Source organism: Streptomyces sp. NPDC048288, assembly GCF_043201555.1.
Classification (GTDB): domain Bacteria; phylum Actinomycetota; class Actinomycetes; order Streptomycetales; family Streptomycetaceae; genus Streptomyces.
Genome location: NZ_JBICZD010000020.1, coordinates 56,498 through 109,231 on the forward strand (window position 1 = coordinate 56,498; position 52,734 = coordinate 109,231).

48 protein-coding genes and 2 pseudogenes (1 of these 50 running past the window's edge) are annotated in these 52,734 nt (G+C 72.0%); 21 read left to right on the forward strand and 29 right to left on the reverse strand.

All coding sequences use genetic code 11. The features are described from left to right. Positions 1-16, forward strand: the 3' end of a protein-coding gene (locus ACGFZS_RS45615) for a sigma-70 family RNA polymerase sigma factor (protein ID WP_355710117.1). It extends 560 nt beyond the left edge of the window; 16 of the gene's 576 nt are visible here — the last part of the coding sequence; its start codon lies off the left edge, out of view; the stop codon is at positions 14-16. Here the strand turns inward: ACGFZS_RS45615 and meaB are convergent. The 4 genes from meaB to ACGFZS_RS45635 form a co-directional block, all read right to left on the reverse strand. Continuing rightward, the gene (gene meaB, locus ACGFZS_RS45620; protein ID WP_393800148.1) at positions 4-990 is read right to left on the reverse strand and encodes a methylmalonyl Co-A mutase-associated GTPase MeaB; all 987 of its coding nucleotides are present in this window, start codon (positions 988-990) and stop codon (positions 4-6) included. The genes ACGFZS_RS45615 and meaB overlap by 13 nt on opposite strands. Next, positions 987-3,146, reverse strand: a complete 2,160-nt coding sequence (gene scpA, locus ACGFZS_RS45625; protein WP_393800149.1) for a methylmalonyl-CoA mutase — start codon at positions 3,144-3,146, stop codon at positions 987-989. Before scpA ends, meaB begins: the two co-directional genes overlap by 4 nt. Beyond that, positions 3,146-4,951 (reverse strand): methylmalonyl-CoA mutase family protein, encoded by a 1,806-nt coding sequence (locus ACGFZS_RS45630; protein WP_393800150.1) that lies wholly within the window; start codon positions 4,949-4,951, stop codon positions 3,146-3,148. The genes scpA and ACGFZS_RS45630 overlap by 1 nt, the downstream gene beginning before the upstream one ends. Positions 4,952-5,034: 83 nt before the next feature. After that, the gene (locus ACGFZS_RS45635) at positions 5,035-5,562 is read right to left on the reverse strand and encodes a MarR family transcriptional regulator (RefSeq protein WP_355710125.1); all 528 of its coding nucleotides are present in this window, start codon (positions 5,560-5,562) and stop codon (positions 5,035-5,037) included. 89 nt (positions 5,563-5,651) lie between these two features. On the opposite strand from ACGFZS_RS45635, the gene ACGFZS_RS45640 reads away from it, so the two are divergent. Further along, on the forward strand, positions 5,652-6,167 hold the full coding sequence (locus tag ACGFZS_RS45640; protein WP_393800151.1) for a YceI family protein: 516 nt from the start codon (positions 5,652-5,654) through the stop codon (positions 6,165-6,167). A 3-nt stretch (positions 6,168-6,170) separates the two neighbouring features. On the opposite strand, the gene ACGFZS_RS45645 is transcribed toward ACGFZS_RS45640, so the two are convergent. Then, positions 6,171-7,874, reverse strand: coding sequence for a hypothetical protein (locus tag ACGFZS_RS45645; protein ID WP_393800152.1), 1,704 nt, complete (start codon positions 7,872-7,874; stop codon positions 6,171-6,173). Positions 7,875-8,179: 305 nt separating this feature from the next. Between ACGFZS_RS45645 and ACGFZS_RS45650 the strand changes: the two genes are divergently transcribed. From ACGFZS_RS45650 to ACGFZS_RS45665, 4 genes are all read left to right on the forward strand, one after another. After that, a complete protein-coding gene (locus ACGFZS_RS45650) occupies positions 8,180-8,569 on the forward strand; it encodes a cell division protein SepF (protein ID WP_365685908.1) in 390 nt (129 codons plus the stop codon). A gap of 363 nt (positions 8,570-8,932) precedes the next feature. After that, positions 8,933-10,294 (forward strand): ATP-binding protein, encoded by a 1,362-nt coding sequence (locus ACGFZS_RS45655; protein ID WP_393800153.1) that lies wholly within the window; start codon positions 8,933-8,935, stop codon positions 10,292-10,294. Further along, positions 10,291-10,620, forward strand: a complete 330-nt coding sequence (locus ACGFZS_RS45660; RefSeq protein ID WP_393800154.1) for a nucleotide pyrophosphohydrolase — start codon at positions 10,291-10,293, stop codon at positions 10,618-10,620. The genes ACGFZS_RS45655 and ACGFZS_RS45660 overlap by 4 nt, the downstream gene beginning before the upstream one ends. Positions 10,621-10,814: 194 nt before the next feature. After that, entirely contained in the window at positions 10,815-11,273 is a 459-nt protein-coding gene (locus tag ACGFZS_RS45665; RefSeq protein WP_355710137.1) for a DUF6099 family protein, read from the forward strand. A gap of 31 nt (positions 11,274-11,304) precedes the next feature. On the opposite strand, the gene ACGFZS_RS45670 is transcribed toward ACGFZS_RS45665, so the two are convergent. Continuing rightward, positions 11,305-11,490 (reverse strand): hypothetical protein, encoded by a 186-nt coding sequence (locus ACGFZS_RS45670; protein ID WP_393800184.1) that lies wholly within the window; start codon positions 11,488-11,490, stop codon positions 11,305-11,307. Between the two features lie 268 nt (positions 11,491-11,758). On the opposite strand from ACGFZS_RS45670, the gene ACGFZS_RS45675 reads away from it, so the two are divergent. From ACGFZS_RS45675 to ACGFZS_RS45690, 4 genes are all read left to right on the forward strand, one after another. Then, complete coding sequence (locus ACGFZS_RS45675; RefSeq protein WP_393800155.1) at positions 11,759-12,682, forward strand: LLM class F420-dependent oxidoreductase; 924 nt, start codon at positions 11,759-11,761, stop codon at positions 12,680-12,682. Positions 12,683-12,793: 111 nt separating this feature from the next. Further along, positions 12,794-13,738, forward strand: a complete 945-nt coding sequence (locus ACGFZS_RS45680; protein WP_393800156.1) for a DUF4232 domain-containing protein — start codon at positions 12,794-12,796, stop codon at positions 13,736-13,738. A gap of 197 nt (positions 13,739-13,935) precedes the next feature. Continuing rightward, on the forward strand, positions 13,936-15,411 hold the full coding sequence (locus ACGFZS_RS45685) for a 3' terminal RNA ribose 2'-O-methyltransferase Hen1 (RefSeq protein ID WP_393800157.1): 1,476 nt from the start codon (positions 13,936-13,938) through the stop codon (positions 15,409-15,411). After that, positions 15,408-17,954: a polynucleotide kinase-phosphatase gene (locus ACGFZS_RS45690; RefSeq protein WP_393800158.1), complete on the forward strand. Its 2,547-nt coding sequence runs from the start codon at positions 15,408-15,410 to the stop codon at positions 17,952-17,954. The genes ACGFZS_RS45685 and ACGFZS_RS45690 overlap by 4 nt, the downstream gene beginning before the upstream one ends. Before the next feature lie 28 nt (positions 17,955-17,982). Here ACGFZS_RS45690 and ACGFZS_RS45695 read toward each other — a convergent pair whose 3' ends face one another. After that, on the reverse strand, positions 17,983-18,876 hold the full coding sequence (locus tag ACGFZS_RS45695) for a hypothetical protein (protein WP_393800159.1): 894 nt from the start codon (positions 18,874-18,876) through the stop codon (positions 17,983-17,985). Positions 18,877-19,231: 355 nt separating this feature from the next. Then, positions 19,232-20,368: an SPFH domain-containing protein gene (locus ACGFZS_RS45700; RefSeq protein ID WP_393545402.1), complete on the reverse strand. Its 1,137-nt coding sequence runs from the start codon at positions 20,366-20,368 to the stop codon at positions 19,232-19,234. Positions 20,369-20,495: 127 nt separating this feature from the next. Here ACGFZS_RS45700 and ACGFZS_RS45705 point away from each other — a divergent pair, with 127 nt between their 5' ends. The 3 genes from ACGFZS_RS45705 to ACGFZS_RS45715 all read left to right on the forward strand — a co-directional run bounded on the left by ACGFZS_RS45705 (position 20,496) and on the right by ACGFZS_RS45715 (position 24,391). Continuing rightward, a complete protein-coding gene (locus tag ACGFZS_RS45705) occupies positions 20,496-21,719 on the forward strand; it encodes an arginine deiminase (protein WP_393800160.1) in 1,224 nt (407 codons plus the stop codon). A gap of 101 nt (positions 21,720-21,820) precedes the next feature. Beyond that, the gene (gene argF / locus ACGFZS_RS45710; RefSeq protein ID WP_393800161.1) at positions 21,821-22,828 is read left to right on the forward strand and encodes an ornithine carbamoyltransferase; all 1,008 of its coding nucleotides are present in this window, start codon (positions 21,821-21,823) and stop codon (positions 22,826-22,828) included. Positions 22,829-22,951: 123 nt separating this feature from the next. Beyond that, positions 22,952-24,391, forward strand: coding sequence for an amino acid permease (locus ACGFZS_RS45715; RefSeq protein WP_393800162.1), 1,440 nt, complete (start codon positions 22,952-22,954; stop codon positions 24,389-24,391). Here ACGFZS_RS45715 and ACGFZS_RS45720 read toward each other — a convergent pair. From ACGFZS_RS45720 to ACGFZS_RS45750, 7 genes are all read right to left on the reverse strand, one after another. Then, complete coding sequence (locus ACGFZS_RS45720; RefSeq protein ID WP_365685881.1) at positions 24,351-24,800, reverse strand: ATP-binding protein; 450 nt, start codon at positions 24,798-24,800, stop codon at positions 24,351-24,353. The two genes, ACGFZS_RS45715 and ACGFZS_RS45720, sit on opposite strands and share 41 nt — an antisense overlap. Positions 24,801-25,057: 257 nt before the next feature. Beyond that, positions 25,058-26,266 carry a sulfate adenylyltransferase subunit 1 gene (locus ACGFZS_RS45725; protein ID WP_393800163.1) on the reverse strand — a complete coding sequence of 403 codons (1,209 nt, stop codon included), beginning with the start codon at positions 26,264-26,266 and terminating at the stop codon, positions 25,058-25,060. A 2-nt stretch (positions 26,267-26,268) separates the two neighbouring features. Further along, positions 26,269-27,171, reverse strand: a complete 903-nt coding sequence (gene cysD, locus ACGFZS_RS45730; RefSeq protein ID WP_393800164.1) for a sulfate adenylyltransferase subunit CysD — start codon at positions 27,169-27,171, stop codon at positions 26,269-26,271. Further along, entirely contained in the window at positions 27,168-27,719 is a 552-nt protein-coding gene (gene cysC, locus ACGFZS_RS45735) for an adenylyl-sulfate kinase (RefSeq protein ID WP_365685873.1), read from the reverse strand. The genes cysD and cysC overlap by 4 nt, the downstream gene beginning before the upstream one ends. Before the next feature lie 189 nt (positions 27,720-27,908). After that, positions 27,909-28,721: a PaaX family transcriptional regulator C-terminal domain-containing protein gene (locus ACGFZS_RS45740; protein ID WP_359217282.1), complete on the reverse strand. Its 813-nt coding sequence runs from the start codon at positions 28,719-28,721 to the stop codon at positions 27,909-27,911. A 53-nt stretch (positions 28,722-28,774) separates the two neighbouring features. Then, positions 28,775-29,581 carry a class I SAM-dependent methyltransferase gene (locus ACGFZS_RS45745; protein WP_393800165.1) on the reverse strand — a complete coding sequence of 269 codons (807 nt, stop codon included), beginning with the start codon at positions 29,579-29,581 and terminating at the stop codon, positions 28,775-28,777. Positions 29,582-29,635: 54 nt separating this feature from the next. Then, positions 29,636-29,830: a DUF5999 family protein gene (locus ACGFZS_RS45750; protein ID WP_365685862.1), complete on the reverse strand. Its 195-nt coding sequence runs from the start codon at positions 29,828-29,830 to the stop codon at positions 29,636-29,638. Between the two features lie 292 nt (positions 29,831-30,122). Between ACGFZS_RS45750 and ACGFZS_RS45755 the strand changes: the two genes are divergently transcribed. After that, on the forward strand, positions 30,123-30,548 hold the full coding sequence (locus tag ACGFZS_RS45755; protein ID WP_393800166.1) for a DUF6299 family protein: 426 nt from the start codon (positions 30,123-30,125) through the stop codon (positions 30,546-30,548). Between the two features lie 52 nt (positions 30,549-30,600). On the opposite strand, the gene ACGFZS_RS45760 is transcribed toward ACGFZS_RS45755, so the two are convergent. Further along, on the reverse strand, positions 30,601-31,473 hold the full coding sequence (locus ACGFZS_RS45760; protein ID WP_365685858.1) for an alpha/beta hydrolase: 873 nt from the start codon (positions 31,471-31,473) through the stop codon (positions 30,601-30,603). Positions 31,474-31,530: 57 nt separating this feature from the next. Between ACGFZS_RS45760 and ACGFZS_RS45765 the strand changes: the two genes are divergently transcribed. After that, the gene (locus ACGFZS_RS45765) at positions 31,531-33,537 is read left to right on the forward strand and encodes a BTAD domain-containing putative transcriptional regulator (RefSeq protein ID WP_393800167.1); all 2,007 of its coding nucleotides are present in this window, start codon (positions 31,531-31,533) and stop codon (positions 33,535-33,537) included. 83 nt (positions 33,538-33,620) lie between these two features. On the opposite strand, the gene ACGFZS_RS45770 is transcribed toward ACGFZS_RS45765, so the two are convergent. Genes ACGFZS_RS45770 through ACGFZS_RS45785 form a run of 4 tightly spaced genes read right to left on the reverse strand, consistent with a single transcriptional unit; the run spans position 33,621 to position 37,910 of the window. After that, positions 33,621-34,487 (reverse strand): sugar phosphate isomerase/epimerase family protein, encoded by an 867-nt coding sequence (locus tag ACGFZS_RS45770; protein ID WP_393800168.1) that lies wholly within the window; start codon positions 34,485-34,487, stop codon positions 33,621-33,623. After that, positions 34,484-35,500 (reverse strand): Gfo/Idh/MocA family oxidoreductase, encoded by a 1,017-nt coding sequence (locus ACGFZS_RS45775; RefSeq protein WP_393800169.1) that lies wholly within the window; start codon positions 35,498-35,500, stop codon positions 34,484-34,486. Before ACGFZS_RS45775 ends, ACGFZS_RS45770 begins: the two co-directional genes overlap by 4 nt. A gap of 18 nt (positions 35,501-35,518) precedes the next feature. Beyond that, positions 35,519-36,943 (reverse strand): sugar porter family MFS transporter, encoded by a 1,425-nt coding sequence (locus ACGFZS_RS45780; protein ID WP_393800170.1) that lies wholly within the window; start codon positions 36,941-36,943, stop codon positions 35,519-35,521. Between the two features lie 10 nt (positions 36,944-36,953). Next, complete coding sequence (locus tag ACGFZS_RS45785; RefSeq protein ID WP_393800171.1) at positions 36,954-37,910, reverse strand: TIM barrel protein; 957 nt, start codon at positions 37,908-37,910, stop codon at positions 36,954-36,956. A 220-nt stretch (positions 37,911-38,130) separates the two neighbouring features. Here ACGFZS_RS45785 and ACGFZS_RS45790 point away from each other — a divergent pair, with 220 nt between their 5' ends. After that, positions 38,131-39,144 (forward strand): LacI family DNA-binding transcriptional regulator, encoded by a 1,014-nt coding sequence (locus tag ACGFZS_RS45790; protein WP_393800185.1) that lies wholly within the window; start codon positions 38,131-38,133, stop codon positions 39,142-39,144. 14 nt (positions 39,145-39,158) lie between these two features. On the opposite strand, the gene ACGFZS_RS45795 is transcribed toward ACGFZS_RS45790, so the two are convergent. Further along, positions 39,159-40,163 carry a substrate-binding domain-containing protein gene (locus ACGFZS_RS45795; RefSeq protein WP_393800172.1) on the reverse strand — a complete coding sequence of 335 codons (1,005 nt, stop codon included), beginning with the start codon at positions 40,161-40,163 and terminating at the stop codon, positions 39,159-39,161. Positions 40,164-40,579: 416 nt separating this feature from the next. On the opposite strand from ACGFZS_RS45795, the gene ACGFZS_RS45800 reads away from it, so the two are divergent. After that, a complete protein-coding gene (locus ACGFZS_RS45800; protein ID WP_393800173.1) occupies positions 40,580-41,425 on the forward strand; it encodes a hypothetical protein in 846 nt (281 codons plus the stop codon). A gap of 22 nt (positions 41,426-41,447) precedes the next feature. Here the strand turns inward: ACGFZS_RS45800 and ACGFZS_RS45805 are convergent, their stop codons facing one another. The 3 genes from ACGFZS_RS45805 to ACGFZS_RS45815 are packed head-to-tail and all read right to left on the reverse strand — an operon-like array spanning position 41,448 to position 44,196. Beyond that, complete coding sequence (locus ACGFZS_RS45805) at positions 41,448-42,818, reverse strand: sensor histidine kinase (protein ID WP_393800174.1); 1,371 nt, start codon at positions 42,816-42,818, stop codon at positions 41,448-41,450. Next, positions 42,815-43,477 (reverse strand): response regulator transcription factor, encoded by a 663-nt coding sequence (locus ACGFZS_RS45810; RefSeq protein ID WP_393800175.1) that lies wholly within the window; start codon positions 43,475-43,477, stop codon positions 42,815-42,817. The genes ACGFZS_RS45805 and ACGFZS_RS45810 overlap by 4 nt, the downstream gene beginning before the upstream one ends. 41 nt (positions 43,478-43,518) lie before the next feature. After that, positions 43,519-44,196 (reverse strand): DedA family protein, encoded by a 678-nt coding sequence (locus tag ACGFZS_RS45815; RefSeq protein WP_393800176.1) that lies wholly within the window; start codon positions 44,194-44,196, stop codon positions 43,519-43,521. A gap of 302 nt (positions 44,197-44,498) precedes the next feature. On the opposite strand from ACGFZS_RS45815, the gene ACGFZS_RS45820 reads away from it, so the two are divergent. The 3 genes from ACGFZS_RS45820 to ACGFZS_RS45830 all read left to right on the forward strand — a co-directional run bounded on the left by ACGFZS_RS45820 (position 44,499) and on the right by ACGFZS_RS45830 (position 47,578). Next, positions 44,499-45,287, forward strand: coding sequence for a hypothetical protein (locus ACGFZS_RS45820; protein WP_393800177.1), 789 nt, complete (start codon positions 44,499-44,501; stop codon positions 45,285-45,287). Between the two features lie 109 nt (positions 45,288-45,396). Beyond that, on the forward strand, positions 45,397-46,311 hold the full coding sequence (locus ACGFZS_RS45825) for an ion transporter (protein WP_393800178.1): 915 nt from the start codon (positions 45,397-45,399) through the stop codon (positions 46,309-46,311). 76 nt (positions 46,312-46,387) lie between these two features. Continuing rightward, positions 46,388-47,578, forward strand: a complete 1,191-nt coding sequence (locus tag ACGFZS_RS45830; protein ID WP_393800179.1) for an acyltransferase family protein — start codon at positions 46,388-46,390, stop codon at positions 47,576-47,578. A 29-nt stretch (positions 47,579-47,607) separates the two neighbouring features. Here the strand turns inward: ACGFZS_RS45830 and ACGFZS_RS45835 are convergent, their stop codons facing one another. Both ACGFZS_RS45835 and ACGFZS_RS45840 read right to left on the reverse strand, forming a co-directional pair. Beyond that, complete coding sequence (locus ACGFZS_RS45835) at positions 47,608-48,171, reverse strand: hypothetical protein (RefSeq protein ID WP_393800180.1); 564 nt, start codon at positions 48,169-48,171, stop codon at positions 47,608-47,610. Between the two features lie 101 nt (positions 48,172-48,272). After that, positions 48,273-49,271 carry a LacI family DNA-binding transcriptional regulator gene (locus tag ACGFZS_RS45840; RefSeq protein WP_393800181.1) on the reverse strand — a complete coding sequence of 333 codons (999 nt, stop codon included), beginning with the start codon at positions 49,269-49,271 and terminating at the stop codon, positions 48,273-48,275. Between the two features lie 179 nt (positions 49,272-49,450). On the opposite strand from ACGFZS_RS45840, the gene ACGFZS_RS45845 reads away from it, so the two are divergent. Continuing rightward, positions 49,451-49,990 carry a hypothetical protein gene (locus ACGFZS_RS45845; protein WP_393800182.1) on the forward strand — a complete coding sequence of 180 codons (540 nt, stop codon included), beginning with the start codon at positions 49,451-49,453 and terminating at the stop codon, positions 49,988-49,990. 441 nt (positions 49,991-50,431) lie between these two features. On the opposite strand, the gene ACGFZS_RS45850 is transcribed toward ACGFZS_RS45845, so the two are convergent. From ACGFZS_RS45850 to ACGFZS_RS45860, 3 genes and pseudogenes are all read right to left on the reverse strand, one after another. Beyond that, on the reverse strand, positions 50,432-51,004 hold the full coding sequence (locus ACGFZS_RS45850; RefSeq protein WP_393800183.1) for an SMI1/KNR4 family protein: 573 nt from the start codon (positions 51,002-51,004) through the stop codon (positions 50,432-50,434). A 101-nt stretch (positions 51,005-51,105) separates the two neighbouring features. After that, a pseudogene (locus tag ACGFZS_RS45855) lies at positions 51,106-51,339 on the reverse strand (transposase); the annotation flags it as partial. Between the two features lie 379 nt (positions 51,340-51,718). Continuing rightward, a pseudogene (locus ACGFZS_RS45860) lies at positions 51,719-52,493 on the reverse strand (transposase). Positions 52,494-52,734: the final 241 nt, after the last annotated feature.

Here is a 52,734-nt window from a genome sequence, read left to right on the forward strand (position 1 = left end):
GGATCAGCTGGCCTGAGGTTCCTCGAAGGCCTTGAGGATGCGTTCGGCGGCCAGGGTCGCCGTCAACGAGCCGTCCCTGACCCGCTGTTCGAGGTCGGGGGCGGCCGCGCGCACCGCGGGGTGGGCGGACAGCCGCCCGAGCAGTTCGTCCCGCACCATCGACCAGGTCCAGCCCACCTGCTGCTCACGGCGCTTGTCCGTGAGCCGCCCGGTGGAGTCCAGCAACGCCCGGTGCTGCTCCAGCCGTTCCCAGACCAGCTCCAGGCCCGTCGACTCCCGCGCGCTGCAACTCAGCACCGGGGGAGTCCAGTACGCGTCCTTGCCGTGCATCAGCCGCAGCGCGCTCGCCAACTCCCGGGCGGCGGACCGGGCGTCGCGCTCGTGCGGGCCGTCCGCCTTGTTGACGGCGATCACGTCGGCGAGTTCCAGGACGCCCTTCTTGATGCCCTGGAGCTGGTCGCCGGTGCGGGCCAGGCTGAGCAGCAGGAAGGAGTCGACCATGTCGGCGACCGCGGTCTCGGACTGCCCGACGCCGACGGTCTCGACCAGGATCACGTCGTATCCGGCGGCCTCCATGACCACCATCGACTCCCGGGTCGCCTTCGCGACCCCGCCGAGCGTGCCCGCGCTCGGGGAGGGCCGGACGAAGGCGTTCGGGTCGACGGCCAGCCGTTCCATCCGGGTCTTGTCGCCGAGGATCGAGCCGCCGGTCCGGGTGGACGACGGGTCCACGGCGAGCACGGCCACCCGGTGCCCCAGCCCCGTCAGCAGCGTCCCGAACGCGTCGATGAACGTCGACTTGCCCACGCCCGGCACCCCGCTGACGCCGATCCGCCGTGCCCGGCCGCTGTGCGGGAGCAGCTCGGTGAGCAACTCCTGTGCCAGCGCCCGGTGCTGTGGCCGGGTGGACTCGACGAGGGTGATGGCGCGGGCGATGACCGCGCGCCTCCCGTCGAGCACACCCTTCGCATAGGCGTCGACATCGATCACAGGTCGTGCCCGAGTTCCGCCGACAGCCGCTTCACCAGGTCGTAGGCCGCGTCCGGGATCACCGTCCCGGGCGGGAACACGGCCGTGGCGCCCATCTCCAGCAGGGTCGGCACGTCCTGCGGCGGGATGACACCGCCGACCACGATCATGATGTCCGCCCGGCCCTCCTCGGCGAGCTGCTCGCGCAGCGCCGGTACGAGGGTGAGGTGGCCGGCCGCCAGCGAGGACACGCCGACCACGTGGACGTCCGCCTCCACCGCCTGGCGGGCGACCTCCTCCGGGGTCTGGAAGAGCGGGCCGACGTCGACGTCGAAGCCGAGGTCGGCGAAGGCGGTCGCGATCACCTTCTGGCCGCGGTCGTGACCGTCCTGGCCCATCTTGGCGACCAGGATCCGCGGGCGGCGCCCCTCGGCCTCGTCGAACGCGTCGACCAGGGCCCGGGTGCGGTCCACGTTCGGGGACTCGCCGGCTTCGTTGCGGTACACACCGGAGATCGTACGGATCTGGCTCGCGTGCCGGCCGTACACCTTCTCCAGGGCGTCCGAGATCTCGCCGACGGTGGCCTTGGCGCGGGCCGCGTGCACGGCCAGCTCCAGCAGGTTGCCCTCGCCGTCCGCCGCCCGGGTCAGCGCGTCGAGCGCGTCCCGGCACGCCGTCTCGTCCCGCTCCGCGCGCAGCCGCCGCAGCTTCTCGATCTGCTGGGCGCGCACCGAGGAGTTGTCGACCTTGAGGACCTCGATGGCCTCGTCGCTCTCGACCCGGTACTTGTTGACGCCGATCACCGGCTGCCGCCCGGAGTCGATCCGGGCCTGGGTGCGGGCCGCCGCCTCCTCCACGCGCAGCTTCGGGATACCGGCGTCGATGGCCTGCGCCATCCCGCCCGCCTGCTCGACCTCCTGGATGTGCGCCCAGGCCTTGCGGGCGAGGTCGTACGTCAGCCGCTCCACGTAGGCGCTGCCGCCCCACGGGTCGATGACCCTCGTCGTGCCCGACTCCTGCTGGATGAGCAGCTGGGTGTTGCGGGCGATGCGCGCGGAGAAGTCCGTCGGCAGCGCCAGGGCCTCGTCGAGGGCGTTGGTGTGCAGCGACTGGGTGTGGCCCTGGGTCGCCGCCATCGCCTCCACGGCCGTACGCGTGACGTTGTTGAAGACGTCCTGCGCGGTCAGCGACCAGCCCGAGGTCTGCGAATGGGTGCGCAGGGAGAGGGACTTGGTGTTCTTCGGCTCGAACTGGTCGACCAGCTTGGCCCAGAGCAGCCGGGCCGCCCTGAGCTTCGCGATCTCCATGAAGAAGTTCATGCCGATCGCCCAGAAGAAGGAGAGCCGGGGCGCGAACGCGTCCACGTCCAGTCCCGCCTCCCGGCCCGCCCGGATGTACTCGACGCCGTCCGCGAGCGTGTACGCCAGCTCCAGGTCGGCCGTGGCTCCGGCCTCCTGGATGTGGTAGCCGGAGATGGAGATCGAGTTGTAGCGGGGCATCCGCTGGGAGGTGAAGGCGAAGATGTCGGAGATGATCCGCATCGACGGCTTCGGCGGATAGATGTAGGTGTTGCGGACCATGAACTCCTTGAGGATGTCGTTCTGGATGGTCCCGGCCAGCTTCTCGGGCGGTACGCCCTGTTCCTCCGCCGCCACGATGTACAGCGCGAGCACGGGCAGCACCGCGCCGTTCATCGTCATCGACACGGTCATCCGGTCCAGTGGGATGCCGTCGAAGAGCTGCCGCATGTCGTAGATGGAGTCGATGGCCACGCCCGCCATGCCGACGTCGCCGGTCACCCGCGGGTGGTCGCTGTCGTAGCCCCGGTGGGTGGGCAGGTCGAAGGCGACCGAGAGGCCCTTCTGGCCGGCCGCCAGGTTGCGCCGGTAGAACGCGTTGGACTCCTCGGCGGTGGAGAAGCCCGCGTACTGGCGGATGGTCCAGGGCTGGTTGACGTACATCGTGGGGTAGGGACCGCGCAGGTACGGCGCGATGCCCGGGTAGGTGCCGAGGAAGTCCAGGCCCTCCAGGTCGCGGCCGGTGTAGAGCGGCTTGACCCCGATGCCCTCCGGGGTCTCCCACAGCGGCAGGTCACCGCCGGCCGCCCGCCATTCCTCGGGGCTGCCCTCGGTGACGGGGGTCCCCAGTTCGATGCCGGAGAAGTCGGGGATTCCCATCAGGACACTCCCATGCGGTCGAGGGTCTCGGACAGCACGGCCACGGCGTCGCAGCCCGCGAAGACGTACGAGTCGATGCCGGGGAAGTCGCCCCGGCCCGCGAGGACCACGTGCCGGGCACCGGCCGCCTTCAGCGACTCGGCCGTCCGCGCGGCCTGTTCGGCGTACTGCGCGTCGCTGGAGCAGAGCACCGCCTCGGTGGCACCGCTCTCCTCGAAGCTTCCCCCGGTGACCGGCTCGATGCCACCCGCCTGGAAGAGGTTCGAGGCGAAGGTCGCGCGGCCCGTGTACTCGGTGGCCGAGCCGAGCGTCGCCAGGTAGATCCGGGGGCGGGCGCCGGTGGCCGCGAGATGGGCGTCCGAGCGGGCGCGCAGCTCCTCGTACGCCTCGTCCCGGCGGACCCGGGGGAGGCCTCCCGACGGCGGCTCGGGCGCGGGTTCGCGCTCCACCGGCTTCTCGGCCAGGAACGGGAACTCGCTGACGCCGGTGATGGGTTCACGGCGCTTGGCGAGCTTCTTGGAGCGCTCGGCCCAGGTCGTCGCGAGGTCGGTGCGCAGCCGGCCGGAGCGCAGGACGGCCGCCTGGCCGCCGTCGCGCTCGATCGTCCGGAAGAACTCCCAGCCCGCGTGGGCGAGTTCGTCGGTCAGCCGCTCCACGTACCAGGAGCCGCCGGCCGGGTCGACGACCCGGGCCAGGTGCGACTCCTCGACCAGGATCGTCGAGGTGTTGCGGGCGATCCGGCGGGCGAAGGCGTCCGGCAGGCCCAGTGCGTGGTCGAAGGGCAGCACGGTCACGGAGTCGGCGCCGCCGACCCCGGCGGCCAGCGTCGCGATCGTCGTGCGGAGCATGTTCACCCACGGGTCGCGGCGGCTCATCATCACCGGCGAGGTGACGGCGTGCTGCGTCTGGGCGCCCGCGTCGGCCGCCCCGCTGACCTCGGCGACCCGCGCCCACAGCCGCCGGGCCGCGCGCAGCTTGGCGATCGTCAGGAACTGGTCGGCGGTGGCCGCGTACCGGAACTCCAGCTGGGCCAGGGCCTGTTCGACGCCGAGCCCGGCCTCCGTCAGCTCCCGCAGATACGCCACTCCGGTGGCCAGCGAGGCGCCCAGCTCCTGCGCGGCCGAGCCGCCCGCCTCGTGGTACGGCAGCGCGTCCACGGTCAGTGCCCGCAGCCCCGGGAACTCCCCGGCGCACCGCTTCGCCAGTTCGGCGACGGGAGCGAAGGGGAGGGCGGTGCCGGTGCGGGCCTCGTGGCCGAGCGGGTCGGCGCCCAGGTTGCCGCGTACGGCCTCGGGAGCGACGCCCTTCGCCTCGTACACCCGGAACAGCTCGGCGGCGGCCGCCTCGACGTCCCGGCCCGCGTCCAGGACGACCGGCGCCAGGTCGAGGTAGACGCCCTCCAGCGCGCGGCCCAGGCCGTCGACGGGGATGCCGCCCTCGCCGAGCACCAGCCAGAGCGAGGTGACGCCGTTCTCCAGGTCGGCCAGGACCGCGCCGTCGGGTGCCGCCGCGTGCCGCTGCCTTATGTCCCAGCCGCCGTCGGTGCCGCCTTCGGGGCGGCCGCCGCGCACGAAGGGCGCGAAGCCGGGCAGGCCGGGTTCGGGCGCGGTGTCGCGCGCGGTGTAGAGGGGACGGGTGCGCAGCCCGTCCTCCAGCGTCGTGGACAGGGCGTCCTCAGCGGCCTCGCCCGAGACTTCCTTGCCCGACTTGCGCAGCACACCCTCGACAAGGCGTTGCCACTGCTCGTGTGTCGCGTCAGGGAACTCGGCGGCCAGGGAGAGCCCGTCGTCAGGCAGGACCGTCATGCTCGGATGCTAGGGCAGACCGTCAGAAGTGCATGGGTGGCGGGGCTGTGACCTTGCCCTCCCTGTGGCTGTGACCTGCGCCTCTAGGGGGTGAAGTGGCCTGATTCGTGCGGTCCGTGCGTGTCGTCCGCGAGTTCCGGCACGAGCGCGCACAGCGCCTGGCGCTGCTCGGGGCCGATGACGTGCGCGACCGCCTGCCCGACCGTTTCGGCCAAGGTGGCGGAGGTGTCCCTGAGGAGCCCGCGGGCCTTGTCGGTGAGGGCGACCTCGATGCCCCGCTTGTCGCCGCAGACCGACTTCCGGGTGACCAGGCCGCCGTGCTGGAGGCAGGCGATCTGGTAGGTGAGGCGGGTCTTGGGGCGGCCCAGCAGCTCGGCGATCCGGGTCATGCGCAGCCCTTCCCGGGGCTGCTCGGCCAGCAGGCACAGGATCAGGAACTCGTCGTGCGAGACGTCCAGGGTCTCCTTCACGACCGACCGCAGCCGCTGCTCCACCGCGCCCGTCGCGGCCAGCAGCAGCATCCAGGCGCGCAGCTCGGCGGGGAGCAGTCCGTCACCCCTGAGGGACGGGCATTCGGGCAGCTCGGCGGGGTGTTCCTGGGAGGCGGCCATGCCGTCGATCCTACCTGTTGTCCAAATTTGCATATTGGGCTAGCGTGACATCATCCAAATTTGAACCATCGATTGATCGGAGTACGGCCATGCCCGTCACCGTGGAAACCGGCCTCTGGCAGCTCGACCCGACCGCCTCCGCCGTCGCCCTCCGGCACAAGACGATGTGGGGCCTGGTCACTGTCAAGGGCACCTTCGCGGGCGTCACCGGCCGGGGCGAGGTCGCCGCCGACGGCACCGCCACCGGCACGCTGGCGATCGACGCGGCCTCGCTGGACACCAGGAACAAGAAGCGCGACGACCACCTGCGTTCGGCCGACTTCTTCGACGCCGGCAACCACCCGGAGATCACCTTCGCGGTGCGCGGTGCCGTGCGGGGCGCGGGCGACGCGGTGGACGTCGACGGTCAGCTGACCGTGCGGGGCATCAGCAGGCCGCAGAAGATCACCGCGAAGCTGGTCTCGGCGGACGCCGACGGGCTCACGCTGGAGGCCGAGTTCACGGTGGACCGGAACGAGTTCGGGATGGGCTGGAACCAGGGCGGCATGATCCGCGGCCTGACCACGGTGACCGGCACACTCCGCTTCACCCGCGCGGCGGCCTGACCCTCACCGGCCGGCCGCCGTCCCGCGCAGCCGGACGTCCTGGCTGGACAGGGTCTGCGGGTCCGCCGTGAAGGCGCGCAGCCGGATCCGGGTGCTCGGCTTGGTGGGGATCCCGAACCGGCCGTTCGGCGGGCGGAGTTCGACGCTCGCCGTGCCGTGTCCGGGAATGGTCGCCGGGCCCCGCACGAGCAGCCAGTACATGCTCATGCCCTGGCCGGTGGTGAGCGTGTAGTGCGGGGTGAGCGCGGCGCTCCCCGTGTTGACCACCCTCAGGGTCATCTCCCGCACCACCGCCGCCGACTTCCCGGTCCGGCGCAGTGCCGTGACCTCCATCCGCAGCGGAGGCCTGCCGGACGCCGCGAGGGCCGCGCTCGCCAGCGCCGGGGCGAGCAGCAGCGCGATCGTCGCGACCAGGGCGGGCCGGCGCCGGGGCCCGGTCAGGAAGGCCGGGCGCGGCTGCCAGGCCCGCTCGAACTCCGACAGCGGCGCGGTCACGGCCGCGGCCAGCCACAGCGGCGTCATCATCAGGTAGTAGCCGTCCTGGGAGCGCGTGGCCAGGTAGAAGGCCAGCCAGGGCAGCACGGTCGCGGCCGGGCCGAGACGCCGTACGAACAACACGAACAGGGCGAGCAGGGCCGCCGCGAGCAGCATGCTCGCGTGCGAGTACCAGTCGATGCGGTCACTGCCGTTCGTGTAGTACAGCGTGATGTCCACCAGGCCCTGGCCGTGCACCACGGCACCCTGGGTCAGCGGCAGCGCGATCCCGGCCAGCCAGCGGCCCGGCTCGGACACGATGAAGTACGTGTTGATCAGCAGCCACACGGTGACGGCGACGCCGGTGATCCGCAGCACCACCAGACCGGCCGCCCGGCCGCCCAGCTCACCGCGCCGCACCGCGTAGACCCCGGCCAGCAGGAACGGCGTGACGAACCACGGCAGTTGCTGCGCCGCGCACGCGGCCCCCAGGCACGCGGCCCGGGCGATGCCGGCCGCGCCCAGCCGGCCGCCCTGCCCGATCCGCGGCCAGCGCACCGCCGCCGGGATCAGCAGGGCCAGCGCGATGACCGCCGGGTAGCCGACCCGGGCGTACGTCGAGAGGAAACCGAAGCCCAGGCAGGCCATCGTCGCCGCCGACCGCCACGGCGCCGGGAGCATCCGCCACAGCGCGATCGTGCCGGCGATCAGCGCGCCCGTGCAGACCGCCGTCGCCGGGGCGCCGTGGTGGCCGAGCCAGAGCAGCGGGGCGGTCAGGAGCGGGGCGAGCGGGGGATAGCCGTAGGTGTAGTCGTAGCTGCCGCCTATCGTCGGCGTGAGCGCGATGCCCGTGCCGTGGAACAGCCAGGGCCACGGCTGTCCGTAGACGGCGTGGCCGGCGACGAGTTCCCTGGCCGCCTGCGTGGTGAGGGCGCCCTCGTCGCCGCCGCTGTGGTTCAGGGCCCAGGCGCACAGGGCGAGAGCCACGGCCGTGACCAGCACCACCAGGTCGAGACGGGCCAGCGAACGGGTCCTGCGGACCGTCAGCGCCAGCACGCCGGAGACCAGGATCGAGACGTAGCAGACCGAGATCGCGGCCGCCAGGACCAGGTGGTGCGTGGCCGCCTGCGTCCAGATCGAGCGGGTGCCGATGAACAGACTGATGTCGGCGAGGACGGTCAGGACGCGGTGCCATTGCGCGGGGGCTCCGGTATCTCCCGGAGCGGCGGACACCGCCGACTGTGTCCGCCGGTCGGGTGTCACCTGTTGTGTTTCTGCCAAGTGCACGCACCGGACGGTAATCGCGGGGGGTGAGCGGGGTGTTCCTGGAGGAGAAGAGTCCGGTGTGAGGGCGGTAAGAAGCCCCCAATGCGCGGCAATCGCCTGAATAGTGACAAGATCACGCCTTTGTACGCCGATCAGCACCGATCGCCGCCCGGACCCGCTCGCCCTTCGTGTCGCTGTTGGGCCGAACGGGTGACTTGGCGTAAGAATTGGCTGGTGCAGGCATCGAGTGCGAGTCAGGTCAGGGGGAGCCGGTGAGCCGTTACGACGTCACCGATGAACAGTGGGAGGGGCTCGCCCAGGTCGTGCCGCTGCGGGGCCGAGACGCGTGGCCCTCCGCGGTCGGCCACCGTGCGCTGCCGGACGCGGAGACCGAGACGCGGCGCCGTTTCGTCGTGCTGCGGGTCAACGTCTTCGCCGACGCCCGCGAGGTCGCCGAGACGCTGATGGCCGGGATACCGGTCCTCCTCGACCTCACCAGCGCCGAGACCGAGGTCGCCAAACGCGTCCTCGACTTCAGCACCGGCGTCGTCTTCGGCCTCGCCAGCGGCATGCACCGCGTCGACCGCAACGTCTTCCTCCTCACCCCACCCGGCACCGAGGTCAGCGGGCTGATGCAGGGGGCGGGGGTCTCAGGGACCTGAGCCCGGGGATCGCCGACAGCGGGCTGACGGGCTGACGGGCTGACGGGCTGACGGGCGGGCTGGTGGGCGGGCGGCGCGGCCCGGAGGGCTGGTGGCCCGGCGGTCTCCCGGTCTGGCTGAGGGACGGACGTCTCTTCGGGTCGTTCGGCTGCGGGGTGGGCGTCATGGAACGGCCGCTCTGATCGAGGGCCAGGCGCCTTCGGGGGCGCTCACGGGCCTCTGCGGCAGCAGGTGCCGGCACCCCGGCGACGGCTCGGTCACAGGCGTGCCGGTCGTGGAGCCGGCGCCCTTCCGTCCCCCGATCGTAGGAAGGTCCGGACGACGGAACGGTTCGCCGCTCAGCCGGAGCCCTACGGTCCGCATATGGTCGTGCCCTCCGCGTCGTCCGCGCCCTGTCCTTCCCCGTCCGCCGACTCCGCCCCGAGCGACACCCCGTCGCCCGAGGCTCCGCCGCTACCGGCAGTCCCGAGCACACCGACAAGCCCCGACAACCCGCAGTCGCCGGGCCCGTCCCGCCGCACGCGTCCGGGAGACGAAGCGCCCGCCTCGCCGCCGTCGCCCGAAGCCGGGGTGTCACGGGGGGCGGCGGCGCCTGTGGCGGTGCCTCGCCGTGATCCTCGGCCGAGGGTCACCGAGTTGCGGCTGTCTGCCTTCGCCCGGCATCGGGGGGCGAGCTTTCCGGTGGGGCAGGTGACGCTGTTGGCCGGGCCCAGTGGGAGTGGGAAGTCCACGGTGCTCGCGGCGTACGAGGCGCTGGCACGGCTCGGCGGCGGGGCGGAGCTGGGCGAGGTGTTTCCTGATCCCGTCGCGCTGGTGCCGGAGCAGGCGCGGCCCGATGCGCAGCGGCGGCGCGGGTTCCGGATCGGGTGTACGGCGGACGGTCCCGAAGGCCCGGTACGGCTGGACGTCGCCGTACAGGCGGAGCCGGAGCTGCGGATCGTGGGGGAGCGGCTGACCTCCGGCGGCCTCGTGCTCCTGGAGACCGCGCTGCGGGATCCGGGCCGGCGGGCCGTGCAGGCCGCCTGGCACACGGCGGGCTCCGCACCGGTGACCCGGGCACCGCTCCCCGACGACCGCCTCGGTACCGCGCTGCTGCCGCTGCGGGTGGCCGGGAAGACGGACGGACAGCGGCAGGTGCTGGCCGCCGCCGAGCAGATGGTCGTCGCGCTGCGGTCGGTGTTCGCCTGTGATCCGCGGCCCGAGGGCATGCGCACCCCCGTCCTCACCGGCTCCGGACGCCTGCTGCGCGGCTGCGACAACCTCGCCGACGTCCTGTGGCGCACCCGCGCCGAATGCGGGCGGCGGCACGGGCTGCTCGTCGACGCCGTGCGCACCGGTTGCGCCGGCCCCGTGGCCGACCTGCTCGCGGAGCCGCTCGGCGACGGCACGGTACGGGCGCTGCTCGACCGCGGCGAGGGCCACCGCTCGGAACTGGAACGGCTCGGCGACGGCGAACTGCGCTACCTCGCCCTCGCCCTGGTCCTCTTCACCGGCCCCGGCGTCCTGGAGGTCGACGCCCCCGGCGAGGTCCCCGACGCCATGCGCGGCCTCACCGTCCTCGCCGACGGCTTCGACCGCTGCCTCGACCCCCGCCAGCGCGCCGAACTCCTGCGCACCGCCGTCCTGATGGGCGAGCGCGGCCACATCCGTCTCGTCGGCGCGGTGAGCGACGCCTCCTGGGCCGCCGGAGCCGGGGCGATCACAGTGGTACACCTGGACGCGTGACCGACGAACCCCTCGACGTGGCGAAACTCCAGCGCAGGCTGGCCGAGTTCGCCGCCGCCCGCGACTGGCGGCAGTACCACACCCCCAAGAACCTGGTGTCCGCGCTCAGCGTGGAGGCCTCCGAACTGGTCGAGATCTTCCAGTGGTTGACCCCGGAGGAGTCGTCCCGGGTGATGGCCGACCCCGACACCGCGCACAAGGTCACGGACGAGGTCGCCGACGTCCTGGCCTATCTGCTGCAGCTCTGCGAGGTCCTGGACATCGACCCGCTGGCCGCGCTGGCCGCGAAGATCGAGCGCAACGAGCAGCGTTTCCCGCGTGCCTGACGGGGGATCAGGGTGTCCCGGGAGGGAGCCCGGCAGTCCACATTAACGCTCCGTAGCCAGAACCCCGCCCGAATCCGAATTGTTGTCCACAGATTTCCGTCTTCCTCTGGCTTCACGTCTCGCGCACCCTCACTCTGGGTAGTGAACTACTGAGTGCGGCAAGGCAGTTCGGACCGACGGGGACGGGGCGGCTGATGGACGCGATGCGGCTCATCGTGGTGAGCAGACGGGCGCTGGCGCACGGCGCCGGCGTACCGGAACTGATGACCGAGGTCTGGCAGGCCCAGGCCCTGGCCCAGGCGATCGGCAGCAGACTGGCCGTCTCCGGTCCGCCCGAGCTGCGCGGCGAGGCGCTCGGCCTCACCGAGCTGGCGGGCCGGGGCTGCGGTGTGCTGGGCACCCCCGACCTGGACCCCGGCGCCCTGCGCGCCGCCCAGCTCACCGAACTGGACGACGCCCGCCAGACCCTGCTGAGCCTCGGCGGCCTCCTCGGCGAGGTCGGCATCACGCTGGTCGGCATGGCCAGCACCGCGGCCGACGAGGCGACGTACTGGCAGTGCATGGAGGCCATCGACGCCGCCGACGAGTCCCGGGACCGAGTGCTGGAGATGCTGCGCAAGCTGGCGGCCCGGGAGGAAGTCCGCGACGGCTAGCGGGTGTCCGGTGGATCACGCCGGACTGCGTTCAGCTCTCGATCGTAGATCCCTGCGCCAGTCCCGCCTCCTTGTGGAGGTCGGACAGGTCCGCGTTCAGCGCCGCCATGAGCTCCTCCATCTGCTGGAGCAGCCCCTTCGGCCGACCGGCCGCGCCACCCTGCTGCGGAACGGAATCCGGAACAGAACCCGGAACAGAACCCGGAAAGGACCCCAGACCGGAACCCGGGACGGACTCTTCGGACAAGACGGCCTCCTCGGCCCCCCGGCCCGCCGCGGCGGCGGGCCATCTGACGCGCGGCGGAGACCGTCCGGCGCGGGTGCCGGACGGCCCGGCACCGCCCACCCAACGATCACCGAAGAGGCCGGTCACTGGCCCGTACGGCCCCGCGTCCCGCCGTCGGCGATATTCACCCGCGGCGGGGACGCGCGGGACGGCCGATACCAATGCGGTTGACGGGGGCAAGGAGATGCAGGATGGACGCATGGACCTTCGCATCTTCACCGAGCCCCAGCAGGGCGCGAGCTACGACACCCTCCTCACCGTGGCCAAGGCCACCGAGGACCTCGGCTTCGACGCCTTTTTCCGCTCCGACCACTACCTGAAGATGGGCGATGTCGACGGCCTGCCCGGCCCCACCGACGCCTGGATCACCCTCGCCGGGCTCGCCCGGGAGACCAGGCGGATCCGCCTCGGCACCCTCATGACCGCAGGAACCTTCCGCCTGCCCGGCGTGCTCGCCATCCAGGTCGCCCAGGTCGACCAGATGTCCGGCGGCCGCGTCGAACTCGGCCTGGGCGCGGGCTGGTTCGAGGAGGAGCACAAGGCGTACGGCATCCCCTTCCCGAAGGAGAAGTTCGGCCGGCTGGAGGAGCAGCTGGCGATCGTCACCGGGCTCTGGGAGACCAAGGCCGGCGAGACCTTCGACTTCCACGGCACCTACTACGACCTCACCGACTCGCCCGCGCTGCCCAAGCCCGCCCAGGCGAAGGTCCCGGTGCTGATCGGCGGCCACGGCGCCACCCGCACCCCGAAGCTGACGGCGCGTTACGCCGACGAGTTCAACATGCCGTTCGCCTCGGTCGAGGACAGCGCGGCCCAGTTCGGCCGGGTGCGCGCCGCAGTCGAGGCGGCGGGCCGCAAGGCGGACGAGCTGACGTACTCCAACGCCCTCGTGGTCTGCGTCGGCAAGGACGACCAGGAAGTCGCCCGCCGTGCCGCCGCGATCGGCCGCGAGGTCGACGAGCTGAAGACCAACGGCCTGGCCGGCACCCCGGCCGAGGTCGTCGAGAAGATCGGCCGCTACGCCGAGATCGGCGCCCGGCGCTTCTACCTCCAGATCCTCGACCTCTCCGACCTGGACCACCTGGAGCTGATCTCCGCCCAGGTCCAGTCCCAGCTGTCGTAACCCGGCCGGGTCCGCGCGTCCGGTCGGCTGTGACACGGCTGTGACACGGCTGTGACCGGAGCTGTGGCTTCCGCCACAGTCGCCCGCCGCTCGCCCTGATGAGGTGACCGGATGCGCAGACCCCACCCCTGTCTCCTGGCCCCGGCCGCCGTCCTGCTCCTGGCCACGGCGTGCGGGACGGAGCACGCGGACCCGGCCGGCGGCGCGGACTCGACCGGCGGCGCGGGCGCGGCCGTCCCGGCACCCCGCGCCATCGTCACCGACCCCCCGGTGGACGGCGTCCGCGTCACCTCGGTCACCCTCCCCACCGCCTCCCCGAGCCCGGCCGCGTCCCTGGGCTCGGTCCACGCGGACCGACTGCACGGCGACTCGGGCATCTCCGCCGCCTACCAGGTCGGCAACGACGGCGACGAGGCGATGACCTACACCGTGTTCTTCGCCTTCACGACGGACACCGGCGAGGTCATGGGCAACAAGAAGGTGACCGTGAGCGGGGTCGCGGCGGGCGGCAGCAGGAACGGGACCGTCGACCTGGGCGTACTCGCGCCGGGCGCCTCCCCGGTGACCCGGGTGAAGGTCCAGCGGGTCACCAAGGTCCCCGCCGCCGAGGCACCGTCCGAGACGGGCGCCTGCCCGGCCTCCGGACTGCGGCTGTGGGCCGACGACGGCGACGCCGCGATGGGCCTGCGCGTCGTCGGACTCCACCTGGAGAACTGCGGGAAGCGGGACTGCGCGCTCGACGGCTACCCGAGGCTGAGCCTCCTGGACGAGAACCGCGAGCCCGTCGACGGCATCCGCATCCGGCACGGCGGCGCCGCCATCGCCTCGGGCACCGGCTTCGACGACCCGCCCGCCCCGCTCACCCTGAAACCCGGGGAGAGCGCCCGGTCCGGCCTGGTCTGGCGCAACACCACCCTGGCGGGCACCGCGGTGAACGTCCCCTACGTCCGGGTCGTGGCCAAGCCCGGCGCCCGGCCCGTGACGGTCACCCCGGAGCTGGATCTCGGCACCACGGGACAGCTCGGCGTCGGCGCCTGGAAACGAGCCGACGGCTGAGCGTTCCGCTCGCCGTCTGCCGTCTGCCGTCTGCGGCGCCGTCGTGGCTGGTCGCGCAGTTCCCCGCGCCCCTTCGGGGCGCTGCCGCACCGAAATTCCGCGCGTCCGCCAGGCGAACCTAGGTACGTTGGGGCCGCGGACACGCGCACGACCAGCGCTTTCGCACCCTTCCCTGACCCCTTTCGAGGCGATCCACCGTGTTCCTGACGATCACCACCACCGGCACCGCCGACCGTCCCGCGACCGACCTCGGGTACCTGCTGCACAAGCACCCCGACAACGCGCAGACCTTCTCGACCTCCTACGGCATCGCGCACGTCTTCTACCCCGAGGCGGACGCCCCGCGCTGCACGGCGGCGCTGCTCCTGGAGGTCGACGCGGTGGCGCTGGTCCGGCGCGGCAAGGGCAAGGGGCGCGGCGGGGCGCCCGACGCGGCGCTCGCGCAGTACGTCAACGACCGCCCGTACGCGGCCTCCTCGCTGCTCGCCGTGGCGATCGGCAACGTCTTCTCCAGCGCGATGCGCGGGGTGTGCCGGGCCCTGCCCGACGCCCCGGCACAGCCGAGGCCGCTGCGTGTGGAGGTCCCCGCGCTGCCCGCCCGCGGCGGCCCCGGCCTGGTACGCGGCCTCTTCGAGCCGCTCGGCTGGACGGTCACCGCCGAACCGGTCGCCCTGGACACCGCGTTCCCCGAGTGGGGGGACTCGCGCTACGTCCGCCTGGTCCTGGAGTCCGCGACCCTCACCCTCTCCGAGGCGCTGCGCCACCTCTACGTCCTGCTCCCCGTCCTCGACGACGCCAAGCACTACTGGGTGACCTCCGAGGAGGTCGACAAGCTGCTGCGGGCCGGCGAGGGCTGGCTGCCCGCGCACCCCGAGCAGAAGCTCATCACCAGCCGCTACCTCTCCCGCCGCTGGTCGCTGACCCGGCAGGCCATGGAACGGCTGGAGCTGGTCCGGCTCGCCGAGGCCGACGACAGCGAGGTCGAGGACCTCGACAACGCGGTCGAGGACGAGACGGAGACCGAGGAGCGGCCGACCCCGCTCGCCGTGCAGCGACGCGAGGCGATCCTCGCCGCCCTGAAGCGCTCCGGCGCCGCCCGCGTCCTCGACCTCGGCTGCGGCCAGGGCCAGTTGGTGCAGGCGCTGCTGAAGGACCCGTCCTTCACCGAGATCGTCGGCGTCGACGTGTCGATGCGCGCGCTCACCATCGCCTCCCGACGGCTCAAGCTGGACCGGATGGGGGAGCGGCAGGCCGCCCGCGTCAAGCTCTTCCAGGGCTCCCTCGCCTACACCGACCAGCGGCTCAAGGGGTACGACGCCGCCGTGCTCAGCGAGGTGATCGAGCACCTCGACCTGCCCCGGCTGCCCGCCCTGGAGTACGCGGTGTTCGGCACGGCCCGCCCCCGCACGGTCCTCGTGACCACCCCGAACGTCGAGTACAACGTCCGCTGGGAGACCCTCCCCGCCGGACACGTCCGGCACGGCGACCACCGCTTCGAATGGACCCGCGAGCAGTTCCGCGCCTGGGCGGACCGGGTCGCCGAACTCCACGGCTACGACGTCGAGTTCACCCCCGTGGGACCGGACGACCCCGAGGTCGGCCCGCCCACCCAGATGGCCGTTTTCGAGGTCCGCACGGACACGTCCGCCGCGAAGGAGGCGAAGGCAGCATGACCGGGACACAGCGCACCGGACGGGTCCTCCCCGTCACCGACCTCTCTTTGGTCGTCCTCGTCGGCGCCTCCGGCTCCGGCAAGTCCACCTTCGCGCGCCGCCACTTCAAGCCGACCGAGGTGATCTCCTCCGACTTCTGCCGGGGCCTGGTCTCCGACGACGAGAACGACCAGAGCGCGACCAAGGACGCCTTCGACGTCCTGCACTACATCGCGGGCAAGCGCCTGGCCGCCGGCCGCCGCACGGTCGTCGACGCGACCAGCGTGCAGCAGGAGTCGCGCAAGCAGCTGGTCGACCTGGCCCGGACGTACGACGTGCTGCCCGTCGCCATCGTCCTCGACGTGCCCGAGGAGGTGTGCGCCGAGCGCAACGCGGCCCGCACCGACCGGGCCGACATGCCGCGCCGGGTCATCCAGCGCCACATCCGCGAACTCCGGCGCTCCGTCAGGCACCTGGAGCGCGAGGGCTTCCGCAAGGTGCACATCCTGCGCGGTGTCGAGGAGATCGAGTCCGCGACCGTCGTCACCGAGAAGCGGTTCAACGACCTGACCCACCTCACCGGCCCCTTCGACATCGTCGGCGACATCCACGGCTGCGCGAGCGAACTGGAGTCGCTGCTGGTCAGGTTGGGCTACGCCGACGGTGTGCACCCCGACGGCCGTACCGCCGTCTTCGTCGGCGACCTCGTCGACCGCGGCCCGGACAGCCCGGGCGTGCTGCGCCGGGTGATGTCGATGGTCGGGTCGGGCAACGCCCTGTGCGTGCCCGGCAACCACGAGAACAAGTACGGGCGGTATCTCAAGGGCCGCAAGGTCCAGCACACGCACGGACTCGCCGAGACCATCGAGCAGATGGAGGGCGAGAGCGAGGAGTTCACGAAGCGGGTCGGGGAGTTCATCGACGGACTCGTCAGCCACTACGTCCTCGACGGCGGGAAGCTCGTCGTCTGCCACGCCGGGCTGCCCGAGAAGTACCACGGCCGCACCTCCGGCCGGGTCCGCTCGCACGCGCTGTACGGCGACACCACCGGCGAGACCGACGAGTTCGGCCTGCCGGTGCGCTACCCGTGGGCCGAGGACTACCGGGGCCGCGCGGCCGTCGTCTACGGCCACACCCCGGTCCCCGAGGCGAGCTGGCTGAACAACACCATCTGCCTGGACACCGGCGCGGTCTTCGGCGGCAAGCTGACCGCGCTGCGCTGGCCGGAGCGGGAGCTGGTCGACGTACCGGCCGAGCGGGTCTGGTACGAGCCGGCCCGCCCGCTGCGGTCGGAGGCACCCGGCGGTCAGGACGGACGGCCGCTGGACCTGGCGGACGTCCAGGGCCGGCGGGTCGTCGAGACCCGGTACCAGGGCCGGATCGCGGTCCGCGAGGAGAACGCGGCGGCGGCCCTGGAGGTGATGAGCCGCTTCGCGATCGACCCGCGGCTGCTGCCGTACCTCCCGCCGACCATGGCGCCCACCGCCACCAGTCACGAGGAGGGCTACCTGGAGCACCCGGCTGAGGCCTTCGCCCAGTACGCGCGCGACGGAGTGGCCCGGGTCGTGTGCGAGGAGAAGCACATGGGCTCGCGGGCGGTGGCCCTGGTGTGCCGGGACGCCGAGGCGGCACAGAAGCGCTTCGGTGTCGCCCCCGGACCCACCGGCTCCCTGTACACCCGCACCGGACGCCCGTTCTTCGCCGACGAGTCGGTGACCGAGGAGATCCTCGGCCGGATCCGCGCGGCGGCCGACGCGGCCGGTCTCTGGGACGAACTCGCCACCGACTGGCTGCTCCTGGACGCCGAGCTGCTGCCCTGGTCGCTGAAGGCCTCCGGCCTGCTGCGCACCCAGTACGCGGCGGTCGGCGCCGCCTCCGGCGCGGTCTTCCCGGGCGCGCTGGCCGCCCTGGAGGGCGCGGCGGCGCGCGGTGTCGACATCGGCGAACTCCGCGACCGGCAGCGTGACCGCGCCGCCGACGCGGCCGCGTTCACCGACGCCTACCGCCGCTACTGCTGGACCACCGACGGCCTGGACGGGGTGCGCCTCGCCCCCTTCCAGATCCTCGCGGTCCAGGGCCGCAGCCTCGCCGCGCTCCCGCACGACGGGCAACTCGCCCTCCTGGACCGGCTGGTGGAGCACGACCCGAGCGGTCTGCTGCAGACCACCCGCCGCCTGTACGTCGACACCGGTGACCCCGAGTCGGTGCGGGCCGGCGTCGACTGGTGGCTGGAGATGACCGGCCGGGGCGGCGAGGGCATGGTCGTCAAGCCGCTCGGCGCGGTCGTCCGCGACCGGGAGGGCCGCCTGGTCCAGCCCGGCATCAAGTGCCGAGGCCGCGAGTACCTGCGGATCATCTACGGTCCCGAGTACACCCGCCCCGACAACCTCGCCCGGCTGCGCAACCGCTTCCTCAACCACAAGCGGTCCCTGGCGATCCGCGAGTACGCCCTGGGCCTGGAGGCCCTGGACCGCCTCGCGGACGGCGAGCCGCTGTGGCGGGTCCACGAGGCGGTGTTCGGGGTGCTGGCCCTGGAGTCGGAGCCGGTCGACCCCCGGCTCTGACCGGCCGGGGCCCCAGATCCTCAGGGCCTCAGCCGACCAGCCGGAGCCGCCGGTCGCAGGCCCCCACCCGGACGGTCTGCCCCCAGGTCAGCTCCAGGGCGTCGGTCTCGATGCCGTCGCCGAAGGCGATCAGGCGGTCCGACTCGACCGTGAGGGTCAGGGCCGCCGAGTCCTTCAGCTCCCCGGCGACCAGGGAGGTCCCGGTCGCCGGGGACGGCCAGGCCTCCCGGACGAACCACAGCAGGCGGTCCTCGGTGGGGGAGGGCAGCGGCAGCCGGGTGCCGCGCTCCTGCCACAGCGAGCGCAGCCAGCCGGTGGCCCCGGTGCCGGTGCCCACCAGCACCCCGGAGGATGCCTGGGCCTCGACGACACCCCCGTCGTTCTCGAGGCCCAGGCGGTATCGGGCGGTCTGATGACCGGCGGTACCCAGGTAGATCTCGTTGAGCGCCACGAGCCGCTGCGTGTCGTCGGCGACCGCCTCGACCATCGTCAGCTCGTCGACGCCGGTGGCCACGACCGAGGCCAGCAGCACGGCCGCCTGCTCGGGCCGGTGCCGGACCAGGACACCGGGGTTGCGGCCGGGGTCGGTGTCGATGCCCACCACCGGCTGGCCGTCCAGGTACTTGGCGACGTTCGCCACCAGCCCGTCCTGGCCGACCACCACGACCACGTCCTCCGGCGCGAACAGGAAGCGGTCCAGGTCGGACCGCTCCACCCGAGCCTGACGCCAGGTCAGCGGCACCGCCGAGGTCACCTCGGCGAGCGCCCGCCGGGTCCGCCGGTGCCGCTCCGCGACCTCCTCGATGCTCCGCCCCCGCGAGGAGAGGAAGAACGCCGCCTGCCCATGCGTCCCGTGGTGCGCCACCAACTCCTCGTACTCCGTGGTCCGATGAACAACCACCGCACGCGGCGCAAGACTCACGGCCCCACCCCCGAAAGCCGCCCCGGCCCGCCGGAGAAACCCGACGATCCGCCCCGCCAACCACGCCACCCCTCCGGCCCACCGACGGGCAGTCCGCAGGCACACTCGGCCGAGACAAACGGCCCGGCCCCGCCCGCCGCCCATGCCGTCGGCCACGCCGCACTCGCCGCCCCCGAAAGCCGGCACGGCCGAGCGGAGGGAGCCGGCGAGCCGCCCCACCGACCGCGCCGCTCCTCCGGCCCGCCGACGGATATTTCCCAGCCGCGCTCCGCCACGGCAGACGGCCCGGCACCGCCCGCTGCCGAAGCCGTCGGCCACGCCGCGTGCCGCCCGGTCAGGAGCCGGCGCAGCCCGTTCATGCCTGCTCCCCCGAGCCCAGCTTCGCCAGGAGTCCGGTCAGTACGTCCGGGGACACGGTCACGCTGTCGATGCGGGGGAGGTTTTCGGCGAGGCGGGTGCCGGTGAGGGCGTGGAGGGTGGCGACGTCGACCTCGCTGTGTACGCGCAGCCAGGCCGCCTGTGCCGCGGCTCGGGCCTCGCCGACCTCTCGCGCCCCCGCGGCCTCGGCGCGAGCGAGGGTGATCGCGCGGGCCGCCTCGGCGTCGGCGAGCTTCACGGACCGGGCCGCTTCCGCCTCCGCGAGGGTCACGGAGCGGGCGGCCTCGGCCTCCGCCAGTTTCACGGAGCGGGCGGCCTCGGCCTCCGCGAGCTTCACCGTGCGGGCGGCCTCCGCCTCCGCGTGGACCGCGTCGGCCGCCGCGGCCTCCTCCGCCTCGCGGCGCGCGTTGGTGCCGCGCTGCTCGACGAGCTGCTCCTCGCGGCGGGCCAGTTCGATCTGGCTGGCCAGCTCGTTCTCGGCGATCGCCCGCTCCCGCTCGACGGCCACCGCCCGCCGCTCGTAGGTGGCCCGGTCGGCCTCCTGCTGGATCTGTTCCCGGGCCGGGGTGCGCAGCGCCCGCTCCACCTCGGGCTCCGGCCGCAGCGCCATCACCCGGACGGCCACCACCTCGATACCGGTCGCCGGCAGCCGGGGTTCGGCCCCCAGCCCCGCCGCGATCCGCTCCCGCACCGCCGCCACCCCGTCGACCAGCGCCGCCGACAGCGGGGTCCGGGCCAGCACGTGCAGCGCGTGCTGCTGGGCCGTCTCCGTGAGCAGCGTGCCCAGCTGTTCCAGCGGGGTACCCCGCCACACCCCCGTGTCCGGGTCGATCGAGAAGTCGAGGCGGGCGGCGGCCGCCGCCGGGTCGCCGATGCGGTAGGTGACCGTCGCCTGCACCGCCACGTCCTGGAAGTCGGCCGTACGGGCGTGGAAGGTCATCGCCAGTTCGCGGTCGTCGACCGGTATCTCCGAGATGGCCGCGGTGAGCGCGCGGAACCAGAAGCTGAGCCCCGGTCCGTCGTGCACCAGCCGCCCGTCCCGGTGGTGTCGGACGTGCGCCGTCGGCACCCCGCGCAGATGGCGCCGGCCGAGCCGCCGGGTGATGTCGGCCATGGTCCCCCCTCGTGATTTAGAGTCAGTGCGACCATAATCCAGCGCCCGGCGCTTGTCGTCAAGGGGACGAGAAAAGGAAACGGTCAAGCAGGGGGTGAACGCGGTCCTCGATGGTCAGGATGGAGACATGGGATTCCACGTCGACTCCGAGGCCGGGCGGCTGCGCCGCGTCATCCTGCACCGGCCGGACCTGGAGCTGAAAAGGCTCACCCCGAGCAACAAGGACGCCCTCCTCTTCGACGACGTCCTCTGGGTGCGCCGGGCCCGGGCCGAGCACGACGGCTTCGCCGACGTGCTGCGCGACCGCGGGGTCGCCGTCCACCTCTTCGGCGACCTGCTGGAGGAGGCGCTGGAGATCCCGGCCGCCCGCTCCCTCGTCCTGGACCGGGTCTTCGACGAGAAGGAGTACGGCCCGCTCGCCACCGACCATCTGCGCGCCGCCTTCGAGAAACTGCCCGCGCGCGAGCTGGCCGAGGCGCTGGTCGGCGGCATGACCAAGCGGGAGTTCCTGGGCGCGCACGAGGAGCCCACCTCTGTTCGTTTCCACGTCATGGATCTTGACGACTTCCTCCTCGAACCGCTCCCCAACCACCTCTTCACCCGGGACACCTCCGCCTGGGTCTACGACGGGGTCTCCATCAACGCCATGCGCTGGCCGGCCCGGCAGCGCGAGACCGTGCACTTCGAGGCGATCTACCGGCACCACCCCCTCTTCCGTGCGGAAACGTTCCACGTCTGGTCCGAGGGGCAGGCCGCCTACCCCTCCACCATCGAGGGCGGCGACGTCCTGGTGATCGGCAACGGCGCGGTCCTGATCGGGATGAGCGAGCGCACCACCCCGCAGGCCGTCGAGATGCTCGCGCACAAGCTGTTCGCGGCGGGCTCGGCGCGCACGATCGTGGCCCTGGACATGCCGAAGCGGCGCGCCTTCATGCACCTCGACACCGTGATGACGATGGTCGGCGCCGACACCTTCACCCAGTACGCCGGGCTCGGCATGCTCCGCTCGTACACCATCGAACCGGGCGTCGGCGAGAAGGAGCTCAAGGTCACCGACCACCCGCCGGAGCACATGCACCGCGCGATCGCCGCCGCCCTCGGCCTGAACGAGATCCGGGTGCTGACCGCCACCCAGGACGTCCACGCGGCCGAGCGCGAGCAGTGGGACGACGGCTGCAACGTCCTCGCCGTCGAACCCGGTGTCGTGGTCGCCTACGAGCGCAACTCCACCACCAACACCCATCTGCGCAAGCAGGGCATCGAGGTGATCGAGATCCCCGGCAGCGAACTGGGCCGGGGGAGGGGCGGTCCGCGCTGTATGAGCTGCCCGGTGGAGCGGGACGCGGTGTGACGGATCCGGCCACCCAGCCGCCTGTATAGAAATGTGGAACATCGTATAGACTTCCATGGTCCCTGAAGCTGAACCCTGTCCCCCTACCGCTGGAGCGCCCCATGGCGACTGTCCCGACCGCCCTCGCCGGCCGCCACTTCCTCAAGGAACTGGACTTCACCCAGGAGGAGTTCCGCGGGCTGGTCGAGCTGGCCGCCGAGCTGAAGGCGGCCAAGAAGGCCGGGACCGAGACCCAGCGGCTGCGCGGCAGGAACATCGCGCTGGTCTTCGAGAAGACCTCCACCCGCACCCGCTGCGCCTTCGAGGTCGCCGCCGCCGACCAGGGCGCCGTCACCACCTACCTCGACCCGGCCGGTTCGCAGATCGGGCACAAGGAGTCGGTGAAGGACACCGCCCGGGTCCTCGGCCGGATGTTCGACGCGATCGAGTACCGCGGCCATGGCCAGGGTGTGGTGGAGGAGCTGGCCGCGTTCGCCGGGGTCCCCGTCTACAACGGCCTCACCGACGAGTGGCACCCCACCCAGATGCTCGCCGACGTGCTCACCATGACCGAGCACAGCGACAAGCCGCTCACCGGCATCGCCTTCGCCTACCTCGGCGACGCCCGCTACAACATGGGCAACTCCTACCTGGTCACCGGCGCCCTGCTCGGCATGGACGTACGGATCGTCGCCCCCCGCGTGCTGTGGCCGGACGACACGATCGTCGACCTGGCCCAGCAGCTCGCCGCCGCCTCCGGCGCCCGGATCACGCTCACCGAGGACGTCAAGGAGGGCGTGCGCGGCGCCGACTTCGTCGCCACCGACGTCTGGGTGTCGATGGGGGAGCCCAAGGAGGTCTGGGACGAGCGGATCGCGCTGCTCGGCCCCTACGCCGTCACCATGGACGTGCTGCGCGCCACCGGCAACGCCGACGTCAAGTTCCTGCACTGCCTGCCGGCCTTCCACGACCTCGGCACCGACGTCGGCCGCGAGATCTACGAGCGGCACGGCCTGACCGAGCTGGAGGTCACCGACGAGGTGTTCGAGTCCGAGTTCTCCGTCGTCTTCGACGAGGCCGAGAACCGGATGCACACCATCAAGGCCGTCCTGGTCGCCACCCTGGCCTGACCCCCGTACCGAAGTACCGAACAGGCCCTATTCTTTGCGGCGGCCCCGCACCACCCCTCGCCGGGGCCGCCGCCGCGACCGACCCCGGATCGCACCGCACCACCAGAAACGAGCACCACCCGCATGCCCCGCATCAAGTCCCCGCACCTGCTGGTCGCCGAATCCGGCGCCGACCGCGCGGGCCACGGCCTCCGCCGCACCATGGGCCTCTTCCAGCTGATCTGCTTCGGCATCGGCGCGATCGTCGGCACCGGCATCTTCGTCGGCCTCTCCGACTCGGTCGCCCAGGCCGGCCCCGCCGTCGTCGTCTCCTTCGTGCTCGCCGCGATCACCTGCGTCTTCACCGCGCTCTCCTTCGCCGAGCTGGGCGGCGCGATCCCGGTCTCCGGATCGTCGTACTCCTTCGCCTACGCAGGGCTCGGCGAGTCCACCGCCTTCCTGGTGGGCTGGTGCCTGCTCCTGGAGTACGGCGTCTCGATCTCGGCCGTCGCGGTCGGCTGGAGCCAGTACGTCGACGAACTGCTGCACAGCCTCACCGGCCTCCAGCTCCCGCACGCCCTGGCCGCGGGCCCCGGCGACGGCGGGATCGTGAACCTCCCCGCGGTGGTCGTCATCGCGCTGGCCGCCGTGCTGCTGGTGCGCGGGGTGCGGGAGAGCGCCCGGGCCACCGCCGCGATGGCGGCCGTCAAGCTGGTCGTCCTGGTCGCCTTCTGCGCGATCGGCTTCAGCGCCTTCAAGGACGGCAACCTCGTCCCGTTCTCCCCGGCCGGGCTCGGCGGCATCGGCGCCGGCACCACGGCCGCGTTCTTCTCGTACATCGGCTTCGACGCGATCACCACGGCCGGCGAGGAGGCGAAGAACCCGCGCCGGGACATCCCGGTCGCGATCCTCGTCTGCATGGGCGTGGTCACCCTGCTCTACTGCGCGGTCGCGCTCGCCGCGACCGGCGCCATCGGCGGCGATCAGGTGGCCGGGCGTCCCGCGGCCCTCTCCTACGTCGTCAACCAGGTCACCGGGTCCACGGTCGGCGGCGGGGTGATCGCCTTCGGCGCGGTCGTCGCCATCGCCTCCGTGGTCCTCGCGGTGATGTACGGCCAGACCCGCATCCTGATGTCCATGTCCCGGGACGGACTGATCCCGCGCGTCTTCGAGAAGGTCTCCCCCAAGACCGCCACCCCCGTCGCCGGCACCCTGATCGTGGCGGTCGTCTTCGCGCTCCCGGCGGCCTTCGCCCCGCTCGACGCGGTGATGAACCTCTGCACCGTCGGCACCCTCGCGATCATGGCCGTGGTGAACATCGCGGTGATCGCCCTGCGCCGCCGCGAACCGGCCCTCGCCCGCACCTTCCGGGTCCCGCTCCACCCCGTGGTGCCCCTGCTGGGTGTCGGCTTCTGCCTCTATCTGATGTACGAGACCGGGTGGACGACCTGGCTCCAGTTCGCCGTGTTCCTGGCGGTGGGCCTGCTGGTCTACCTCGGCTACGGGCGCCGCAACTCGACGCTGGCCACGGCGGCGGTCGTCGCTACGCCGGACGCCACTGACGCGGTACTACAGGAAGCCTGAACCACACCGCCTTGCCGGACTCGGTGGGGCGGTGCCCGCAGGACGAGCTGAGGGCGCGGATCAGCAGCAGGCCGCGCCCGCCCTCCTGCATGGGGTCGGGTTCCTCGATCACCGGACGGGTGAGATGGCCGGGCGGCGCCGGGTCCGGGTCGTGCACCTCGACCTTGCAGCCGCTCGGCAGCAGCTCGACGACCAGCTCTATCGGCCCCCTGCCCGCGGTGTGCTCGACGGCGTTGGCGACCAGCTCCGCCGTGAGCAGCTCGGCGGTGTCGGGGTCCGCCGCGTGGTCCGTCTCCTCCATCGCCGAACGCACCAGGGCACGGGCGACCGGCACGGCCGCGACGGTGTGCGGCAGCGCGATACGCCAGGAGGCGGTGGAAGGTGGTTCGTACACGGCGATTCCGTTCATGGCGCAGGCGATCACTGCTTGTCCTGCTTTCAACTGTAGGAATGGTACGGGGCCGGTCCCGGAGGCTCTCGGCGCCCCCCGGACGGGACCTTCGCCCCGGTAACGGGTGGCTTACCCCGCCCTCCGGCCGGTCTCGCACAGCCGGCTCCACTGTTACCGCCTTATTGACGCGCCGTGACCTTGTGACGCCATGACCGCGCACACGAAGATGCCCCCGGCGATCGCCGGGGGCATCTTTCGCGCGTAGGCGGCCGGGCTCAGCCGAACTCGACCATGCCCGCCGTGAGGGTCGCGCCGTCCGCCGGGTCGATCAGGATGAACGCGCCGGTACGACGGGAGACCGCGTAGGCGTCCAGCGGCAGCGGCTCGGCGCTGCGCAGGGTGATCCGGCCCAGGTCGTTGGCGGTCAGCTCGCCGGCGCCCGCCAGGTCCCGGACGATCGCCTTGACGGTCCGGGTGGCGTGCTTGAGCAGCACCCGGTCGCCGACCCTGAGCGGCCGGTCGGCCAGATGGCAGACGGCCGCCCTGACGTCCTGGGTGAGCACGGGCACCTCGGTACCGGCGGTGATCATGTCACCGCGCGAGACGTCCCGCTGGTCGGCCAGGCGCACCCCGATGGACTGCGGGGCGTGCGCCGACTCGACGGCGGTGCCCAGCACGTCGATCGCCGTGATCTCGGAGGTCTCGCCGGACGGGTGGACGGTGACCCGGTCGCCGACCCGCAGCGAGCCGGAGACCAGCTGGCCCGCGTAGTGACGGATGTCACCGTGACGGATGACGTACTGGACCGGGAAACGGGCCGGGGCGTCGGCCGCGTCCGCGGCGACCGGGACGCTCTCCAGGAACTCCAGGAGCGCCGGGCCGTCGTACCAGTCCATCCGCGTGGACCGGTCGACGACGTTGTCGCCGACGAGCGCGGAGACCGGGATCGCGGTGACCTCCGGGAGCCCCAGCTCGGCGGTCTGCGCGGTGAAGTCGGCGACGATCCGCTCGAACTCGGCCCGCTCGTAGCCGACCAGGTCCATCTTGTTGACGGCGAGCACCACGTGCGGGACCCGGAGCAGGGCGGCCACGGCCGCGTGCCGGCGGGTCTGCTCGACGATCCCGTTGCGGGCGTCGACCAGGACGATCGCCAGCTCGGCGGTGGAGGCGCCGGTGACCATGTTCCGGGTGTACTGCACATGCCCGGGGGTGTCGGCGAGGATGAACCGGCGCTTCGGGGTGGCGAAGTAGCGGTAGGCCACGTCGATGGTGATGCCCTGCTCGCGCTCGGCGCGCAGACCGTCGGTGAGCAGCGCCAGGTCGGGGGCGTCCTTGCCACGGCTGAGGGAGGCCTGCTCGACGGCCTCCAGCTGGTCGGCGAGGACCGACTTGGAGTCGTGCAGCAGCCGTCCCACGAGGGTGGACTTGCCGTCGTCGACCGAGCCGGCGGTCGCGAACCGCAGGGTGTCGATGGTCGTGCTCATGCTTAGAAGTACCCCTCGCGCTTGCGGTCTTCCATCGCGGCCTCGGAGAGCTTGTCGTCGGCACGCGTGGCGCCGCGCTCGGTGAGCCGGGAGGCGGCGATCTCGGCGATCACCTTCTCGATGCTGTCGGCGTCGGAGTCCACCGCGCCCGTGCAGGACATGTCACCGACGGTCCGGTAGCGCACCTGGCGCTTCTCGACGGTCTCGTGCTCACGGGGGCCGCCCCACTCACCGGCGGTCAGCCACATGCCGCCGCGCCGGAACACCTCGCGGTGGTGGGCGTAGTAGATCTCCGGCAGTTCGATTTCCTCGCGGGCGATGTACTGCCAGACGTCCAGCTCGGTCCAGTTGGAGAGCGGGAACACGCGGACGTGCTCGCCGGGGGCGTGCCGGCCGTTGTACAGGTTCCACAGCTCGGGGCGCTGCCGCCGCGGGTCCCACTGGGAGAACTCGTCGCGCAGCGAGAACACCCGCTCCTTGGCGCGGGCCTTCTCCTCGTCCCGGCGGCCGCCGCCGAACACCGCGTCGAAGCGCTCGCTCTGGATCTTCTCCGTCAGCGGCACCGTCTGCAGCGGGTTACGGGTCCCGTCGGGCCGCTCGCGCAGCACACCCCGGTCGATGTAGTCCTGCACGGAGGCGACGTGCAGCCGCAGCCCGTGCCGCTCCACCGTGCGGTCCCGGTACTCCAGGACCTCGGGGAAGTTGTGCCCGGTGTCGACGTGCAGCAGCGAGAAGGGCACCGGCGCGGGCGCGAACGCCTTGAGCGCCAGGTGCAGCATGACGATGGAGTCCTTGCCGCCGGAGAACAGGATCACCGGCCGCTCGAACTCGCCCGCCACCTCGCGGAAGATGTGGACCGCCTCGGACTCCAGCGCGTCCAGATGGGACAGCGTGAAGGTGCTCATGCCAGCCCCCGCTCGACCAGCAGCGCGTGCACCGCGTCGGCCGACTCCTGCGGGGTCTGGTGCTCGGTGTGCAGCACCAGCGCCGGGTCGGTGGGCGGCTCGTACGGGTCGTCGACGCCGGTCAGCCCGGTCATCTCGCCCGCCGCCTGCTTGGCGTACAGGCCCTTCACGTCCCGCTCGCTGCAGACCTCGACCGGGGTCGCCACATGCACCTCCAGGTACGGCGTCCCGCTCTTCTCGTGGCGGGCCCGCACCGCCTCACGGCTGTCCTCGTAGGGGGCGATCACCGGGACCACGGAGAGCACGCCGTTGCGCGCGAGCACCTCGGAGACCAGCCCGATGCGCTGGACGTTGGTGTTGCGGTCCTCCCGGGAGAAGCCGAGGCCGGCCGAGAGGAAGCGGCGTATCTCGTCGCCGTCGAGAACCTCCACGCGATGTCCCTGGGCCTTGAGCCGGTCGCCGAGGAGCCGGGCGATCGTCGTCTTGCCCGCGCTCGGCAGCCCCGTCAGCCAGACCGTGGCCCCCTGAGCCCTTGGCGTGGTGGTCATCCGCAACAGACCTCTTCCTTACCTACTACTCAAACTCGCGTACGACCCGTCGAAGAGTAGGTAAGAAGTCTGAGAGGAGTGGTTAAGGAAGCTGAGGTTTAGCTGAGTGACTCGTGGTACGCAAGAGGTCACAGGGTCCTGCAATGAACATTTCACAGATCTGGTTCCATTCACAGCGGGTGTGAGTGTTCACAGGCCGACGAAGGCGCCCCCCGCGTCCCGCAGCCGCTCGTGCAGCGCGCGGAAGACGGCCGCCGAGCGGATGCCCGGCCAGTCCGCGGGCAGCAGGTCCGTCGGCAGCCCCGGGTCGGTGTACGGCAGATGGCGCCAGGAGTCGAGGGCGAGGAGATAGTCCCGGTAGGCGTCCTCGGGCGGGGTGTCCGTCCGGTGTTCCCAGCCGCGCAGCACGGGTTCATGGGCGTCGAGGAACTGCTCGTGCGCCTTGGCGATCGCCGTCAGGTCCCACCAGCGGGCGACCGCCTCGGTGGTGGGCGCGAAGCCGAGATGGTCGCCGCGGAAGAAGTCCACGTACGGGTCGAGACCGAGCCGGCGCAGGGTGTGCCGGGTCTCCTCGAACAGCCGGGCCGGCGCGATCCACACCCCCGGCGCGGCCGTGCCGAAGCCGAGCCCGGCCAGCCGGGAGCGGAGCACATGCCGCTTCTGCCGCTCCGACTCGGGCACCGAGAACACAGCGAGCACCCAGCCCGCGTCCTGCGGCGGCGCCGCCGCGTACACCCGGCGGTCGCCGTCGTCGAGCAGCTGCCGTGCCTCCGCGGAGACCTCGTACCCGGCGGCGCCCAGCGCGGTTCTGGCCGGGGACAGCAGCCCGCGCCGTTTCAGCCGGGACACCGACGAGCGTACGGACGGGGCGTCCACGCCCACGGCGGCCAGCAGCCGGATCAGCTCGGCGACGGGCACCGGGCCGGGCAGGAAGCGGCCGTACGCGCCGTAGAGCGTGACGATGAGGGACCTCGGGGCGTGTGGCTCGGACACGTTGATCATTTTAGGTCCCCGGCATCACTGCTGGTCACCTCAGGTGCCCGGCTGAACGTGAGTCAGGAACGCGGGGCCCGGCCCCAGGCGGCGACCAGGGCCGGCGCGAGGTCGGTGAACGCGGGGTCCGCGAAGCAGGCGAGGCCCTCGTCGACCTCCCGCCCGGTGGCCGCGCCGCCGTCGACGATCGCGTCCCGGACCTGTTCCAGGGACCGCCGCCACAGCACCCCGTCCGGACTGTCCGCCGTGACCGGGGCGCAGCGCACCCGCAGCCCGACGTCGGTGAGGCCCCGGGCGAGCAGCGGGGCGGGGTAGGAGCGGGCCCAGCCGTCGAGGTCGCTGCCGACGGTACGGCCGACGGTGGCCAGGCCGGCCCGCATCAGCGTCCGGTAGGCGGCGTGCGGCGAGGAGTCGACCGGGAAGAACGACACGTCCTCGACGTAGAGGAAGCCGCCGGGGGCGAGCCAGCCCACCAGCCGGGTGAGCACCCGCTCGCGGTCCGGGAGGTGGGCGAGGAGGTTGCGGGCGTGGATCAGGTCGAAGGAGCCGGCCGGGAGGTCGGCGGTGCGGACGTCGAGCCGCCGGACGTCCAGCCGCGGATCGGCCGTCCCGTCGAGGAACCGGGTGTCGAGGTCGGCGGCGGTGACCCTGCCCTGCGGACAGCGGGCGAGCAGCCGGCGGGCGATGGTGCCGAGCCCGGCGCCGACGTCCAGACAGCGGCTGTCCGGGGCGAGCGGGAGCGTGTCGAGTACGGCGAAGGTCGCCGGGTCGCAGGCGTCCGCCAGGGCCGCCAGGCGGTCCGCCTCGCCGGGCCTGGACTGCCCGAGCAGCCGTTCGCCGTAGCCGCCGTGGTCGTCGGGGAGGGGCATGCGGCCTTTGTACCGGCCTCGTGGCCGGTGCTCCCCCCGACTCGCCCGGCGCGCTCAGGCGGCGACGGCGAGCCGCTCGGCCGGGCCGCGCCGCGGCGGCACCACACTGCCGTCGGGGTGCAGCTCACCCGTGTCGTCGAAGACGATCGCCCCGTCGCACAGCAGGGTCCAGCCCTGCTCGGGGTGGGCGGCGACGATGTGCGAGAGGCCGCGGTCGGCCGTCGCGCTCGGGAACTGGTGGGAACACATGGCGCACCTCCACGGGAAGCCTGCGGCGCGTTCGCCGAGAGACATACCCAGACCATGCTCCGGTCGTGAACGCCGGGGAACCACCCACCGCGACCTGTGACAACACGCGGACAACTCACAGACACCCCGGACACGGACGCCGCCCGTCCGCCATGAACCACCGCCTCCGGTCCGGCGCGGTCGGCGTCGGGTGCCGGTGGGACGCGCCACCGAAGGGGTGATGGTCACGCCTGGTGGCCCGGGCGCCCGGTATGCAGGGCATACCCCCACCCCCTGATCCGGGAAGGAAGCCATGCGCGTACGCCCCCTCCTCGCCGCGGCCCTCGGTTCCGCCGCCCTGCTGTGTGCCGCGGTCGGCCCCGCCATCGCCGCCCCCAACGAGTCCGTCACCGTCGACCCGGCCGGCCGGCTCGCCGCCGACGGCACGGTCACCCTCTCCGGCACCTACACCTGCACCGGCGCCACGGGCCCGGTGTTCATCAGCTCCTCGCTCAGCCAGGGCTCGCCGAACTACCGCCACGGCATCGGCGGCACCCGGGCCGTGTGCGACGGCGCCGAGCACCGCTGGACGAACACCAGCAAGGTGACCTCGGAGAAGCTGGAGCCCGGCGCGGCCCACGTCGAGGCCACGATCATGGAGCTGCGTCCCTCGGGCGGCCTGCCGCTGCCGACCTTCCACGCCACCGGACAGCAGGACATCACCCTCTCCGAGGCCTGACACCCGGCCGCAGGCGGCCCGGCACCCCAGCGGTGCCGGGCCGCCCGCCCGCTCAGCGCGAGAGCAGCTTCCCGATCGCCGCGGTCACCTCCTCCGGCGCCTCCTCCGCCATGAAGTGCCCGCAGCTCACCGTCCGGTGCTCCAGCTCCGGCGCCCAGGCCCGCCACAGCCCCGCCGCGTCGTAGCCGAGTGCGGCCCCCCAGTCCTGCTGCAGCACGGTGACCGGCATCCGCAGCACGTTCCCGGCGGCCCGGTCGGCCCGGTCGTGCTCGGTGTCGACGCCCGCCGAGGCCCGGTAGTCGGCCACGATCGACGGCACCGCCGCCCGGCAGGCCGCGAGATAGGCGGCGCGGACGTCGGCGGGGATCGCCGACGGAGTGCGGGACCACAGGTCCAGGAAGTGACCGAAGAAGAGGTCCGGGGCCGCGCCGATCAACTGCTCCGGCAGCCCCGGCGGTTGGGCCATCAGGTACAGATGGAAGGCCACGGCGGCCGTGCTCCCGCGCAGCACCTCCCACATGTCCAGCGTCGGCAGGACGTCCAGCAGGGCCAGGTGCGTGACCGCGTCCGGGTGGTCGAGGCCGGCCCGGAACGCGACCAGCGCGCCCCGGTCGTGCCCCGCCAGCGCGAAACGCTCATGCCCCAGAGCCCGGGCGAGCGCCACCACATCGGCCGCCATGGTCCGCTTCGCGTACGACGTCCCGTCCACGTCGGCCGGCTTGTCGCTGGCGCCGTAGCCGCGCAGGTCGGGGCAGATCACGGTGTGGTCGGCGGCGAGACCGGCCGCCACGTGCCGCCACATCAGACGGGTCTGGGGGAAACCGTGCAGCAGCACGACGGGACTGCCGGTGCCGCCGACGGACGTGTGCAGGGACACGCCGTCCGCGACCGGGACGCGGTGCTGCCGAAAACCGGGGATGTTCATGCGCCGAGGCTCCCGCGCCCGGATCAGCAGCCGATCAGCGGCACGTACGGTGGGCGGGTGAGCAGGGACAGGGACCAGGTCGCCTTCGGGGTGCTCGGGCCGGTCACGGCCGAGCACGACGGTGTACCGCTCGCCCTGAAGGGCCCCCGGCACCGTGCCGTGCTGGCCCGGCTGATCGTCGCCCGCGGACGGGTCGTCCCCGTCGCCCGGCTGGTCGCCGACCTCTGGGAGGAGCCGCCGCCCACCGCCGTCGGTACCGTCCGCACCTTCGTGGGCGATCTGCGGCGCGCCCTCGAACCCGGCCGCCCGCCCCGCACCCCGCCCCGGCTGCTGGTCACCGACGGCCCCGGCTACGCCCTGCGGGCACAGGCGGTGGACGCCTGGCGGTTCGAGACGGCCGTGGAGACGGCCGCCGAGGAGGAACCCGCGCGGGCCGCGCTGTCGCTGCGGGCGGCGCTGGAGCTGTGGCGGGGCCCCGCCTACGCCGAGTTCGCGGACGAGGCGTGGTGCGCGGGCGAGCGGGCGCGCCTCGCCGAGCTGCGGCTGCGGGCGGTGGAACAGCGGGCCGGGGCGCTGCTGGCGGCGGGCCGGCCGGCCGAGGCGGTGCCCGATCTGGACGCCCACCTCAGCGGGCACCCGTGGCGCGAGGAGGGCTGGCGGCTGCTGGCGCTCGCCCTGTACCGGAGCGGCCGCCAGGGCGACGCCCTCGCCGTGCTGCGCCGGGCCCGCGCCACCCTCGCCGACCAGCTCGGCGTCGACCCCGGCCCGGCCCTGCGCCGCCTGGAGGCCGACGTCCTCGCGCAGCACCCCGGCCTGGACGCGGAACGCGGCGCCACGGCGGCACGGGTGTGGTCCCGGGCGGCCGAGGCGTACGACCGTACCGTCGCCGCCGGTGCCCGGGCCCGGCTCGAAGCGACCGTCGGCCTGCTGCGCACCCTCGCGGTGACCGGCTCCGGCGGACTGGCCGCCGCCCGGGAGCACCGCCTCGCGGCGATCACCGCGGCCGAGGAGTCCGGCGACCCGGAACTCACCGCCCGGGTCATCGGCGCCTACGACGTCCCCGCGATCTGGACCCGCTCGGACGATCCGGTGGGCGCCGCCCGGATCGTCGAGGCCGCCGAACGGGCACTGGCCCGGCTCCCCGCCACCCCCGCCCAGGACACGGCCCGCTGCCGGCTGCTCGCCACCGTCGCCCTGGAGTCACGCGGCACTCGGTCGGCCCGCGCCCCGCGAGCCGCCGCCGAGGCCGAACGGCTCGCCCGCCGCCTGGACGACCCGGCCCTGCTCGCCTTCGCCCTCAACGGCGTCTTCATGCAGTCCTGCACCCGGCCCGGCCGCGCCCCACGCCGCGACACCATCGGCACCGAACTGGTCACCCTCGCCCAGCGACACGGCCTGATCGCCTACGAGGTCCTCGGCCACCTGATCCGCGTCCAGGCACGCTCCGCCCTCGCCGACTTCCCCACAGCCGACGAACACGCCACGACGGCCGACCGGCTGGCGGACCGTCACGAGCTGCCACTGGTACGGGTGTTCACGACGGGATACCGGGCGGTGCGGCTGGCGTCGGTGGAGGAGGACCGGCCGCCCCTTGCGCGCGGCGCCGTCGAAGACGCCTACCGTGAGGTCGACCGCTTGCTGGACGGACCGGGGATGCCCGGCGTCCGCGACGGCCTGCTTCCCCTCGCCCTGCTCTGCCTCCACCTCGCGGGGCGACCGTACGGCCTCCGGACCGCCATCGACCCGGACGCCGACTGGGGTCCCTACCTCCCCTGGATCCGGCCCGCGCTCGCCCTCGCCGCCCACGACGAACGGGCAGCCCGAGACGCGCTCCGCGCACTGCCCGAACCCCCTGCCGACCTCGTGCAGGAGGCACTGTGGTGTGTCGTGGCAGCCGTCGCCCTGGACCTCGACGACCGCCCGACACTCCGCCGCTGCCAGGAAGCCCTCCGCCCGGCCACCGGCCAACTCGCCGGCGCGGGAAGCGGTTTGCTCACAGCCGGCCCGATCGACACCTGGCTGACGGCGATCGAAAACACCCTCAGCCGACCAGCGCCCCTTTAGGGGCGCGGGGCAGTATCTGATATGCGGCTACCGCCGCGTGGGCGCGACCAGCCACGACGGCGCCGCAGCCGAACAACAAGCCCCTACGCAGCCAGCTCTTTCTTGATCCGGTCCAGCATGAACGCAGAGGACTCGCGCGCCCGCTCCTCCCACGCGAAGACACACGCCGTGGCGACCCCGTCGAAGTCCAGCTCGCGCAGGGTGCCGAAGAACGCGTTCCAGTCGACCTCGCCCTGGCCGATGTCCAGGTGCTGGTGGATCCGGGCCGCGGTGCCGGGCGGGTTGAGGATGTAGCGCAGCCCGCTGGAGCCCTTGTGGTTGAAGGAGTCCGCGATGTGCACGTGCTGGAGCTTGTCCCCGGCGTACCGCATCATCGCCGCGATGTCCGCCGTCGGGTCGGCGCCCGACAGGTGGAAGGAGTGCGGGGCGCAGTAGAGGTAGTTCACCCACGGCTTGTTGATCGCGCGGACCAGGTCCACCGCGGGGGTGTTCTCCTCGCAGAAGTCGTCCGGGTGCGCCTCCAGGTTGAGGGCGATGCCCTCGCGCTCGAAGAGCGGGAGAAGTTCCTCAAGGGAGCGCCAGAAGGCCGCCTCGCTCTCCGCCGCCCGCTCCGGGCGCCCGTTGAACTCGCTGTTCATCAGCGGGCATTCGAGGTCCGCCGTGATCTCGATCATCCGCTTCCAGTAGCGGACGGCCGCCTGCCGCTCGGTCTCGTCCGGGGACGACCACTTGTACAGCGGCAGCACCGAGGACAGCTTCACCCCGTGCGTGCGCAGGGAGTTCTTCAGCTCCGCGATCCGCTCGTCGTCCGCGCGCGGGTGGAGGAAGAACGGCATGAAGTCGTCGCGCGGCGACAACTCGATGTACTCGTAGCCGAGTTCGGCCACCGTGCGCACCATGTCGTCGATCGGCAGGGCGCGGAACATGTACGGGTCGAGGGCGATCTTCACGCGGTGCCTCCGTAGAAGGCCGGGCGGGGCTTGATGGCGGTGGCGACAACGCTGCCGGACTCCAGGGCCTCGACGGTCGCGGCGGTGATGACGGTGGCGGCGTAGCCGTCCCAGGCGGAGGGGCCGGTCGGTGCCTCGCCGGCCGCGATACCCGCGATCCATTCGCGGAACTCGGTGTCGAAGGCGTCCCGGAAGCGGCCGACCCAGTCGGTGAGGACCTCGGTGCTGTGCCGGCCGGCGGTGCGGACGCCGACCGCGGCCGGGTCGGGCAGCCGGACCAGGCCCTCCTCACCCACCGCCTCGCACTGGATGTCGTAGCCGTACTGGCAGTTGACGAAGACCTCCAGGTCGATGCGGACGCCCTTGGCGGTCTCGAAGAGGATGATCTGCGGGTCCTTGAGGTGCGCGAACCGCTTGCCGGTCGCACGCGGCGTGAGCACCTGGGTGGAGACGATCTCGTCGTCGAGGAGCCAGCGCAGCACGTCGACCTCGTGCACCGCCGTGTCCAGCGAGGCCATCTCGGAGGTATACGACTCCGGGACGGTCGGGTTGCGGTGGGCGCAGTGCACGATCAGCGGTTCGCCGATCGTCCCCGCCTCGATGACCTGCTTCATCTGGCGGTACCCGGCGTCGTAGCGGCGCATGAAGCCGACCTGGACCAGGCGGCGGCCGTGCGCCTGCTCGGCCTCGACGATGCGCAGGCAGTCCTCCGCGGTCGTGGCGAGGGGCTTCTCGCAGAAGACCGGTTTGCCGGCGGCGATCGCGTTCAGGACGTGCTCGGCGTGGGTGGGGCCCCAGGAGGTGACGAGGACGGCGTCCACGTCGTCCGCCGCGACCACGGCGGCGCCGTCGGGCAGCACCCGGGCGCCGACCGGCTCGGCGGCCTCGGCGGCACGGCCCGGGTCGATGTCGGTGACGGCCGTGACCCGGGCGCCGGTGACGGTGTGGGTGAGGCGCCGGATGTGCTCCTTGCCGATCCAGCCGGCGCCGATCACTCCTACTCGAACAGTCATGGTGATTCCTTCACGTGGTCAGGAGAAGCGTGCGCGGAGCTCGGCTTCGAGGGTTTCGAGGGTGCGGCCCTTGGTCTCGGGGACGTAGAGCTTCACGAAGGTGAGCGAGAAGATCCCCGCCACGACGAACAGGAAGAACGTGTTGGAGATCCCGATCGCGGCGACCAGCGACGGGAAGACCAGCCCGATCACGAAGTTGGTCAGCCACAGCACCACGGCCGCGATGCCCATCCCGAAGCCGCGCATCCGCATCGGGAAGATCTCGGAGAGCATCAGCCAGGTCACCGGGGAGATCGCGCCCTGCTGGAAGGCGAGGAAGGTGACCGTCATGGCGAGCACGGCGTAGGCCCGTCCGTCGCCCGTCGGCAGCACCAGCGAGAACACGCCGATCAGCAACAGGGCCGCCGTCGTACCGATCTGACCGGTCATCAGCATCGGACGGCGGTTGACCCGCCCCAGCAGCCAGATGCCGACGAAGGTGGCCAGCACCGAGATCACCCCGTTGGCGATGTTCGCGGTCAGCGCGGTGTCCGAGGCGAAACCGGCGTCCGAGAGGATCTGCGTGCCGTAGTACATGATCGTGTTGACGCCGGTGATCTGCTGCACGATCGCGATGCCGAAGCCGACGAACATCAGCTTGCGCAGCCACGGCGTGTTCCGCACGTCCTGCCAGCCGCCGAGCTTCTCCTGCTCCTCCTTCACGGCGAGCGCGGAGACCTCGGCCAGCTCGGCCTCGGCGCGCTGCCGGGAGCGGACCTGCTTCAGGACGTCCAGCGCCTCGGTGAAGCGGGTCTGCGAGGCCAGCCAGCGCGGGCTCTCGGGCATGACGAGCATGCCGAACCACAGCACCACGGCCGGGACGGTGGCGATCACGAGCATCCAGCGCCAGATGCCACCGGACTCGCTGCCCACGTTCGCGATGACCGCGTTGGAGGTGAAGGCCAGCAACTGCCCGCTGACGATCATCAGTTCGTTACGGGTGACCAGGGCGCCGCGCCGCTCGGCGGGGGAGATCTCCGCGAGGTAGACCGGCACGGTCACCGAGGCGCCGCCGACCGCGAGGCCCAGCACGAAGCGGGCCACGATCATGACCGCGGTGGTCGGTGCGAGGGTGGCGCCGAGGGCGCCGACGAAGAACAGCACCGCGAGGGTGAGGATCGTACGGCGGCGGCCCCGTGCGTCCGAGAGGCGGCCGCCGGCCACCGCGCCGAGCGCGGCACCCAGCAGCAGCGAGCTGGTGACCATGCCCTCGGTGACCGAGTTCAGCCCGAGGTCCTTGCTCATGTAGGGCAGGGCACCGTTGATGACACCGGTGTCGTAGCCGAAGAGCAGACCGCCGAAGGTGGCGATGATCGTGATGAGCCGCAGCCGCCGGGAGACCGCCGCGGAGGGCTGGTCGGCGACGGGGACGGTGGCCCGGATCGTGTCGTCCCTGACGTTCATCGGCCGCCTCCTACCGGTTCGGGTTCAGGGTGGGGCGCCGGGTACCGGACAGGCCGTGGCCGTTCAGGTACGCACGCGTGCTGGTGGCGATGGGCAGCGGCACCTCGGGGGCGCACGGGTAGAGGTCCTGCTCGACGATCACGAACAGCTCGGCGTCGAGCCTGGCCAGCTCCGCCACCACGTCGGCCGGGTTCGGCACGCCGGCCGGCGGCGACACGCACACGCCCCGCTGCACGGCCTCGCCGAAGCCGAGGTCCTCGGCCGCGACCTGGGCGAGCACCTCCGGGTCCATCTGCTTGATGTGGACATAGCCGACGCGCTCGCCGAAGCGGCGGATCAGGTCGACGTTGTCACCGCCGCCGTAGGCCACGTGCCCGGTGTCCAGGCACAGGTTCGTGTACCGGCCGTCGGACTCGTTCAGCAGCCGCTCGATCTCCGGCTGGGTCTGGATGTGGCTGTCCGCGTGCGGGTGGACGACGAGCCGTACGTCGTACTCGTCGAGCAGCAGCCGGCCCAGCCGGTCGGCGGCCTTGCCGAAGCCCGCCCACTGCTCGGCGGTCAGCTCGGGCGACTCGGTGAACGCGCCGGTCCTCTCGTCCCGGTACATCGGCGGGATGAGGACCAGGTGGTGCGCGCCGGCGGCCTGGGTGAGCGTGGCCACCTGGCGGACGTGGGCGAGCATCTCGTCCCAGGCCCCGGGGCGGTGCAGCGCGCCGAACGCGGTGCCGCCGGAGACCCTGAGCCCACGGGCGTCGAGCTCCTCCTTCAGCCGCCGCGGGTCGGTGGGCAGGTAGCCGTACGGCCCGAGCTCGAACCACTCGTAGCCGGCCTGCTTCAGCTCGTCGAGGAAGCGGGTGTACGGGACCTGGTGCTCGTCCTCCGGGAACCAGATGCCCCAGGAGTCGGGCGCGGAGCCGAGGCACAGGTTGCCCACGGTGGTGCGGAGGGGGGATGGCGCCGTCGCCATGGTGTGTCCTTCGGGGAGAGGGGACGCAGAGTTCTGCCGTGCGGAGGCTGCCGCGCTCTACTAGCGCGCTCTAGTGCGAGTACGATGACCCCTGTCCGAATGTCATGTCAATACCTTGTTACCGGGGGATTTCCTGGAGCCGCCGAGCGCAGGGCCTAGGCTGGGGCTCCGTCGAAGGGTGGGTGCTCAGGTGGATGCAGCGGGCCGGCGGCGGCCGACGATGGCCGACGTCGCCGACAGGGCGGGGGTCTCCCGGGCGCTGGTGTCGATCGTGTTCCGCAACCAGCCGGGCGCGAGCCAGGAGACCCGTGAGCGGGTGCTGCGGGTCGCCGACGAGATCGGCTACCGGCCCGACAGCGCGGCCCGGCTGCTGGCCCGCGGCCGCAGCCGCACCCTCGGCGTGATGTTCACCGTCCACCAGACCTTCCACACCGACCTCATCGAGGGCATCTACCCGGAGGCCGAGCGGCTCGGCTACGACGTGCTGCTCTCGGCCGCCGCCCAGGGCCGCAGCGAGGAGAAGGCGGTCGAGGCGCTGCTCGGCCACCGCTGCGAGGCGCTGATCCTGCTCGGCCCCGAGACGGACCCCGCCTATCTCGACGGGCTCGGCCAGCGTGCCGTCACGGTGTCGGTCAGCCGCCGGGTGCCGCGGGCCCGGGTGGACTTCGTGCACAGTGCCGAGAGCAAGGGCGTCCGGCAGGCCATGGACTACCTGGCCGAGCTCGGGCACCGCAGGATCGTGCACATCGACGGCGGCCGGGGGCCCGGCTCGGCCGAGCGGCGGCGCTCCTACCGGGCCGCGATGCGCCGGCACGGTCTCGAGCCGGAGATCCGGGTGCTGCCGGGTGAGCACACCGAGCAGTCCGGTATCGAGACCGGACGGCTGCTGCTGGCCGAACGCGACCGCGGGCTGCCCCTGCCGACGGCCGTGCTGGCGGGCAACGACCGGTGCGCGATGGGTGTGCTGATGGCCATGACCCGCGCCGGTGTCGAGGTCCCCCGGGACATCTCGGTGGTCGGCTTCGACGACAGCCATCTCTCCCACCTCATGCCGGTCGGCCTCACCACCGTGCGGCAGGACGCGGGGCTGATGGCCGAGTACGCGGTGCGGTTCGCCGTGGAGCGGCTGGAGGACCCCGGACTGGAGCCGCGCGAGGCGGTGCTGGACCCGAAGCTGGTGGTGCGCGGCACGAGCGGGCCGCCCCCCGAAGGGGACGGCCCGAGTGCCCGCTGATCGCTGACGGATCGTCAGCGGGTGCCGTTGGCGGCGAACTTGGCGATCGTGTCGGCGTTGTCCTTGGTGACGAACGCGGGGCCGGTCAGGACGGGGGCCGCGCCGCCGCCGCTGTAGTTGCCGTTGTTCTTGTACAGCCACAGGGCGTCGACCGCGAGGTAGCCCTGGAGGTACGGCTGCTGGTCGACCGCGAACTCGATCGAGCCGTCCTGGATGGCGGACACCAGGTCCTTGTTGAGGTCGAAGGTGGCGATCTCGGCCTTGCTGCCGGCGTCCTTGACGGACTGGACGGCGGTCAGGGCGATCGGGGCGCCGAGGGTGACGACCTGGTCGATCGAGGAGTCCTGCTGGAGCTTGGCGGTGATGGTGGACTTGACCGAGGGCATGTCGGTGCCGTTGACGTAGATCTTGTCGGTCTTGCCCTTGAATCCCTTGGCCAGACCCGCGCAGCGGGCTTCCAGGGCGACCTGGCCCTGGGCCTGCACGACACACAGGGCGTGCTTGGCGCCGAGCTTGTTGAGGCGCTCGCCGAAGGCCTGGCCCGCGATGTTCTCGTCCTGGCCGAAGTACTCGAGCATGCCGAGCTTCTTCCAGGCGTCCACACCGGAGTTGAAGCCGACGACGGGGATGCCGGCCGCCTCGGCCTTGGCGGTGACGGACTTCAGCGCGTCGGGCGTGGCGGCCGTCAGGGCGATGCCGTCGACCTTCTGGTCGATCGCGTTCTGCACCAGGTTGGCCTGGTTGGCGGCGCTCGGGTCGGCGGAGTAGACCAGCTTGATGTTGTCCTTGGCGGCCGCCGCGGCGGCGCCCTTGCGGATCAGGTCCCAGAAGGTGTCGCCGGGCTGGGCGTGGGTGATCATGGCCACCGTCATGCGGGGCGTGGACGCCTTGCCGGCGGACGCGGCCGCGCCGCTGTCCTCGGACTTCTTGCCGCCGGAGCTGCTGGAACAGCCCGTGGCGAGCAGGACGCCCGCGAGAACGGTGGCGGCCATGGCGGCGGCTCGGTGGTTTCTGTGCATGTCCCTTGCACCTCGCTGTGCGGTCTGGATCGGCTCCGGGGAGCGGAACGAGCGGGAGATATACGGGGAGGGGATAAGCGGTCCGCCGGTGGTGGCGACCGCGGCACCGGTGGCCGGCCGGGTGCCGCGCACGGGCGGGGACGGAGCTCCGTGCCGACGGCCAAGGGGTGCGGCCGCCGACGTCCGCTGCTGTGCTAGAGCGCTTTATTAGCGCGCTCTAGTGACACGTACTATGGGGCGGCCCTCAGGGGATGTCAATGACTTTGTCATGACGTTCCAACAAAGAGGCCGAGCTGCCCCGCAAGCCGTTCAGGATGCGTTCAGGCCGGTTCTGTCAAGGTCGGTCCTGGTGGCCGTCCGCGCGCGGTCACACCCCCCCCCGCGGTACGACGGAAACTGAACAGGAACCCCCCACCTTGGAACAGTCCGAAGTCCTCGCCGACCCCGATGTCCCGGGCACGGCCACGTCGGTGATGAAGAAACTCCCGGAGGTGACGCCGGCGTTCTGGATCATGAAGATCGCCGCGACCACCCTCGGTGAGACGGCCGGCGACCTCTTCTCCCAGACCCTGAAGCTGGGTTACTTCCTCACCACGATCGCGCTGTTCCTGATCTTCGTGGTGACCCTTGTCGTCCAGCTCGGGTCCCGCCGCTACAACCCGTTCTTCTACTGGACGGTCATCCTGTCGACCAGCATGGCCGGCACCACGATGTCCGACTTCATGAACCGCGACGCGAGTGCCCAGTACCTGTCCGGCGGCGCCACGTCGCTCGGCTGGGGACCCCAGGGCCTCGGCCTCGGCTACCCGGCCGGCGCGGCGATCCTCATCTCGATCCTGCTGGTCGTCTTCGCCGTCTGGCGGCTGAGCGGGATGACCTTCCAGATCCGCGACATCGTCACCTTCCGCGGCGAGGCCCTGTTCTGGTCGGCGATCCTCGTCTCCAACACCCTCGGCACCTCCATGGGCGACTTCCTGTCCGACAGTTCCGGCCTCGGCTACGCGGGCGGCGCGCTCCTGGTGACCGGGCTGCTCGCCGTCCTGGTGGCCCTGATGAAGGTGCCCGTGGTGCCGAACGTCCTGCTGTTCTGGATCGCGTTCGTCCTCACCCGCCCGCTCGGCGCCACCGCGGGCGACCTCCTGACCAAGCCGGTCGCCAAGGGCGGTCTCGACCTCGGCACGGCCGGGTCCTCGGCCGTCCTGCTGGCCCTGCTGCTCGGCCTCATGGCCTCTGCGCAGGTCCGGGAGCGCAGGGCCGGCTGAGAGCAGGCCGGGCCGCGGGCTCTCAGCCGGCGGGCAGGTCGGCCAGGAAACGCGCTCCGCCGGTGTGCCCGGGGTCGTGGGACACCTCGCCGCCGACGGAGCGGGCCAGGCGCCGTGCGAGCGGCAGCCCGAGGCCCGCGCCGTCGTGCCCGTCGTCCCGGTCGGCGCGGCGGCCGGGCTGGAAGAGCGCGCCGAGGAACGCCTCCGGTACGCCGGGACCGTCGTCCGTGACGTCGATCCGCACCCCGTCCGGCAGCCGTCGCGCGGACACGGTCACCGTGGCGCGGGCGTGCCGGACCGCGTTGGCCAGCAGCGGACTGACGATGCGTTCGAGGAGGGCGGGGGCGACGCCCGCCGCCAGCGCCGGATCGCCGACGTCGACGACGGCCGTCACCCGGTCCTGCGGGCCGAGGTTCCCGACCAGCCGGCGCAGCACCGGGACGACCTGGGCGGTACCGGGAGCCGTGCTCGCGCCGAGCGCGTCCTCGCGGGCGTCGTCGAGCAGGGTGTCGCAGATGGTCCGCATGGAGCGGGCGGCCTCGGCCATCACCTCGTGGGTGGCGCGGGTCTCGGTGGCGGAGCGCGGGCGGGCCCGCCACCAGTCGAGCTCGATCATGATCCGGGTGAGCGGGGTGCGCAGCTCGTGGGAGAGCTCCCCGGTCAGCTGCCGCTCGTGCCGCAGCACGCTCCGGATGCGGTCGAGGAGCGCGTCCAACGAGGCGCCCAGGCGGGCCAGTTCGGCCGGCTGCCGGGCCGCGCCGAAGCGCTCGGCGGAGCCGACGGCGCTCCACTCGGTGGCCTGGTCGGTCATGGTGCGCACGGGGCGCAGCGCCCGCCCCACGGCCAGCCGGGTCAGCGCGTAGGTGCCCGCGAGCATGACGCCGTCCAGGACCAGGGACCCCACCAGCAGGGTGTCCGCCGAGTTCCGGTACGGCGCGAGGTCCAGGGCCGTGACGACGGTGGCCGTGCTGCGGCGGCCGGTCACGGGGCGGGCGCAGAGCCGGACGAAGCGGGGGTTCGCGGTCTCCACGGTCGTACAGCCGTCGTGCCGTCCCGCGGCGAGCCGGCCGGCGGCCCGGGTCAGGGGGGCGGCGGCCGCCGGTGGTTTCTCCAGGAGGCGGGTCCCGGCGTAGATCCAGGAGTTGGCGTCGAGGAGGCCGTCGTTGACGGTGTCCAGGATCCGTACCCGCCGGCCGCTGGTGTCGACGGTCGTGGCGACGGCGGCCGCCCGGGTGCGCAGCTCGTCGTCCGCCTGGTGCCGCAGATGCCGGTCCGTCACGGTGGTGAACGCCACGGTCAGCACGGTGATCAGGAGTGCCGCGATGGTCACCGCCACGAGCGAGAGCCGGCCGCGCAGGGTGTGGGGGGCCAGGTGGCGGAGCGGGGTGTTCATGAGAGCCGGTGGCCGATCCCGCGCGCCGTGCCCAGGCTCAGGTCGCTGCCCGCCTCGCGCAGCTTGCGGCGCAGCCGGGTCAGGTACTGGTCGAGGGTGTTGTCGCTGACCTGGGCCCCGTCCGGCCAGGCGGCCCGGACCAGGTCGCGGCGGCTCACCAGGGTGCCGCCGGCGGCGACGAGGGTGGCCAGCAGCCGGAACTCGGTGGGGGACAGGCCGACGTCCACGGCGCCGACGCGCGCCCGGTGCCGGGTGGCGTCGAGCACCATGTCGCCGGCCCTGGCCATGACCGGCGGGGCGGCACGCTTGAGCGTGGCCCGCAGCCGGGCGACGAGTTCGGCGAGGTGGAACGGCTTGGGCAGATAGTCGTCGGCCCCGGCGGAGAACCCGGACAGCCGGTCGGTGAGGCCGTGACGGGCCGTCAGGAAGATGATCGGGGCGGCGAAACCGCCCGCGCGCATGGCCTGGCAGACGTCCCGGCCGTCCGCGTCGGGCAGTCCGACGTCCAGGACGGCGGCGGCGAGGCCGTGGTCGGTCAGCCGCAGCGCGGTGGCGCCGTCGGCCGCGGGCACCGGTTCGAAGCCCTCCTCGGCCAGGCCGCGGCGGAGCACGTCACGCAGGGCGTGATCGTCCTCGACGACAAGGATCCGGTGCGGCATGACTCTCCGTCAGTCCATCGGCCGTAGAGTCGGCGCCCCGGTCACCTGTCCCCGCCCTCGGGCCGGGCGGTCCGGGCGGTGCGGCGGCCCCGGTACACCTCGGCGAGCAGCGGGAGCAGCGACACGACCACGATCAGCGCCACCAGTGGCAGCAGGTAGTGGTCGACGTTCGGGATCGTCGAACCCAGCCCGTAGCCCGCGAGGGTGAGGCCCACGCTCCACACGAGCCCGCCGACGGCCTGCCAGAGGGTGAACGTCCGTACCGGCACCTCCAGCGCGCCCGCCAGCGGATTGAGCACCGTCCGGACCACCGGCACGAACCGGGCCAGGACGATGGCCTTGGCGTAGCCGTAGCGCTCCAGCAGTTCCTCGGCGCGTTGCGCGCCCTCGCGCAGCCGCTGCGAACGGCCGCGGGCCAGCATCGTGGCGCCCGCCTTCCGGCCGAGCAGATATCCGCACTGCGCCCCGGCCAGCGCACCCGCCGCGGCCGCGAGGAGCAGCGGGCCCAGCGACAGGTGCACGGTCCCCTCGGCGGTGCCCGTGCACAGCAGGCCGGCCGTGAACAGCAGGGAGTCGCCGGGCAGGAAGAACCCCACCAGGAGCCCGGTCTCGACGAACATCACCACCCCGACGCCCAGCACGCCGAAGGCCGCCAGCAGGGAATGGGCGTCGAGTACGTTCACGGCCAGCTGCGAGGCGGCGGTGATCGGTGTCGTCATGGTCGGAGGGCCTCTCCTGGGAAGATCCGACAGGGTCACGGTCACACGAATGACTACAGTCCTGTAGACGTCTGCTGGCACTGTAGACGATCGCGCGGTACGGCGTGCGCCGACGGCCCGGCCGCCGGGCCGGAAACCCTCCTGCCTATCAGCACGCCGACCGGCCTGAACAGGGCCTTCGCCGAGGTGTTCAGGTTGCGGTCAGGTTGGCCGCGCGCCGATGAAACTCATGCACCAGAAGCCCCAAAACAATGGCAAAGGCCTCTGTGGCACCGGGGATCCGCCGTGTCATCGTGCCGCTCATGACCACAGAGCACCTCCTCGACGACCGGCCCCGTGTTCCGCTCCGCGCCATGGCGAACAAGGTGCCGGAAGTGACCGTCTACTTCTGGATCATCAAGGTGCTCACCACCGGGATGGGCGAGACCGCCTCGGACCTGCTCGCCCACGTCCTCGGCCCGGTGCCCGCGGTCGCCCTCGGCGGTGTCGCGTTCGCGGCCTCGCTGGCCGTGCAGTTCGCCGTCCGCCGCTACATCGCCTGGGTCTACTGGACCGCCGTCGTCATGGTCAGCGTGTTCGGCACGATGGCCGCCGACATCCTGCACGTCGGCCTCGGCGTGCCCTACACGCTCTCCACGCCCTTCTTCCTCCTCGCCCTGACCGGGGTCTTCGCCCTCTGGTACGCCGTCGAGCGGACCCTGTCCATCCACAGCATCCGCACCCGGCGCCGCGAGGTCTTCTACTGGGCGGCCGTCCTCGCCACCTTCGCGCTCGGCACCGCCGCCGGCGACCTGACCGCCACCGCCGGCCTCGGCTACCTCGGCTCGGCGGTGCTCTTCGCCGCCGCCATCTGCGTGCCCGCGATCGCCCACCGGGCCGGCGCCCTCAACGCGGTGGCCGCCTTCTGGACGGCCTACGTCATCACCCGCCCGCTCGGCGCCTCCCTCGCCGACTGGATGGCGATCACCCCCGCCCGCAGCGGGCTCGGCCTCGGCCTCGGGCCGGTCACCCTCGCCTGGACGGTCGCCATCGTCTGCTTCGTCGGCTACCTCGCCGTCTCCCGCCGGGACACCGCCCCCGCCGCCGGTTGATCTACAGTGCTGTAGAAATTCCTCCGGGGAGTGATCACCGGACCAGCCCGCCTTCCGGCCGAGTCGGCCGGAAGGCGGTGTTCGTGCGACAAGGAGCCAGGGCACCACGATGCCGGAGCAGTACGACCAGACGAACGCCGTCGAGTTACGATCCGTCCGTCCGGACCTGGCACAGCGGTGCCGTGCCGTCACGGAATCCCGCTGGTTCGCCCTGACCGTCTTCGCGGTGATCCTCCTCAACGCCGTACTGCTGGGCGTGGAGACCTACTCCGGCCTGGTCGAACGGTGGCAGTTCTGGCTGCGGCTCGTCGAACACGCCTGTCTGGCCGCGTTCACGGCCGAGATCCTGCTGCGCCTCGGCGCGCACGCCGACCGCCCGCGGGACTTCCTCAAGGATCCCTGGAACCTCTTCGACCTCGCCGTGGTGCTCTGCGCCTTCCTGCCCGTCGTCCGCGAGAACGCCACCGTGCTCCGGCTGCTGCGGCTGGCCCGGGTGCTGCGCACCGCCCGCTTCCTGCCCCAACTGCGGATCGTGCTGGTCGCGGTGGCCCGCAGCCTGCCCGGCACGCTGAGCTTCCTGCTGGTCGGCGCGCTGCTGCTGTACGTGTACGCGATGGTGGGCTGGGTCTTCTTCGGCCGCCACGACCCCGGGCACTACGGCTCCATCGGCCGCGCCGTCCTCACCCTCTTCCTCCTGATGACCCTGGACGGCATCGGCGACGCGGTCCACGCGGGCCTGGAGATCTCCCGCTGGAGCCTCGTCTACTACGCCTCGTACGTCCTCATCGCCTCCTTCGTCCTGGTCAACGTCCTGATAGGCGTGGTCATCACCTCCCTCGACGAGGCCCGGGAGATGGAGCAGGAGACGGCCGAGGCCTCCCGCCCGGCCGCCGCCCCGGCCGACGGCCCGCTCCTCCTCGCCCGCATCGCGGCGGCCCGCCAGGCCCTGGACGCCCTCGAACGCGACCTGGTCGGCGCCCCGCCGGAACAGCGGGACCACCACGCGGACCTGACCGGCCGTTGAACAGCCGGACCGCAGGCCACGTACCAGTCGACGTGGACGGCGCGGTGCTGCCCGGAAGAGGGGTCGGACGATTTCCGTGGATTCGAGTCGCCCGGTCGGCAGCGCCCTCGACCTGGCACCCCCGGTGCTCCGGGAGGAGACGGCGAGCACGGCGCGCGTCCCTCGGCAGGTGGCCGGCCTGGACGGGCTCCGTGGCCTGGCGGCACTCTATGTGGTCCTCTTCCACTGCTGGCTGTACACCTTCCCCGGCTACCCCGACAGTTCGGCGCCCTTCTGGCTCGACGGGCTGATGTTCGGACGCCTGGCCGTCGTCTTCTTCCTCGTCCTGTCCGGGTTCTCCCTGGCGATCTCCCCGGCGCGCCACGGCTGGCGGCTGACCGGCGTCGGCGAGTTCCTGCGGCGCCGCGCCTGGCGCATCCTGCCCCCGTACTGGGCCGCACTGGCCCTGAGCCTGGCCGTCTCGTGGTTCGTCGTACCGGCCTCGCACTTCGGGCCGCCCACCGGCGCGACGGCCTTGGTGTACGGCCTTGTCGCCCAGGACGTGTTCACCGCCCCGACGCCGAACGGCGCGTTCTGGTCGATAGGCGTGGAGGCCGAGCTGTATCTGCTCTTCCCCCTCCTCCTGTTCCTCCGCCGGCGCCGGGGTGCCGTGGTCCTGGCCGTGTGCGTGACGCTTCCGGTGGCCGCCGGAGGGCTGCTGGCGGCGCACGCGAACCCGGTGGAGGGCGACAACTGGCTCGCCCCGCACCTCGCCCCCGTGTTCGCGGCGGGGGTGATCGGCGCGGGCATCGTCACCGCGTCGGACCGGGTCCGCCGCCTGCCGTGGGGATGGCTCGCCGCCCTCGCCGCACTGCCCGTGCTGGCCCTCGGCATCGTCCGGGGCTCCGTCTGGACGGTGGACCACTACTTCTGGATCGACCTCGCCATCGCCCCCGCCATGACGATGCTGCTCGCCGCCGTCGCCACCGGCCGTCCCGCCGTTCTCGTCCGGCTCCTGACCGCCCGCCCCGTGCACCGCCTCGGCGGCTTCTCCTACAGCCTCTACCTGATCCACCTGCCGATCGTCCTGGCCGTGATCCGCCGGGTGGCCCCGCACTTCGTCGCGCGCGGACTGCCCACCTTCTGCTTCACGCTCGCCGTGGCCCTGCCGGTCTCCGTGCTCGGGGCGTGGCTGTTCGCGAAGGTCTTCGAGACACCGTTCAAGCGGAACAGGTCCTGGAAGTCCCTGCTCGCACCGGGCAGTTTCCGCGGGGAACCGACGGTGTGACGTCCCCCGCGGTCATCGTGCCGCGGGCGTCAGCCCGTCGCGGCCGACTTCTGTCCGGACGGGGTGACGGCGTACCACGCGCCGTCCTTCCCCTGGCCGTTGACCTGTCCGGCCGCCGTGTCGCCGACGTACCGGTAGAGCGGCCAGCCGGAAAGCGTGAGCTGGGTGCGGCCGTTGCGGTGCACCGTGCCGAGGAGGCTCTTCTCCACTCCCGTGGTCCGCACCGAGTCCTGCACGATCACCGGGATCCAGGTCTTCGTGCACGCCCCGGAGCACGTCCACTTGGAGGGGTTCGGCTCGTCCTTGTCGTAGCGGTAGAGGGTGAGCCCCTGGTCGTCCGTGACGATGCTGCCGACGCCCTGGGCCGCCACCGCCGTCACCCCGGCCGTCGTGCCCGACTGCCCGCTCCCGGAGCCGGTGCCGCCGGTCGCGGCCGGAGCGGAGGTGGCGGGGGTCGCGGGGGCCGACGTGGCCGGCGTGACCGGGGCGGCGGCCCCGGCGGTACCGGTGCCGTCGGACGAACCGCACGCCCCCAGCAGGCAGCTGGCGGCGAGCCCTGCGGCGAGGCTCAGGACGATGCGTCGCGAGATCAAGGAGGTGCCCTTCGTCGGGAGTCGCGGTCACTCGCCTCCCTAGTACGTGGACCGGCTCCCGCCCTCTCAGCCACGGAGACCACGTGACGCAGTCTTGACCATCACTCCGTCTTCGGCGGCGCGGTGCTCGCCCGGATCACCAGCTCGGGGTCGAAGAGGAGTTCACCGACGGGGACCTCGCGGTTGCCCAGCAGCGCGAGGACGCTCCGGGCCACCTCGGGGGCGAGCCGGTCGGCCGGCTGGCGGACCGTGGTGAGCGGCGGATCGACGAAGTCCATGATCAGGGAGCCGTCGTAGCCGACGACCGAGACGTCCCCCGGAACGTCGTACCCCTGCCTCCGGGCGCCGCGGATCGCGCCCAGGGCCATGTAGTCGCTGGCGGCGACGACGGCCGTGGCCCCGCGGCCGAGCAGCGAGAGCGCGGCGGACTGGCCGCCCTCGACGGTGTACGACTGCCGGACCACCCACTGCTCCGGATCCGCGATGCCGCGCCGGGCGAGCGAGGCGACGAAGCCGTCGACCCGGCGGTCGGCCGGTCGGTTGCCGACCGGGCCCGAGGCCATGCCGATACGCCGGTGCCCGAGCCGGTACAGGTGGTCGACGGCGAGTTCGGCGGCCAGCAGGTCGTCGGTGGAGAAGACCGGGGCGTCGTATCCGCCCTCGAACTGGCCGTTGATCCCGACGAACGGAATCCTGCGGGCGCGCAGCAGTTCGTACGCCTCGGGGTCCGCGTCCTCGATCGTGTTGCTGGCGGAGAGGAAGACGACGGCGGCGACACCCCGGTCGGCGAGGGAGGTCAGGTAGTCCGGCTCCTGCACTCCGCCGGGGAAGCACGGGCACAGGATCGTCTTGAGACCGTGCGGGGCGAGCGTGGACTCGATCCGCTCGCACATGTCGGCGAAGAACGGGTTGGACACCAACTCGGTGATGATCGCGACGAGTTGGCCGCGCGTCTGCCGCTCGTACCCCAGGTCGGCCATGGCCCGCTCGACCGCCTCACGGGTCTTGCGCGACACCCCCTGGCGCCGGTTGACGACCCGGCTGACCGTGGCCTCGCTGACCTGCGCCCGGTCCGCGACCTCGGTGATGCCGACCTTCATGCGGTTCCCTCCGTCGGTCCCCTTCTCCGGCTTGCAAGATTAGGGTGAAAACTCTCAGTTCAGTACGGCATGGAGAACCACGGCGTCGTACCGCGAAGAACTGCTCCCCGCCGCACAACCTTCTGGAAAGCCGCGGGTCTGAACAAACACACACCTACGCGAACTACCGGGGGGTAGCCATGCGACGAATAGGTACGGCAGTGGTCGCGATGATGCTGGCGGGTGGTGGCCTGCTGGCCGGCACGGTTCCGGCGGTGGCCGCGCCGACGGCGGTGGACTGCGCCGTGACATGGGGCAGCCTGGCCAAGACCGGCGACTCCACCGCCTCCAGGCGGCTGACCGACGTACGGACCGGACAGCACGAGTGCTACGACCGCCTGGTCTTCGACGCCCAGGGCACGTCGGCCGACCCGATCGGCTACACCGTCCGCTACGTCGACGTACTGCACCAGGACCCGAGCGACGCCGTGATCCCGATCAAGGGCGGAGCCATCCTGGAGATCTCGCTGTTCGCCCCGCGCTACGACCCGGCGACCGGAACGCCCTACCCGCCGCTTCCGTCCGTCGACGTCACCGGGTACCGGACCTTCCGCGAGTTCAAGATCACCGGCGGCTCCGAGGGCTACACCCAGGCCGGACTCGGCGTTCGCGCCCGCCTCCCCTTCCGCGTCTTCCAGACCGCCAACCACCTCGTGGTGGACGTCGCCCACACCTGGTGACCGCACCGAGCGCCGCCGCACCCCTCGGAAGGGGCGCGGCGGCGCTCGCGCGCGTCAGATGTCCCGGAAGAGACCAGGGGGCGCGGTGACCTGCCGCGATGAGCGATTGATGACACCTGAACTGCGCGAATTGCCTTTCTGCTGCTCCATGTTCGTGCCGGTTGACGGGGGGCCGGAAGTCACAGAAGAGTCCCACTCCTGACGGACGCCCTCTGCGGTCGTCGGCGGGAGTGAGTCGGCGGTGCCCGCCAAGCCTCGGGCGCCCTATGGTGAGCGGCCCGTCGCGCGGGCCCGTCGGGCTAAGGCGCAGGAACTGATTGCCTGAAGGCGGACAAGCCGCGCTGATCGACGCCGTCACAGGAAATGATCCCTGGTCATACCGGGGCCATTTCCCTTTTCGGGCAATTTATTGTCAACCGCCGGGATGCCGCTTGGTCCCGATCAACGCCACTCGATACCGCCGTCCACCACGCGGGCGTTCGTGCTCATGAGATCGGCGAGTTCGTCGAAGAACTCCGTCAGCGAACCATGGGTCGCGAGGCGGTTCATGTCGCCGTCGCTCCATCTCCCCACCGCCCCTGTCCTGACGTCAACGAACCGTCCGTACAGTTCGTCACTGTCAGCGACGAACGGGAACCACTCGCGACGCCATACCAGGACTTCGTCATCCTCGTCGTCAGGTACGTCACCCGTCCTCTGGAAATCCATCCGCCGCCCATACACCTTGACCAGCTCGGCAGTGGAGAGAAGATGCCACCTGTGCGGTACGAAACTGCTGCCGGGGGCCGGAGACAGCCATCCCTGCCCGGTCTCCTTCATTCCCACGCCGTTGTTGATCAGAAGCCATACCCGCAACTCTTCGGGGAGCGACAGACCCAGTTTGCTCTCTTCGTGGCTGATCTGCTTCGACGTCGCGGGTGGTTGCAATGCTGCGTGGTTCTTCGGAGCATTCCGCTCCAACCATTGCGTCACGCGGCCCCATGCCCGACGCACTTCGTCCGCCCCACTTGCCATATCAGGTCCTCTATCCGGGTGGCCGGCCTGCATTGGCTGCCCCACCCCGCACGGCAGACGCCTCGTCGCGTGGTGGGAGTCCAACGATACGAACGACGTGCTTACGCACGAGCACCGGGCCCAGGGCTTCGCCCTGCGGTGCAGGCAAGCGATCGTCCGTAGCGTTCGGGCAGGCAGCGGTGGGGGAAGGCGATCCATTCGTCGTGCATCTCGCTGAGCATGGCGGTGACCAGCCGTTTGAGGGCGGCATGGCTGGGGAAGACCTGTACGACGTCGGTGCGGCGCTTGATCTCGCGGTTGATTCGCTCCATGGGACTTGCGGGCTGGATCTCCTTCTCCGTGCTGCGTTTCGCGCCCTCTCTTTTCTGAATACCAGGGCGTGGTCGTTCCTTCGCGCGAGCTCGGGGCCAGGAGATCGATGTCGTGCACTTGACGCTGAGCTGAGCAAGAGGGCCCCTTGAGGCAACTCGTCCCGGCCAGCGAGGATACGCAGGCGAGCCTGCTGCGGGCTCAGGCGAGTTGCCCTCCGCTTCACCTCGGGAGTGCACCACTCCTGACGGCGGCCAGGGCCCCGGGCAAGTTCATCGCCCCAGGCCAGAGGCCCTCCTCGCCTCTTTGACCACACCTCGGACTGGCCCATACGCGAAAGCGCGAGGCTAAGTCTTGTCCCATAAATGATCTACGGCGTGCTGGGTGACCTGGCCGCCTTGTCGGTCACCCGGCGAGGGCGAGATTGTGCAGGCGGGCGATGCCGAGCATGGCGTGGTGGACGCCGTCGCCCTTGAGACGGCAGTCTCGCAGGATCTTCCAGGTCTTCATGCGGGCGAAGGCGTGCTCGACGCGGGCACGAACCTTGCGGTGGGAGGCGTTGTGTTCCTCCTTCCAGGCCGGTAGATCGCCTTGGCCCTTCTCTCTGCGGTGTGGAATGACCAGGCCGGTGCCCCGGTAACCGCCGTCCGCAATGACGGTGGTGGTGCCCACGGCGGCTTTCACCCCGGACAGTTCCCATGCCTTGCAGTCGTTGCGATTGCCGGGGAGTGGCCGGCCGGCCGACAGCGACGACCAGGCGGGTGTCGGCGTCGATGACCACCTGATGATTGGTGGAGTATCGGTAGTTTTTCGACTGCTCGGAGATGGTGTGGTCGCGGGTGGGGACGAGCGTTCCGTCCACGATCAGTACGGTGCCCTTGCGGAATCGCTTGCGCTGCTGGAGGGCGAGCGAGGGACCGAGGTGACCGATGATGCGGTCGGCAGCCGACTTCGACACCCCGAACAGCGGCGCCATCTGCCGCAGCGTGAGGTTGGTGCGCCAGTACGCCGTGACCAGCAGGATCCGGTCCTCCAGCGGCAGACTCCACGGCCGTCCCCTACGCACCGGGTCCGCACCTTCGCGCCGCAAAGCAATGACAAGCTTGCTGAATTGACGTGGACTCAGCCCGGTGAACGGAGCTATCCAGGAAGGCTCCGACGCCGTGATCACACCAGACACGACAAGATCATGTCACTCACGACCGGCAGGCAGGCACCATCTCCTTCCAGGGCCCGCTGTCCGACCCTCGACCTACGATGCCCGGATGCAGCCACACTTCACCGGCACCGCCCTGATCACCGACGATGTTCCGGCACTCGCCGCCTTCTAAGACGCCATTTCAGTTGGCGTGATCTTGCGGCAGTCTGGGGTGATGACTGCTGCGCTTGTCGAGCGGATGGCGCCGGAAGAGCTGTGGACG

Excerpts from the sequence above, each read along its gene's own strand:
- ACGFZS_RS45665 (WP_355710137.1), top strand. The coding sequence starts at position 10,815 with ATGGACGCGATGCGGCTCATCGTGGTGAGCAGACGGGCGCTGGCGCAC.
- ACGFZS_RS45805 (WP_393800174.1), bottom strand. The coding sequence starts at position 42,818 with ATGAACACCCCGCTCCGCCACCTGGCCCCCCACACCCTGCGCGGCCGG.
- ACGFZS_RS45780 (WP_393800170.1), bottom strand. The coding sequence starts at position 36,943 with ATGAACGTCAGGGACGACACGATCCGGGCCACCGTCCCCGTCGCCGAC.
- ACGFZS_RS45820 (WP_393800177.1), top strand. The coding sequence starts at position 44,499 with ATGACCACAGAGCACCTCCTCGACGACCGGCCCCGTGTTCCGCTCCGC.
- ACGFZS_RS45840 (WP_393800181.1), bottom strand. The coding sequence starts at position 49,271 with ATGAAGGTCGGCATCACCGAGGTCGCGGACCGGGCGCAGGTCAGCGAG.
- ACGFZS_RS45785 (WP_393800171.1), bottom strand. The coding sequence starts at position 37,910 with ATGGCGACGGCGCCATCCCCCCTCCGCACCACCGTGGGCAACCTGTGC.
- ACGFZS_RS45720 (WP_365685881.1), bottom strand. The coding sequence starts at position 24,800 with ATGAACGGAATCGCCGTGTACGAACCACCTTCCACCGCCTCCTGGCGT.
- ACGFZS_RS45745 (WP_393800165.1), bottom strand. The coding sequence starts at position 29,581 with ATGCCCCTCCCCGACGACCACGGCGGCTACGGCGAACGGCTGCTCGGG.
- ACGFZS_RS45700 (WP_393545402.1), bottom strand. The coding sequence starts at position 20,368 with ATGGCCGACATCACCCGGCGGCTCGGCCGGCGCCATCTGCGCGGGGTG.
- ACGFZS_RS45705 (WP_393800160.1), top strand. The coding sequence starts at position 20,496 with ATGGGATTCCACGTCGACTCCGAGGCCGGGCGGCTGCGCCGCGTCATC.
- ACGFZS_RS45630 (WP_393800150.1), bottom strand. The coding sequence starts at position 4,951 with ATGACGGTCCTGCCTGACGACGGGCTCTCCCTGGCCGCCGAGTTCCCT.
- ACGFZS_RS45640 (WP_393800151.1), top strand. The coding sequence starts at position 5,652 with ATGCCCGTCACCGTGGAAACCGGCCTCTGGCAGCTCGACCCGACCGCC.
- ACGFZS_RS45825 (WP_393800178.1), top strand. The coding sequence starts at position 45,397 with ATGCCGGAGCAGTACGACCAGACGAACGCCGTCGAGTTACGATCCGTC.
- ACGFZS_RS45715 (WP_393800162.1), top strand. The coding sequence starts at position 22,952 with ATGCCCCGCATCAAGTCCCCGCACCTGCTGGTCGCCGAATCCGGCGCC.
- ACGFZS_RS45850 (WP_393800183.1), bottom strand. The coding sequence starts at position 51,004 with ATGGCAAGTGGGGCGGACGAAGTGCGTCGGGCATGGGGCCGCGTGACG.
- cysD (WP_393800164.1), bottom strand. The coding sequence starts at position 27,171 with ATGAGCACCTTCACGCTGTCCCATCTGGACGCGCTGGAGTCCGAGGCG.
- ACGFZS_RS45795 (WP_393800172.1), bottom strand. The coding sequence starts at position 40,163 with ATGCACAGAAACCACCGAGCCGCCGCCATGGCCGCCACCGTTCTCGCG.
- ACGFZS_RS45810 (WP_393800175.1), bottom strand. The coding sequence starts at position 43,477 with ATGCCGCACCGGATCCTTGTCGTCGAGGACGATCACGCCCTGCGTGAC.
- ACGFZS_RS45740 (WP_359217282.1), bottom strand. The coding sequence starts at position 28,721 with ATGATCAACGTGTCCGAGCCACACGCCCCGAGGTCCCTCATCGTCACG.
- ACGFZS_RS45750 (WP_365685862.1), bottom strand. The coding sequence starts at position 29,830 with ATGTGTTCCCACCAGTTCCCGAGCGCGACGGCCGACCGCGGCCTCTCG.
- scpA (WP_393800149.1), bottom strand. The coding sequence starts at position 3,146 with ATGGGAATCCCCGACTTCTCCGGCATCGAACTGGGGACCCCCGTCACC.
- ACGFZS_RS45775 (WP_393800169.1), bottom strand. The coding sequence starts at position 35,500 with ATGACTGTTCGAGTAGGAGTGATCGGCGCCGGCTGGATCGGCAAGGAG.
- ACGFZS_RS45635 (WP_355710125.1), bottom strand. The coding sequence starts at position 5,562 with ATGGCCGCCTCCCAGGAACACCCCGCCGAGCTGCCCGAATGCCCGTCC.
- ACGFZS_RS45760 (WP_365685858.1), bottom strand. The coding sequence starts at position 31,473 with ATGAACATCCCCGGTTTTCGGCAGCACCGCGTCCCGGTCGCGGACGGC.
- ACGFZS_RS45815 (WP_393800176.1), bottom strand. The coding sequence starts at position 44,196 with ATGACGACACCGATCACCGCCGCCTCGCAGCTGGCCGTGAACGTACTC.
- ACGFZS_RS45680 (WP_393800156.1), top strand. The coding sequence starts at position 12,794 with ATGCGCAGACCCCACCCCTGTCTCCTGGCCCCGGCCGCCGTCCTGCTC.
- ACGFZS_RS45690 (WP_393800158.1), top strand. The coding sequence starts at position 15,408 with ATGACCGGGACACAGCGCACCGGACGGGTCCTCCCCGTCACCGACCTC.
- cysC (WP_365685873.1), bottom strand. The coding sequence starts at position 27,719 with ATGACCACCACGCCAAGGGCTCAGGGGGCCACGGTCTGGCTGACGGGG.
- ACGFZS_RS45755 (WP_393800166.1), top strand. The coding sequence starts at position 30,123 with ATGCGCGTACGCCCCCTCCTCGCCGCGGCCCTCGGTTCCGCCGCCCTG.
- argF (WP_393800161.1), top strand. The coding sequence starts at position 21,821 with ATGGCGACTGTCCCGACCGCCCTCGCCGGCCGCCACTTCCTCAAGGAA.
- ACGFZS_RS45725 (WP_393800163.1), bottom strand. The coding sequence starts at position 26,266 with ATGAGCACGACCATCGACACCCTGCGGTTCGCGACCGCCGGCTCGGTC.
- ACGFZS_RS45845 (WP_393800182.1), top strand. The coding sequence starts at position 49,451 with ATGCGACGAATAGGTACGGCAGTGGTCGCGATGATGCTGGCGGGTGGT.
- ACGFZS_RS45790 (WP_393800185.1), top strand. The coding sequence starts at position 38,131 with ATGGCCGACGTCGCCGACAGGGCGGGGGTCTCCCGGGCGCTGGTGTCG.
- ACGFZS_RS45675 (WP_393800155.1), top strand. The coding sequence starts at position 11,759 with ATGGACCTTCGCATCTTCACCGAGCCCCAGCAGGGCGCGAGCTACGAC.
- ACGFZS_RS45655 (WP_393800153.1), top strand. The coding sequence starts at position 8,933 with ATGGTCGTGCCCTCCGCGTCGTCCGCGCCCTGTCCTTCCCCGTCCGCC.